General features: G+C 72.0%; 60 protein-coding genes (2 of these 60 only partly in view). 29 read left to right on the top strand and 31 right to left on the bottom strand.

Features of this window, described 5'->3' with window-relative positions:
• The 11 genes from KME79_RS46860 to KME79_RS07895 all read right to left on the bottom strand — a co-directional run.
• A protein-coding gene (locus KME79_RS46860; RefSeq protein ID WP_219543886.1) for an FUSC family protein crosses the window boundary here: on the bottom strand, positions 1-647 show its 5' portion. The gene continues 352 nt to the left of window position 1, outside the view; 647 of the gene's 999 nt are visible here — the first part of the coding sequence; the start codon lies at positions 645-647; the stop codon falls past the left edge of the window.
• Entirely contained in the window at positions 587-1,528 is a 942-nt protein-coding gene (locus KME79_RS07940) for an urease accessory protein UreD (protein ID WP_219543885.1), read from the bottom strand. The genes KME79_RS46860 and KME79_RS07940 overlap by 61 nt, the downstream gene beginning before the upstream one ends.
• A complete protein-coding gene (gene ureG, locus KME79_RS07935; RefSeq protein WP_219543884.1) occupies positions 1,510-2,184 on the bottom strand; it encodes an urease accessory protein UreG in 675 nt (224 codons plus the stop codon). Before ureG ends, KME79_RS07940 begins: the two co-directional genes overlap by 19 nt.
• A 13-nt stretch (positions 2,185-2,197) precedes the next feature.
• Positions 2,198-2,869, bottom strand: a complete 672-nt coding sequence (locus KME79_RS07930) for an urease accessory protein UreF (protein ID WP_219543883.1) — start codon at positions 2,867-2,869, stop codon at positions 2,198-2,200.
• The gene (gene ureC, locus KME79_RS07925) at positions 2,866-4,590 is read right to left on the bottom strand and encodes an urease subunit alpha (protein ID WP_219543882.1); all 1,725 of its coding nucleotides are present in this window, start codon (positions 4,588-4,590) and stop codon (positions 2,866-2,868) included. Before ureC ends, KME79_RS07930 begins: the two co-directional genes overlap by 4 nt.
• Before the next feature lie 3 nt (positions 4,591-4,593).
• Complete coding sequence (locus KME79_RS47660; RefSeq protein WP_219543881.1) at positions 4,594-5,094, bottom strand: urease subunit beta; 501 nt, start codon at positions 5,092-5,094, stop codon at positions 4,594-4,596.
• A gap of 31 nt (positions 5,095-5,125) precedes the next feature.
• Positions 5,126-5,431 (bottom strand): urease subunit gamma, encoded by a 306-nt coding sequence (locus KME79_RS07915; protein WP_219543880.1) that lies wholly within the window; start codon positions 5,429-5,431, stop codon positions 5,126-5,128.
• Positions 5,432-5,440: 9 nt separating this feature from the next.
• Positions 5,441-6,367 carry an urea transporter gene (locus KME79_RS07910; RefSeq protein ID WP_308248831.1) on the bottom strand — a complete coding sequence of 309 codons (927 nt, stop codon included), beginning with the start codon at positions 6,365-6,367 and terminating at the stop codon, positions 5,441-5,443.
• A gap of 135 nt (positions 6,368-6,502) precedes the next feature.
• Positions 6,503-6,880 (bottom strand): fluoride efflux transporter CrcB, encoded by a 378-nt coding sequence (gene crcB / locus KME79_RS07905; RefSeq protein WP_219543878.1) that lies wholly within the window; start codon positions 6,878-6,880, stop codon positions 6,503-6,505.
• Positions 6,877-7,275, bottom strand: a complete 399-nt coding sequence (gene crcB / locus KME79_RS07900; protein ID WP_219543877.1) for a fluoride efflux transporter CrcB — start codon at positions 7,273-7,275, stop codon at positions 6,877-6,879. Before crcB (KME79_RS07900) ends, crcB (KME79_RS07905) begins: the two co-directional genes overlap by 4 nt.
• Positions 7,272-8,489 (bottom strand): ammonium transporter, encoded by a 1,218-nt coding sequence (locus KME79_RS07895; protein ID WP_219543876.1) that lies wholly within the window; start codon positions 8,487-8,489, stop codon positions 7,272-7,274. The genes crcB (KME79_RS07900) and KME79_RS07895 overlap by 4 nt, the downstream gene beginning before the upstream one ends.
• 262 nt (positions 8,490-8,751) lie before the next feature.
• On the opposite strand from KME79_RS07895, the gene KME79_RS07890 reads away from it, so the two are divergent.
• Entirely contained in the window at positions 8,752-9,651 is a 900-nt protein-coding gene (locus KME79_RS07890; RefSeq protein WP_219543875.1) for a CHRD domain-containing protein, read from the top strand.
• A 12-nt stretch (positions 9,652-9,663) separates the two neighbouring features.
• Here KME79_RS07890 and KME79_RS07885 read toward each other — a convergent pair whose 3' ends face one another.
• Positions 9,664-10,638: a GlxA family transcriptional regulator gene (locus tag KME79_RS07885; RefSeq protein WP_219543874.1), complete on the bottom strand. Its 975-nt coding sequence runs from the start codon at positions 10,636-10,638 to the stop codon at positions 9,664-9,666.
• A gap of 54 nt (positions 10,639-10,692) precedes the next feature.
• Positions 10,693-11,490: a hypothetical protein gene (locus KME79_RS07880; RefSeq protein WP_219543873.1), complete on the bottom strand. Its 798-nt coding sequence runs from the start codon at positions 11,488-11,490 to the stop codon at positions 10,693-10,695.
• A 369-nt stretch (positions 11,491-11,859) separates the two neighbouring features.
• Between KME79_RS07880 and KME79_RS07875 the strand changes: the two genes are divergently transcribed.
• From KME79_RS07875 to KME79_RS07855, 5 genes are all read left to right on the top strand, one after another.
• Positions 11,860-12,051, top strand: a complete 192-nt coding sequence (locus tag KME79_RS07875) for a hypothetical protein (RefSeq protein WP_187280989.1) — start codon at positions 11,860-11,862, stop codon at positions 12,049-12,051.
• 13 nt (positions 12,052-12,064) lie between these two features.
• The gene (locus tag KME79_RS07870) at positions 12,065-12,241 is read left to right on the top strand and encodes a hypothetical protein (protein WP_219543872.1); all 177 of its coding nucleotides are present in this window, start codon (positions 12,065-12,067) and stop codon (positions 12,239-12,241) included.
• 74 nt (positions 12,242-12,315) lie between these two features.
• Complete coding sequence (locus tag KME79_RS07865; RefSeq protein WP_219543871.1) at positions 12,316-13,515, top strand: DUF5685 family protein; 1,200 nt, start codon at positions 12,316-12,318, stop codon at positions 13,513-13,515.
• 65 nt (positions 13,516-13,580) lie between these two features.
• The gene (locus tag KME79_RS07860) at positions 13,581-14,180 is read left to right on the top strand and encodes an NAD(P)-dependent oxidoreductase (RefSeq protein WP_187280986.1); all 600 of its coding nucleotides are present in this window, start codon (positions 13,581-13,583) and stop codon (positions 14,178-14,180) included.
• A gap of 248 nt (positions 14,181-14,428) precedes the next feature.
• Positions 14,429-14,848, top strand: coding sequence for a peptidase inhibitor family I36 protein (locus tag KME79_RS07855; protein WP_219543870.1), 420 nt, complete (start codon positions 14,429-14,431; stop codon positions 14,846-14,848).
• A gap of 73 nt (positions 14,849-14,921) precedes the next feature.
• Here KME79_RS07855 and KME79_RS07850 read toward each other — a convergent pair whose 3' ends face one another.
• From KME79_RS07850 to KME79_RS07830, 5 genes are all read right to left on the bottom strand, one after another.
• The gene (locus tag KME79_RS07850; protein WP_148029722.1) at positions 14,922-15,467 is read right to left on the bottom strand and encodes a 2,4'-dihydroxyacetophenone dioxygenase family protein; all 546 of its coding nucleotides are present in this window, start codon (positions 15,465-15,467) and stop codon (positions 14,922-14,924) included.
• Between the two features lie 81 nt (positions 15,468-15,548).
• Entirely contained in the window at positions 15,549-16,379 is an 831-nt protein-coding gene (locus tag KME79_RS07845; protein ID WP_219543869.1) for an IclR family transcriptional regulator, read from the bottom strand.
• A 40-nt stretch (positions 16,380-16,419) separates the two neighbouring features.
• Positions 16,420-17,214: an SDR family NAD(P)-dependent oxidoreductase gene (locus KME79_RS07840; protein WP_148029720.1), complete on the bottom strand. Its 795-nt coding sequence runs from the start codon at positions 17,212-17,214 to the stop codon at positions 16,420-16,422.
• Entirely contained in the window at positions 17,204-18,250 is a 1,047-nt protein-coding gene (locus KME79_RS07835) for a transketolase family protein (RefSeq protein ID WP_219543868.1), read from the bottom strand. The genes KME79_RS07840 and KME79_RS07835 overlap by 11 nt, the downstream gene beginning before the upstream one ends.
• A complete protein-coding gene (locus KME79_RS07830; protein ID WP_219543867.1) occupies positions 18,247-19,107 on the bottom strand; it encodes a transketolase in 861 nt (286 codons plus the stop codon). The genes KME79_RS07835 and KME79_RS07830 overlap by 4 nt, the downstream gene beginning before the upstream one ends.
• 228 nt (positions 19,108-19,335) lie before the next feature.
• Between KME79_RS07830 and KME79_RS07825 the strand changes: the two genes are divergently transcribed.
• From KME79_RS07825 to KME79_RS07765, 13 genes are all read left to right on the top strand, one after another.
• Positions 19,336-20,355 carry a zinc-dependent alcohol dehydrogenase gene (locus KME79_RS07825; RefSeq protein ID WP_219543866.1) on the top strand — a complete coding sequence of 340 codons (1,020 nt, stop codon included), beginning with the start codon at positions 19,336-19,338 and terminating at the stop codon, positions 20,353-20,355.
• Positions 20,352-21,446: an SDR family oxidoreductase gene (locus tag KME79_RS07820; RefSeq protein WP_219543865.1), complete on the top strand. Its 1,095-nt coding sequence runs from the start codon at positions 20,352-20,354 to the stop codon at positions 21,444-21,446. The genes KME79_RS07825 and KME79_RS07820 overlap by 4 nt, the downstream gene beginning before the upstream one ends.
• A 140-nt stretch (positions 21,447-21,586) precedes the next feature.
• Positions 21,587-22,594, top strand: coding sequence for a sugar ABC transporter substrate-binding protein (locus KME79_RS07815; RefSeq protein ID WP_187280984.1), 1,008 nt, complete (start codon positions 21,587-21,589; stop codon positions 22,592-22,594).
• A 51-nt stretch (positions 22,595-22,645) separates the two neighbouring features.
• Positions 22,646-24,238 (top strand): sugar ABC transporter ATP-binding protein, encoded by a 1,593-nt coding sequence (locus KME79_RS07810; protein WP_219543864.1) that lies wholly within the window; start codon positions 22,646-22,648, stop codon positions 24,236-24,238.
• 22 nt (positions 24,239-24,260) lie between these two features.
• Positions 24,261-25,322 carry an ABC transporter permease gene (locus KME79_RS07805; RefSeq protein ID WP_219543863.1) on the top strand — a complete coding sequence of 354 codons (1,062 nt, stop codon included), beginning with the start codon at positions 24,261-24,263 and terminating at the stop codon, positions 25,320-25,322.
• Positions 25,322-26,869, top strand: a complete 1,548-nt coding sequence (locus KME79_RS07800) for an FGGY-family carbohydrate kinase (protein ID WP_219543862.1) — start codon at positions 25,322-25,324, stop codon at positions 26,867-26,869. The genes KME79_RS07805 and KME79_RS07800 overlap by 1 nt, the downstream gene beginning before the upstream one ends.
• A 2-nt stretch (positions 26,870-26,871) precedes the next feature.
• A complete protein-coding gene (locus KME79_RS07795; RefSeq protein WP_219543861.1) occupies positions 26,872-27,807 on the top strand; it encodes a phosphotriesterase family protein in 936 nt (311 codons plus the stop codon).
• Entirely contained in the window at positions 27,804-28,463 is a 660-nt protein-coding gene (locus KME79_RS07790) for an HAD family hydrolase (protein ID WP_219543860.1), read from the top strand. The genes KME79_RS07795 and KME79_RS07790 overlap by 4 nt, the downstream gene beginning before the upstream one ends.
• Before the next feature lie 9 nt (positions 28,464-28,472).
• On the top strand, positions 28,473-30,029 hold the full coding sequence (locus tag KME79_RS07785; protein ID WP_219543859.1) for an acyl--CoA ligase family protein: 1,557 nt from the start codon (positions 28,473-28,475) through the stop codon (positions 30,027-30,029).
• Complete coding sequence (locus tag KME79_RS07780; protein ID WP_219543858.1) at positions 30,026-30,763, top strand: SDR family NAD(P)-dependent oxidoreductase; 738 nt, start codon at positions 30,026-30,028, stop codon at positions 30,761-30,763. Before KME79_RS07785 ends, KME79_RS07780 begins: the two co-directional genes overlap by 4 nt.
• A 53-nt stretch (positions 30,764-30,816) precedes the next feature.
• Positions 30,817-31,371 (top strand): GNAT family N-acetyltransferase, encoded by a 555-nt coding sequence (locus KME79_RS07775; protein WP_148029709.1) that lies wholly within the window; start codon positions 30,817-30,819, stop codon positions 31,369-31,371.
• A 155-nt stretch (positions 31,372-31,526) separates the two neighbouring features.
• On the top strand, positions 31,527-31,934 hold the full coding sequence (locus KME79_RS07770) for a hypothetical protein (protein WP_219543857.1): 408 nt from the start codon (positions 31,527-31,529) through the stop codon (positions 31,932-31,934).
• 96 nt (positions 31,935-32,030) lie between these two features.
• Positions 32,031-34,142 carry a TerD family protein gene (locus KME79_RS07765; protein ID WP_219543856.1) on the top strand — a complete coding sequence of 704 codons (2,112 nt, stop codon included), beginning with the start codon at positions 32,031-32,033 and terminating at the stop codon, positions 34,140-34,142.
• A gap of 98 nt (positions 34,143-34,240) precedes the next feature.
• Here KME79_RS07765 and KME79_RS07760 read toward each other — a convergent pair whose 3' ends face one another.
• The 3 genes from KME79_RS07760 to KME79_RS07750 are packed head-to-tail and all read right to left on the bottom strand — an operon-like array spanning position 34,241 to position 36,269.
• Entirely contained in the window at positions 34,241-35,038 is a 798-nt protein-coding gene (locus KME79_RS07760) for an ABC transporter permease (RefSeq protein ID WP_219543855.1), read from the bottom strand.
• Positions 35,035-35,916: an ABC transporter ATP-binding protein gene (locus tag KME79_RS07755; protein ID WP_219543854.1), complete on the bottom strand. Its 882-nt coding sequence runs from the start codon at positions 35,914-35,916 to the stop codon at positions 35,035-35,037. The genes KME79_RS07760 and KME79_RS07755 overlap by 4 nt, the downstream gene beginning before the upstream one ends.
• Positions 35,913-36,269 (bottom strand): hypothetical protein, encoded by a 357-nt coding sequence (locus KME79_RS07750; RefSeq protein ID WP_219543853.1) that lies wholly within the window; start codon positions 36,267-36,269, stop codon positions 35,913-35,915. The genes KME79_RS07755 and KME79_RS07750 overlap by 4 nt, the downstream gene beginning before the upstream one ends.
• 56 nt (positions 36,270-36,325) lie before the next feature.
• Between KME79_RS07750 and KME79_RS07745 the strand changes: the two genes are divergently transcribed.
• From KME79_RS07745 to KME79_RS07725, 5 genes are all read left to right on the top strand, one after another.
• Entirely contained in the window at positions 36,326-36,715 is a 390-nt protein-coding gene (locus KME79_RS07745) for a GntR family transcriptional regulator (RefSeq protein ID WP_148029703.1), read from the top strand.
• Positions 36,712-37,869 carry a DUF1648 domain-containing protein gene (locus KME79_RS07740; RefSeq protein ID WP_219543852.1) on the top strand — a complete coding sequence of 386 codons (1,158 nt, stop codon included), beginning with the start codon at positions 36,712-36,714 and terminating at the stop codon, positions 37,867-37,869. The genes KME79_RS07745 and KME79_RS07740 overlap by 4 nt, the downstream gene beginning before the upstream one ends.
• A 230-nt stretch (positions 37,870-38,099) precedes the next feature.
• Positions 38,100-38,372: a DUF3040 domain-containing protein gene (locus KME79_RS07735; protein WP_187280983.1), complete on the top strand. Its 273-nt coding sequence runs from the start codon at positions 38,100-38,102 to the stop codon at positions 38,370-38,372.
• Between the two features lie 46 nt (positions 38,373-38,418).
• Positions 38,419-38,874 carry a hypothetical protein gene (locus tag KME79_RS07730; protein ID WP_219543851.1) on the top strand — a complete coding sequence of 152 codons (456 nt, stop codon included), beginning with the start codon at positions 38,419-38,421 and terminating at the stop codon, positions 38,872-38,874.
• A 34-nt stretch (positions 38,875-38,908) separates the two neighbouring features.
• Entirely contained in the window at positions 38,909-39,271 is a 363-nt protein-coding gene (locus KME79_RS07725) for a hypothetical protein (protein WP_219543850.1), read from the top strand.
• Here the strand turns inward: KME79_RS07725 and KME79_RS07720 are convergent, their stop codons facing one another.
• Positions 39,272-40,174, bottom strand: a complete 903-nt coding sequence (locus KME79_RS07720; protein ID WP_219543849.1) for a DNA-3-methyladenine glycosylase family protein — start codon at positions 40,172-40,174, stop codon at positions 39,272-39,274.
• 121 nt (positions 40,175-40,295) lie between these two features.
• On the opposite strand from KME79_RS07720, the gene KME79_RS07715 reads away from it, so the two are divergent.
• Positions 40,296-41,648, top strand: coding sequence for an NAD(P)/FAD-dependent oxidoreductase (locus KME79_RS07715; protein ID WP_308248830.1), 1,353 nt, complete (start codon positions 40,296-40,298; stop codon positions 41,646-41,648).
• Here the strand turns inward: KME79_RS07715 and KME79_RS07710 are convergent.
• Positions 41,611-42,249, bottom strand: a complete 639-nt coding sequence (locus tag KME79_RS07710; RefSeq protein WP_219543847.1) for a hypothetical protein — start codon at positions 42,247-42,249, stop codon at positions 41,611-41,613. The two genes, KME79_RS07715 and KME79_RS07710, sit on opposite strands and share 38 nt — an antisense overlap.
• A 17-nt stretch (positions 42,250-42,266) precedes the next feature.
• On the opposite strand from KME79_RS07710, the gene KME79_RS07705 reads away from it, so the two are divergent.
• Positions 42,267-42,431 (top strand): hypothetical protein, encoded by a 165-nt coding sequence (locus KME79_RS07705; RefSeq protein WP_187280982.1) that lies wholly within the window; start codon positions 42,267-42,269, stop codon positions 42,429-42,431.
• Here KME79_RS07705 and KME79_RS07700 read toward each other — a convergent pair.
• Positions 42,407-43,969 (bottom strand): ABC transporter substrate-binding protein, encoded by a 1,563-nt coding sequence (locus KME79_RS07700; RefSeq protein ID WP_148029696.1) that lies wholly within the window; start codon positions 43,967-43,969, stop codon positions 42,407-42,409. The two genes, KME79_RS07705 and KME79_RS07700, sit on opposite strands and share 25 nt — an antisense overlap.
• Before the next feature lie 162 nt (positions 43,970-44,131).
• Here KME79_RS07700 and KME79_RS07695 point away from each other — a divergent pair, with 162 nt between their 5' ends.
• Both KME79_RS07695 and KME79_RS07690 read left to right on the top strand, forming a co-directional pair.
• Positions 44,132-46,030 (top strand): sensor histidine kinase, encoded by a 1,899-nt coding sequence (locus KME79_RS07695; RefSeq protein ID WP_246639425.1) that lies wholly within the window; start codon positions 44,132-44,134, stop codon positions 46,028-46,030.
• Positions 46,023-46,382, top strand: a complete 360-nt coding sequence (locus KME79_RS07690; protein ID WP_148029695.1) for a DUF742 domain-containing protein — start codon at positions 46,023-46,025, stop codon at positions 46,380-46,382. Before KME79_RS07695 ends, KME79_RS07690 begins: the two co-directional genes overlap by 8 nt.
• Here the strand turns inward: KME79_RS07690 and KME79_RS07685 are convergent.
• From KME79_RS07685 to KME79_RS07655, 7 genes are read right to left on the bottom strand one after another with little or no spacing between them, the layout of a single operon-like run.
• Positions 46,357-47,277: an ABC transporter ATP-binding protein gene (locus tag KME79_RS07685; RefSeq protein ID WP_219543846.1), complete on the bottom strand. Its 921-nt coding sequence runs from the start codon at positions 47,275-47,277 to the stop codon at positions 46,357-46,359. The genes KME79_RS07690 and KME79_RS07685 overlap by 26 nt on opposite strands.
• The gene (locus KME79_RS07680) at positions 47,274-48,011 is read right to left on the bottom strand and encodes an ATP-binding cassette domain-containing protein (protein WP_148029693.1); all 738 of its coding nucleotides are present in this window, start codon (positions 48,009-48,011) and stop codon (positions 47,274-47,276) included. Before KME79_RS07680 ends, KME79_RS07685 begins: the two co-directional genes overlap by 4 nt.
• Entirely contained in the window at positions 48,008-48,865 is an 858-nt protein-coding gene (locus KME79_RS07675; RefSeq protein WP_308248829.1) for an ABC transporter permease, read from the bottom strand. The genes KME79_RS07680 and KME79_RS07675 overlap by 4 nt, the downstream gene beginning before the upstream one ends.
• Complete coding sequence (locus tag KME79_RS07670) at positions 48,862-49,878, bottom strand: ABC transporter permease (RefSeq protein ID WP_148029692.1); 1,017 nt, start codon at positions 49,876-49,878, stop codon at positions 48,862-48,864. Before KME79_RS07670 ends, KME79_RS07675 begins: the two co-directional genes overlap by 4 nt.
• Before the next feature lie 3 nt (positions 49,879-49,881).
• Positions 49,882-51,507: an ABC transporter substrate-binding protein gene (locus tag KME79_RS07665; protein ID WP_219543845.1), complete on the bottom strand. Its 1,626-nt coding sequence runs from the start codon at positions 51,505-51,507 to the stop codon at positions 49,882-49,884.
• 20 nt (positions 51,508-51,527) lie between these two features.
• A complete protein-coding gene (locus KME79_RS07660) occupies positions 51,528-53,075 on the bottom strand; it encodes a hydantoinase/oxoprolinase N-terminal domain-containing protein (RefSeq protein WP_219543844.1) in 1,548 nt (515 codons plus the stop codon).
• Positions 53,068-54,135 (bottom strand): S-methyl thiohydantoin desulfurase family protein, encoded by a 1,068-nt coding sequence (locus tag KME79_RS07655; protein ID WP_219543843.1) that lies wholly within the window; start codon positions 54,133-54,135, stop codon positions 53,068-53,070. The genes KME79_RS07660 and KME79_RS07655 overlap by 8 nt, the downstream gene beginning before the upstream one ends.
• 107 nt (positions 54,136-54,242) lie before the next feature.
• On the opposite strand from KME79_RS07655, the gene KME79_RS07650 reads away from it, so the two are divergent.
• A protein-coding gene (locus KME79_RS07650) for an RpiB/LacA/LacB family sugar-phosphate isomerase (protein ID WP_148029688.1) crosses the window boundary here: on the top strand, positions 54,243-54,563 show its 5' portion. Its footprint extends 114 nt past the window's final position; the window shows 321 of its 435 coding nt (coding positions 1-321); its start codon is at positions 54,243-54,245; the stop codon falls past the right edge of the window.

Raw genomic sequence — 54,563 nt, 5'->3', positions numbered from 1 at the left:
ACCAGCCAGTGGCCCTCGGCGACGCGCAGCCCGAGCAGAACCGTGATCGACATGGAGACGGCGACCAGCACGCCGAGCCGGGCGGCGTGCCGGGTGCGGCGGGCGAGGCTCAGCTCGGACGGCGGGACCGTGGCCGACAGCCGGCCCAGGGGCAGGACGACGAGGGCTGCCCACGCCGCCCCGGCGAGCTGGGCCAGGCCGGGCACGCCGATGCCGGGGTCGTCCATGATGGCCATGAGCAGGGCTCCGAGCGCGGCCGTCGTCCCCAGGAGCGGCCAGAAGCTCCCGGCGACGGCCGCCGCCGTCACGCCGGCCGCCAGCAGCCAGGGCTGCCCGGCGACGAGCCAGACGAACACGCCCGCCGCGGTGACCGCCGCCCCGCGCACGAGCATGACCCGGGACAGCGGCTGGGGCGCCGGGTACAGCATGAGCGTGGCCGCCAGGGTCACCGCCGCGCCCAGCGAGGTCCGGTGCAGCGCGGCCCCGGCGAGCAGCGGCACCACGATCAGCACGCCCGCCGCCAGCCCGGCCGTGACGTCCGGCTTGCCTTCCGGCCGCAGCAGGTCCCACACCCGCCCGGCCGGGTTCAGGGTTTGCGCCTGTCGGGTGCCGGGCTTCCGGTGATCATCCGCCTGGCGACGTCCCACAGGCGTTCCAGCGCCGCGATGACCGGCGGGGACTCCGGCCCGAGCAGCCTCGCCCAGGCGCCCGCGTGGTTCGGCAGCGTGCTGGCCCCGCCCGTGAGGCCGCTGCCCGCCATCGCCCCGTGCAGCGCGTCGGCCAGCTCGGCGGCGTCCACCGCGGACGTGATCACGTACAGGGTGGACAGCACGCCGTGGCCGCCGAACATGGCCGGGCCGGTGACCGGCGCCCGTCCGGGGACGAGCCTGATCGGGTCGGCGAACAGCAGCTCGCCGTCCGGGCCGCACACCTCCAGGTCGCTGCAGCAGGCGTCGTAGGCGTGCCGTTCGCCCCTGGCCAGCCGCCCGGCCAGCATCGTCTCGCCGAGGATCACGGTGGCGGTGGGGTCGGCCGTCACCCTGATCCGCTGGTAGAAGCGCGAGCCGGTGAACGGGATGACCGGGTCCGGCAGGTACTCGACGTAGCCGCCGGGCCCCGCCGTGATGGTGACGAGCTGGCTGGCGTAGTCCTGCTCCATCCGGTAGATCTTCGTGGCGGCCTGTGTCGTCACGTGCGTCGACGCCCCGGCGCCGCAGGCGAGGTCGATCCGGTAGCGGTCGCCCTGCAGCACTCCCCCGCCCGTGGACATGACGATCACGTACGGCAGGTCGGGCCGGTCGGGGTCGTAGTAGAGCGGCCGCATGATCTGCAGCGGCGCCTTCTGGTAGTGGCCGGTCAGCTCCGAACGGCCGCCCCGCCGCTCGAAGGCCAGGTCGAGCACGCCGACCTTGCCCGGACTGCCGACCGGCAGCGTGTGCGGCACCTCGGCGTGCCGCGCCACGTCCTCCGGGATCGAGGTGATCGTGTAGTGCGAGGCCGCCAGCCGGTCTACGCGCTCGGCGACCATACCGGCCTGCGGCTGGCGATGAAGTCCGCGACCTCCGCCACGCCCGTGCCCTCCAGCGAGTCGGTGAGGATCACCGGGCGCCCGTCACGGACCCGGCGGGCGTCGCGGGTCATCACCTCGAGGTCGGCGCGCACGTACGGGGCGATGTCGATCTTGTTGATGACGAGCAGGTCGGAGTCGGTGATGCCCGGCCCGCGCTTGCGCGGCATCTTGTCGCCCTCGCCGGTGTCCAGGACGAACACGTACACGTCGGCCAGGACCGGGCTGAAGGTGAGCGTGAGGTTGTCGCCGCCGCTCTCGTACAGCAGCGTGTCGATGTCGCCGAAGCGGCGCAGCATCTCGGTCCCGGCGGCCAGGTTCATCGTGGGGTCGTCGCGGACGGCGGTGTGCGGGCAGGAGCCGGTCTCCACGCCCACGATGCGCGCCGGGTCGAGCACGCCGTCGAGGGTGCGCTTGACGTGGTCGGCGTCCTCCATGGTGTAGATGTCGTTGGTGATGACGCCGACGCTGTGCCCCCGCCCGATCAGGATGGGGACCAGCGCCTCGATCAGGGCCGTCTTGCCGGAGCCGACGGGCCCGCCGATGCCGACCTTGAGAACGCCTTCCAGCTCGCGGGGCGTGTCGTGGTCCAGGTGATGATGGTGGTGGGTGTGCATGGCGTACCCCCTTTCAGGTGGTGAAGAGCCGGGCTTCCGCCCGCTCGTGGACGGCGCTCATGGCGTCCGCGACCGGGGTGGCGGCGTGCAGGTCGAGGGGGCCGCGGGCGGCCAGCGCGTGCGCGGCGGCCAGCCCGATCGCGCCCCCCGCGCCGTACAGCGTGGCCTGCGCCCGCCGGAAGTCGAGCCTGCCGAGCCGGACGGCGGCGCTGACCCAGCTCGCGGCGAACGCGTACAGGTCGCCGATCACCGCGTCGTCCACCGGGACGCCGAGCCCGGCGTAGGCGGCGCCCAGGACGACGGCGTGGTTGCCCGGCGTGGTCCCGGTCTCGACCAGCTCGGTGAGCCGGGCGAGCTCCGGGGTGGCGAAGACCAGGGTCGCGGTGCGGAGCACCTGGTTGCCGGTCCTGGTGGCGGCGGCGCGGATCTCCCGGTTGAGCTTGATCGCGTGCAGCCGCCGGTCCGTCTCCACGACCGCGTCCCAGTCGCCCGCCGTCACCGCCCGGTGGATGAGCACCAGGGCGGTGGCGTCGCCCGGCCCCGCCGCGTGCAGCAGCACGTCCTCCAGCAGCGCGCCGACGTCGACCGGCCCGGCCTGCGTGTACGCCTCCAGCCCGTGGGAGAGCGTGTAGAGGCCGCCGGGAAAGGCCGAGTCGGTCAGCTGAAGCTGGGCGAGCAAGGTCATGCCAGGAAGAACAGGTGGTTGAGCGGCAGCTCCTGGGCCGGCGCGATGGTGGCGTGCTCGCCGTCGACGGTGACCTTGTACGTCTCCGGGTCCACGGTGATCGTGGGCAGCGCCGAGTTGCGCACCATGTGCCGCTTGTCGACCGTACGGGTGTGGCGGACCTTGGCGATCAGCCGTTGCAGGCCGAGGCGTTCCGGCACCCCGGCGGCGATGGCGGCGTCGGGCAGGAAGGTCACGTTGCTCTTGCGCTGCGCCATGCCCATCGCGCCGAACGACGGCCGGTAGTAGACCGGCTGCGGCGTGGGCAGCGAGGCGTTCGGGTCGCCCATCTGCCCCCAGTTGATCATGCCGCCCTTGATCACCAGGGACGGCTTGGCGCCGAAGGAGTGGAACGGCCAGAGCACGATGTCGGCCAGCTTGCCGTCCTCCAGCGAGCCGACCGTCTCGGCGATGCCGGTGGTCCTGGCCGGGTTGATGGTCAGCTTGGCCAGGTAGCGCAGCACCCGGAAGTTGTCGTTGCGCTCGGAGTCCTCCGGCAGCTTGCCGCGCTGGTCCTTGTTGTGGTGCGCGGTCTGGAAGGCCCGGGTGAAGGTCTCCCCGATCCGGCCCATCGCCTGGGAGTCGGAGGAGAACATGCTGATCACGCCCATGTCCTGGAGGACCGTCTCGGCGGCGATGGTCTCGGCCCGCACCCGGCTGTCGGCGAACGACACGTCCTCGGGGATGTCGTGGCTGAGGTGGTGGCAGACCATCACCATGTCGAGCAGCTCGTCCACCGAGTTGATCGTGTACGGCAGCGTCGGGTTCGTCGAGGAGGGCAGCGCGTTGGCCTCGCCGGCGATGCGGATCAGGTCCGGCGCGTGCCCGCCGCCCGCGCCCTCGGTGTGGAAGGTGTGGATGGCGCGGCCGTTGATGGCGCTGATCGTGTCCTCGATGTAGCCGGCCTCGTTGAGGCTGTCGGAGTGCAGTGCCACCTGGACGTCGTACTCGTCGGCCACCCGCAGCGCGCAGTCCACGACGGCCGGGGTGGAGCCCCAGTCCTCGTGCACCTTCAGCACGCACGCCCCGGCCTTGATCTGCTCGACCAGCGAGGCCGGCAGGCTCGAGTTGCCCTTGGCCATGAGGCCGATGTTCACCGGCAGCGCCTCGACGGCCTGCAGCATCCGGCCGATGTTCCACGGGCCCGGCGTGCAGGTCGTGCCGCGGGTGCCGTCGGTGGGGCCGGTGCCTCCGCCGATGAGCGTGGTGATGCCGTTGGTGAGCGCGGCCTGGGCCTGCTGGGGGGTGATCAGGTGGACGTGCGGGTCGATGGCGCCCGGCGTGGCGATGAGGTGCTCACCGGCCAGCACCTCCGTGCCCGCGCCGATGACCAGCCTGCGGTCCACGCCGTTCTGGGTGTGCGGGTTGCCGGCCTTGCCGATGCCGACGATCCTGCCCTCCTTGATGCCGATGTCGCCCTTGACGACGCCGAGGATCGGGTCGAGCACGACCGCGTTGGTGATCACCAGGTCGAGCGCGATCGTGGCGTTCTGGGAGAGCGGGTCCGCCGACATGCCGTCGCGTGCGGTCTTGCCGCCGCCGTAGACGGCCTCGTCGCCGTAGTAGCCGGCCGTGTGGTCCTTCTCGATCTCGATCACCAGGTTGGTGTCGGCCAGCCGGACCCTGTCGCCCACCGTCGGGCCGAACATGGATCCGTACTGCTTGCGGCTCATCGTGGCCATGTGTCAGCCCTTCTTCCCGGCTTGCGGCTTCTTCCCTGCGGACGGCTTCTTGCCGGAGGGAGGCTTCTTCGCCGCCTTGCCGGCCCCGACCGGCTTGGCGGCGCCCTTCGGGCGGATCTCGGCCGACGGCTCCGGCTCGTCGGTGTAGCCGAGCTCGGCCAGCCGCCGCAGCGCGTGAGTCCGGGCGTCCCTGGCCTTGATGCCGCCGTTGAGCAGGCCGGCGAAGCCGACGATGCGCATCCCACCGCCGTACTGGACCAGGTTGACCTGATGGGTGTCGCCCGGCTCGATGCGGACCGCGGTGCCCGCCGGGATGTCGAGGTGCATGCCGTACGCCTTCTCGCGGTCGAAGCTGAGCGCCCGGTTGGCCTCGAAGAAGTGGAAGTGCGACCCGACCTGGACGGCCCGGTCCCCGGTGTTGCGCACGGTAAGCGTGACCGTGGCCCGGCCGGTGTTGATCTCGATGGGGTCGTCGGCGTAGACGACCCTGTCCGTGTCCGTCATGACGAACCGGTCCCTTCTGGTCGGGCGGCGGTCAGCCGCCGATCGGGTCGTGGCAGGAAACGAGCTTGGAACCGTCCTTGAACGATGCCTCGACCTGCATCAGCTTGAGCATTTCGCGCACTCCCGGCATGACGTCGCCGGCGCCGAGCACGTTCTTGCCGAGCTCCATGCACTCGGCGACGGTCTTGCCCTCGCGGGCCGCTTCCAGGACGGCGGCGCTGATCAGGGCCACCGCCTCGCTGTAGTTCAGCTTGAGACCGCGATCCCGCCGTTTGGCCGCCAGGTCGGCGACCACGTAGATCAACAGTTTGTCCATCTCGCGAGGGGCGAGGTTCATCAGCTCTCCTTAGGTAGGACTGCGCCGCAGGCCGGAGAACGCCGGCACTGCCGCCAGGAAGATCCAGGTGACGATGACGAAAGGCCAGGTCAGGGTGTGTCCGCCGACGGGCTTGAAGAAGTCGGTGACGAACGCCGTGAGCACGGTCGCCGCTACCGCCCCGGCCACCGCGTACAGCACGCCGAGCCGCGACAGGACGACGAACGTGCCGGTCAGGGCGATGCCGGTGAGCACCGCGTTGTAGCCGTACAGTCCGGCGCCGATGTCGGCGGCGGGCGCGCCGAGCACGATCGCCACCACGATGCCGACGGCGCTGGCGAGGAGCGCGGACAGCGCCACGAGCCGGCCGGCGAACGCCAGGCCGATCAGGAAGATGAGCCCGACGTACCACTTGCTCTGGAAGAACACCTGGCCGACCCCGTTGAACAGGCCCTGCCACAGGTCGGTGAACGTCAGCTCGCGTCCGGGGTAGGCGGCCGACGGCGGCGCCGCCATGCTGCGCCCCCTCCAGATCCGCTCGAAGGCCGGGGCGCCGACCACCATGATGGTGGTGACCGCGCAGAACGGCGCGGTGAAGGTCGGCAGGTTGTACGGGCCGAGCAGCGCGACGAGCGCCGAGGTCAGCACGCTTCCCATGATCGCGCCGATGATCACCAGCAGCACGGTCACCCAGCGGACGTCGAAGTACAGCACCAGCGCGACGCCGATCAGCGTCCCGTTGAAGCCCTCCAGCCCGCCGGTCACCCGATCGGACGAAACGCCGAGCACCACGGCGGTGAGCGTGGCGACGGCGGCGCCGAGCAGGCCGAAGACCCCGAACTGCCAGCCGCCGACGAACAGGGCGACGATGAAGCACAGAGCCGTCCGGTAATCGACCTGGAAATCGACCTGGCTGACACCGCGGGCTATCGCGGGCGGCAGCTCGGAAGCCTTCACATTCAACGCCCGCCCCTGTCTCTCCGGTGCCGATGATGCAACGAGGCGCAGCATTCCCTGGCGTGTTCCCGCTAAAGCGCAAATGCCATTAGCTGGACATTTATGAGAGAATGCCACCTAACTCTTGAACCGCGATCAACCCGCGACGGCTCTGCCGAGCAGATAGCAGAGGCTCACCGCGACGAGACCCGCCACGACGTTCATGCCGATGTTGATCAGCCCCTTGCCGGTCGAGCCGGACGAGAGCAGCTTGTACGTGTCGGTGCTGAACGTGCTGAACGTGGTGAGCGCACCGCAGAAGCCGGTGCCGATCAGCGACAGCACGGCGTGGGAGAGCGCGTCGACCGAGGAGAGCCCCATCAGGAAGCCGAGGATGGCCGAGCCGATGACGTTGACGGTCAGCGTCCCCCACGGCAGGGCCGACCCGACCCTCTTCTTGACGGAGGAGTCGACCAGGTAGCGGGCCGGCGCGCCGACCAGGCCGCCGATGAAGACGGCGAGGACGGTGATCATTTCCGGCTCCCTCCCAGCGTGATGCCGGCCCAGACGGCCAGGAGTCCCAGCCCGACGCTGAGCACGAGGTAGACGGCGGCCCAGCCGGGCGAGCCGCCCACGGTCAGCTCCCTGACCCCGTCGACGAAGTGCGAGAACGTGGTGAAGCCGCCCAGGAAGCCGGTGCCGAGCAGCATCTTCACCGGCTGGCGGTGCAGCGGGTGGCGGGTCAGCTCGCCGGTGAGCAGGCCCATCAGCAGGCAGCCCACGGTGTTGACGATCAGCGTCGGCCAGGGCAGCGGGTGGGAGGCGCCCAGCAGCGCCTCGGTGAGCAGGTACCGGGCGACCGCGCCGAAGCCGCCGCCGACCGCGACGAACACCAGGGCGCGCCCCACGCGCGGGGCGTCGGCCATCATTCCTCCTTGCCGAGTTGCATGTCGGAGCCGGCGAGCTGCTCGGCCTCGGTTTCCCGCATGCGCAGGAACCGGTCCACGACCTTGCCGATCACCCAGGTGACGACGAAGGAGTAGATGGCCACCGCGATGACCGCGACGATCTGCTTGAGCAGCAGCGTGATCGATCCCCCGTACAGCAGGCCCTTGGTGGTGCTGGCGGTGGCGCCGGTGGCGAACAGGCCGATGAGGACGGTGCCGACGACGCCGCCCGCGCCGTGCACGCCCACCACGTCGAGGGTGTCGTCGTAGCCGAGGACGAGCTTCCATGTCACGGCGAACGACACCACGACGGCGGCGACGATGCCGATGACCAGCGCGCCCTCGACGTTGACGAAGGCGCAGGAGGGGGTGATGGCGACGAGCCCCGCGAGCGCGCCGGTGGCGGAGCCGAGCCGGGTGAAGTGCCGGTACTGGAACCACTCGATGACCAGCCAGGTGAGCATGCCGGCGGCTCCGGCGATCATGGTGCTCAGGAACGCGGTGACCGCGGTCCTGCCGTCGGCCATGGCCGAACCGGCGTTGAAGCCGAACCAGCCGAACCAGAGCAGGGCGAGACCCAGCATGACCAGGGGGATGTTGCTCGGCTGGGGCGGCTCCTTCCTGCGGAACCTGACGCCCGGTCCGAGCGCGATGGCGAGGGCCAGCCCTGCCATGCCGGAGTTCAGCTCGACGACCAGTCCGCCGGCGAAGTCGAGCACGCCCCACTTGTTGATCCACCCGGCCGGGTCGAACACCCAGTGCGCGATCGGGAAGTACACCAGCGTCACCCAGACGACGGAGAACACCACCCACGGCCCGAGCCGCGTCCGGCCGGCGACGGACCCGCTGATCAGCGCGACCGTGATGATCGCGAAGGTGAGCTGGAAGAGCGCGAAGGCGTACGTGGGCACCCGGCCGTGCAGCATGCCGGGCGCGATGTCGGAGAACCGCAGGTCGCCGAAGCCGATCAGCCCCACACCGCCCACGTCGGGGCCGAACACCAGCCCGTAGCCGTAGGCGAACCACACGATCGTCACCAGTGAGATCGAGACGAAGCTCATGAAGATGATGCTCAAAACGTTCTGCGCGCGGACCATGCCCCCGTAGAAGAAGGCCAGTCCGGGGGTCATGAGCAGCACCATGGCGGTGCTCACGAGTACCCAGGCGGAGTCTCCGGTGTTCAGACCTGGCGGCATCGCTCGACCTCGTTTCTATTCCTGCTTCTCCAGGAGTGATCAGAGAAGTGGGAACCAAAACCGAGGATGGGGGCGCTTTTGCCATTCCCTTTCGAAATTAGACTCGCTATCAGAAACCCCGAAAAATCAGGATAAACAGGGGAATTCGACGCCCCGGGATGATCTACGGCGGCGGCGAGTGCGTACTTTTCCACGCTCCGGCCGTTGAACTCGGCGGCGCGGCCGGCCGTACCAAGCCACAGAGAACAGCGAAAGGGTCAAGATGCACAAGCGCACCCTCGTGGCTCCCGGCCTGGCCGCCGCCACTGCTCTGATCGCCACCTCGCTCAGCCCGGTCTCGGCGCAGGCCACCACCCCCGTCTACCTGGCGGCGGCGCTCAAAGGCGCCAACGAGGTGCCCGCCAAGGGAGGGAAGGCCGGCGACCCCGACGGCGACGCCCTCGCCGTGTTCAGGATCCACGGTCAGCGCGTCGACTACGCCATCAGATGGCACGGCGTGGCCGCGCCCAGCGGGTTCCACATCCACCGGGGCCAGAAGGGACAGAACGGCCCCGTCACCGTGCCGTTCTTCGGCCAGGCGCTGCCCGCCACGCTGCACGCCGTCAAGGGCACCGTCCGGGTGAAGGATCTCGGGCTGCTGCGCCGTATCATCACCAACCCCGGCAACTGGTACGCCAACCTGCACAACGCCCAGTTCGCCGCCGGAGCCGTACGGGCGCAGCTCTACCGGATCCATCCGGTGGAGCTGGAGTCGGTGCTCTCGCACGGGTTCGGCAAGACGCTCACCACCCAGGCGAACGGCCGCCAGGAGGTGCCGGCGCCCGGCACGAAGGCCGGCGACCGCGACGGGCGCGCCGGATGGCTGGTGCAGCCGGAGGGCAGGCGCGTCTGGTTCGCCACCGCGTGGAAGCGGATCGGCGCGCCGGTCGCCGCGCACATCCACCGCGCCCCGAAGGGCAGGAACGGCCCCGTGGTGGTGCCCTTCTTCGCCGCCGGGAAGGGCCTGCCGGCGGGCGTCAACGGCGTCGCGGGCAGCGTGCCCACTCCCGCGGCGACGGGCCGCCGCATCTGGAACAACCCCAAGAACTGGTACGTCAACCTGCACAACAAGCAGTTCCCCGGCGGCGCCGTCCGCGGCCAGCTCTACCGCGGCGACTGGTGATCCGTCAGGGTCTCAGCCGGACGCGGCGGTCGAGGACTGCGTCATCCGGTAGTGCGACGGCGGGACGCCGTAGCGGTCGACGAACGCCTGGCGCAGGGTCTCGGCGCTGCCGAACCCGCATCGCGCCGCCACCACGGCCACCGGCAGGGACGTGGCCGCCAGCAGATGGGCGGCCGCTTCGGTGCGGGCCTGCCTGATGAACCTGCCGGGCGTCAGGCCCGCGTGCTTGAGGAACAGCCGGGTCAGGTGACGCTCGCTCACGCCCGCGCCGGCGGCCAGCGTGGCCGTGGTCAGATCGCCGTCCAGGTTGGCGACGATGTGGCTCATGACGCGCTCGACCAGGCCGTTGCCGGGCGGGGGCGCGGCGGTGAACATGCTCATCTGCGCCTGGTTGCCGGGCCGCTGCATGTAGGTGACGAGGTTGCGGGCGACCCGCCGGGCCACCTCCGGGCCGTGGTCCTCCTCGACGAAGGCGAGGGTGAGGTCGAGGGCGCTGGTGACCCCGGCCGAGGTGGCGATCTCGCCGTCGCGGACGAAGATCGGATCGGGATCGACCGAGACCTTCGGGTATTTCGTGGCCAGATGCCGCGCCCACTCCCAGTGGGTGGTGACGCGCCGCCCGTCGAGCAGCCCGGCCGCCGCCAGGATCTCCGCCCCCGTGCAGACCGACGCGACCCGCCGGCTCTCCCTGGCCAGGCGGCGTACGTGGGCGAGGATCCGCGGGTTGTCCGCCGCCGCCATGCAGCCGATGCCGCCGGTGACGACGAGCGTGTCGAGCGGGCCCTTGACCTGTTCGAGCGCCTCGTGGGCCTGCAGGGTCAGGCCGCTGGCGCAGGTGACGGGATGGCCGCCGGGACTGGCCATGACCATCCGGTAGGCGGGCGCGGCTCCGTACCAGTTCGCGCTCTGCAGCGTCGAGGTCACACAGGCGATGTCGAGCAGCTGTGCGTCGGGATAGCCGACGACGACGACACGACGCTCGTGCATGAGAAGACTGTACGGCGTGCGGGCCGTGAGCGGAGGACCCCGGCGGCGGTCAGATCATCCGGGGCCGGGGCGGTGCTCGGTGGGCAGGGGCGCGGGAAGCAGCTTGCCGAACGGGACGGCGCGCATGGCGCGCAGGCGTTCGGCGGCGCGAAGGTGGCCGTGTCCCGCGGCGAGCCTGTAGTAGGCCCTGGCGATGTCGAGCTTGGACGGGCCCTCCTGCTCGTAGGCCCGGCCGTAGGCGAAGGCCAGATCCGCCGCCAGGTCGATCGGCGGCCGGTGACGGTCGAAGGCCTCGGCGCCGGGATGACGCCGCTGCACCGCGACGTAGGCCCAGTGCCGGGACTCCGCGACCTCGCCCAGCAGCGCCTTGATGATCGCCAGGCGGTAGGCGGGCTCGGAGTCGCCCTCGGCCGCCCGGCGGACCAGGTACGCGACCATCCTGGAGGTGCGCCGGTCGGCCTCCTCCGCGGGCGTCCGGTAGAGGTCGTACGTGCCGGTCGTGTGCGTGCGCGGCTCGTACGCGCCGGCGGCCTGCGCGCGGGGCTCCTTCCTGGCGGCGAGCCAGCGGGCCTGCCACTGCGGCACGGTGCCGAGGGGGGCCACCGGCAGGCCGGTCTGCTCGGCGTGGCGATGACAGACCGTGACGAAGGAGGAGACCAGCTCCCAGTCAGGGAGGCGTTCCCGCTTGCCGTTGAGTATGTCGCTGAGCGTGCTCGTGGGCAGTTCCTTGGGGATGCCCGGCGCGCGCGACAGCCGGTTCATCCGGCCATAGCTCGGCTGCCCGGCCGCTTCCCGCAGCTCTATGAGCTGGGCTATGAAGGCGTGGTGCTCGCCCTTATGCGTTTCAGTCATCGTCCTTGAAAGTGTCGAGCGGATCAGGTTGTCGCCATATTTGCAGAAAAAATCTCGCAGTTTGGACGGTTTTCCGATATCCATCTATTTCGGCATCAACGGCCACTTCCATTGATCTCCGGCGCAGCCGTACCAGGTGTGGTCCCGCTGGTCAGAGGGCCGCTGGGATCTTCTGCGGGGGCTGATTTCCGGATAAGTCCGGAACAAGCCGGACGACCTCGTACGATCGCGGAAGTTTGCCCCCGGGGACGCTTCGTTGTCGATCTCGTCCGGCTCTGTCCGGGCATGTTTGCACCACTGGCCGGCGCCTTTCCCGGAGCCACACCATGGGTCGCGTCCACCGCCGCCCTCCGGGAGGCCAGCGCCCCCATGCCGCTTCTCACGGCTCGCCCCTCAAGCATCACGTACCGCGCCGACGCTCCCTGCCCGGCGGACGAGCACCTGCTGGTCACCCTCCTGACGACCTGGGTGCTCGCGACCGGGCGCACACCTCCTGCCGTGCGCCCGGAAGAGATGACCCCCGAAGAGCTCATCGACTTCTGGGCCGACGACCGCGCCTGAAGAAAGAGGACCGATGTTCACCACCTGCCAGCTGCTCACGCTCACCGTGACGATCATGATCGCCGCGATCACCTGCGCGCTCTTCCTGGCCACCGGCGCGCCCTGGCCGGCCGCCCTGCTCGGCGGCGGCGGGGCGGGCGGGGCGACGCTGGTGGCCCTGCCCAAACTGCTGAACAGGCTCGACCCGTGACGCGTGAGAGATCCGCCTTTCCCGTGAGCTGTCCTGCTACGGTTTAGCCGCTCAATGGACACATAAGGGGATATATGTTCGGCATTGTCCGCCCATGCCGGCACGTCATGTGCGAGGGACTCTTCGCGGACTGGATGGGCCATCTGTGCGGGCTCTGCCTGGCGCTCCGTGACGAGCACGGGCACCTGTCCCGCCTGGTGACCAACTACGACGGCCTGCTCGTGTCCGTCCTCACCGAGGCCCAGTCCCCTGCATCAGCGCCGCGCCGGCGGGCGGGCGCGTGCGCGCTGCGCGGCTTCAAGGGCGCCGACGTGGTGGAGGCCGAAGGGGTGCGGCTGGCGGCCTCGGTGTCGCTGCTGCTGGCGGCGGGCAAGGTACGCGACCACGTGGCGGACGGGGACGGCGTGTACGCCCGCCGTCCGGTGGCCGCCGGAGCCACCCGGCTGGCGAGCCGCTGGTCCTCGGCGGGCACGGCCATGGCGGGCACGCTCGGGTTCGACCCGGGCCCGCTGACGGCGGCGGCCGGCCGTCAGGCTCTCCTGGAACGCGCGCCCGCCCGCGCCCTGCGGGAGCTGACCGGGCCCACCGAGGACGCCGTGGCCGCCGCCTTCGGGCACACGGCGGTGCTCACGGAGAAGCCGCACAACCGGGCGGCCCTGGAGGCGGCCGGGCGCGGGTTCGGCAGGCTGGCCCACCTGATCGACGCGGTGGAGGACCTGGCCGACGACAAAGCGTCCGGCGCGTACAACCCGCTCGCCGCCACCGGCACCGGCCTGCGGGAGGCCCGCCGCCACTGCGACGCCGCCCGCGCCGACGTCCGCGCGGCGGTCGGCGAACTGGACCTGCCGCGTCCCTCCTTGGCACGCGCTCTCCTGGTACGGGAGACCGGCCGAGCCGTCTCCCGAGCCTTCGCCGCCGCGGAGAGCCCTGAGGCGCGGCGCCACCATGCCGCGGACCACCATGCCGCGGACCACCACGCCGCGGACCACCACGCCGGGCGCGTGCCCGAGACGCCGCCCGGTGATCCCGGGGCGCCGCCGGACGGCCGGCCGCCGAGGCGGGATCCCGGAGGCTTGCTGTCCTCGTTGTGCGCCGCGCTGACCTGCTGCACGTGCGGGCTGTACCGGCCCGCGTGGGACGAGGAGCACGAGAGCTCCTGCTGCCAGCGCTTCGACTGCTCGGGCTGGGACGCCTGCGGCAATTGCAGCAACTGCGGCGAATGTTGCAACTGCTGCAACTGCTGCGGCGGAGACGGGTGCTCCTGCGACTGCTGATCTCCCGTAGGGAACTTGACACTGCATACTGCCCTATTGCATCTTGCAATATAGAAGGAGGCAGTATGAGACTGTTAGTGATCGGGGCGACGGGCCGTACCGGTGCGCACGTCCTGGAGCAGGGTGTCGCGCGCGGCCACGAGGTGACGGCGTTCACCCGGAAACCGGAGCTCCTGAAAGGGCGCGAGGGCCTGCGCGCCGTCGTGACCGGGGACGCGACCGACCTGCCCACCGTGCGCGAGGCCGTGGCGGGCCAGGACGCCGTCATCTCGGCGGTGGGCACGAGCGGCATCGCGAGGACGCTGATCGCCGCGATGCGCGAGACCGGCGTGCGCAGGGTGGTGATGACCAGCAGCCGCTCCATCCCCGCCACCCGCCCCCGCCTCGCCGTCGGCCTGGCCTGGCTGTTCTTCCGATCGGCCTATGTGGACCTGGCGCGGGCTGAGGGCATGCTGGAGGTCTCCGGCCTCGACTGGACGATCGTCCGCGCCACCATGCTGACCGGCAAACCCGCCAACGGCCGGCTGCACGTCGACTTCGAGGCCAACGCCACCGGCGGCGAGGCGACGCTGCCCCGCGCCGACTACGCGACGGCGCTCCTGGACGCGGCCGAGGACGACGCCATGATCGGCAGGACGCCGGGCGTGTGCGGCGCCCGGGCCTGAACCGGACCCGCGAAGCCCTCCACCGTCGTCATGGGGTGCACGTGTAGCCCACCGGCAGGGATGGCCGCCGCCGGTGCGGGTGGCCTGGAAGCCGAAGGACGTCTCGCCGCCCGGCGCGACAGTGGCGTTGTGCGCGGCGGGGCAGGCGGCGGCGTCGGCATGGACTGAAACTTGCACCCTTCCCTAACAAGATCGCGCCATGTATGGTCAAGCCGTTGCCGAAAGAAAGTTTCACCCACGGAGGATCGATGGGCAAGAAGCTTCACCTGCTGGCCGTTCCGATCGCGGCCGTCGCCATGGCCGCACTCACCAGCCTTCCCGCACAGGCCGCCGACGGCTACGACCGGTGCCAGCCGGGGAACTACTGCATGTTCTCCGGCCTCGACGGCACCGGTGACATCATCCAGATCACCGCCGACACCCCCGACCTCGCGGCGCTGGGCATGGCCAACCGCGCCAACTCCGACTGGAACCGTACGAGCTCCCTCGTCCACCTCTACTCCGGGGCGAACTACACCGGCTGCACGGCCGTGACCCGCGCCGGCTCCAAGGGCAACTTCTTCGCCACCTACCGCGAGTTCTTCGAGTCCGTCCGCATCGGCGGCCCCAACGGCCCGTCGTGCGGCACGCCGCCCGGCGAGGACTCCCCCACCGGCTCTACGAGATAACCGGCTCTACGAGATGACCGGCTCTTCGGGATGACGGCCGCGCCCCCGGCCGACGAACGGCCGGGGGCGTCGCTCAGCGGATGAAGCGGTCGACGTAGTCGGCGCCCAGCCCCACCTCGGCGTAGTGGCGGCGGGCGTTCTCGATCTTGGAGAAGACGTCCTCCACGCCGGTGGGGTTGCCGTCCGGGTCGACGTAGATGTACGCGCCCGTGACGTGGAACAGGGTCCGCATCTCCTCGACGCCCTCGGGGACTTCGAGGGTGTGGATGTCGCCCGGCGGCTCGAAGGCGTAGCTGCCCTCCTCGGCCCACCAGTCGTGCTCCAGGTAGTGCCAGCGGCCCCGGAGCGTCGTCGCGTGGACGGGGCCGGCGTGGCGGTGGCGCGACAGGATGCCGGACCTCCTGACCCGCAGGATGTTGACGAAGTAGCCCTGGGTCGCGCTGAGCAGGAGCGGCCTGAAGGTCACGTCGGGCGCCTGCGGCACCCAGAGGCGCTCGTCGCACTCGACGTCCAGCGCGCCGAGCTCGACGAGGTCGTCCACGGTGTTCGGCAGGAGCGGGCCGCGGTAGGGGATCGCGGCTTCGTCGCGGATCCTGCCGGCGTCCGGAGTGTCCGTCATGATGGTCGGTCCTTTCTCGATCGGCGCAGGCGGGAACGCCGCCGGTGCTCCCGTACGGGAGCCGGCGCCGGAAGGGTCGTGCTATCGGTGGTTGTCGGACGGCAGGGGCTTGCCCCACCAGGCGGCGGGCCGGGCCCAGCCCAGGTCTCGCGACGCCCGCTCGGCGGCCTCGACGGTGAGCTCGGCCAGCCGGTTGGCGGGGTCGAGTATGACGTCGCGCAGGCCGCTCACGGACAGGGCGCCCTCGAGCTCGTTGCGGAAGTTGAACACCGGGGCGCCGACGGCGGCGATGCCCGGGGTGACGTTCTGGTCGGAGACGGCGTAGCCGCGCTGGCGCGTGACCTTGACCTCTTCGTTGATCTCGGCCGCGGTGGGCCCGTCCTTCGAGCCGTTCTCCGCGAAATCGAGCAGCCACTCCCGATAGACGTCCTCGGGAGAGAACGCCAGGATCGCCATCGGCCCGGCGCCCAGGTGGAGCGGCATCGAGCCGCCCAGCTGCAGGGCCAGGCTCTGCACCCGGCGGCCGTCGAGGCGCTCCACGCAGACGGCGTCGAGACCGCGCCGGATGCACAGGAAGACCGTCTCGCCGCTCTCGTCGTGGAGGTGCTGCATGTGCGGCATGGCGGCACGGCGCGCGTCCATCCGGCGGACCGCGCCGGAGCCGAGACGGAACAGGTGCAGGCCGATCCCCCACTGACCGCGGGTGCCTGACTCGACCCAGCCGAGGGAGGCGAGGTTGCGCAGCAGCCGGTGGATGGTGCTGCGCGGCTCCCCCAGGGTCTCGGCGAGCTCCGCCGCGCTGACCCACTCGCGCTGGGCGAGGATCTCCAGGATGGCGGACGCCTTGTCGAGCAGGCCGACCGGCTCCCCGTCACTGGTGGAGGGGGTGCCTGGCGAAGCCTGTCCTCTCATGGAACAACCCTATCTTGGTGGTCGCGTGACAATAGTCGGATCAACGATCGGGAAAGTCGTCCTCCCGGTGGAAGGTCCCGTCGACCGTGATGCCTCCGTCGACGGGCAGCACCACCCCGGTGACGAACGCCGCCTGAGGGGAGACCAGGAAGGCCACGGCGTCCGCGACCTCCTCCGGCCTGCCGAACCTGCCCAGCGGGGTGCGCCGCAGCAGGGTCTCCTCGTCGAGGACGCCCATGACCAGCCCGGAGCGGAACATGTCCGTGTCCATGTAGCCCGGCGCCACCGCGTTCACCCGGATGCCGCGCCGGCCCCACTCGACCGCCAGCACCCGGGTGAGCCCCGAGACGCCGGTCTTGGCCGTGGTGTAAGCGAGCCGCAGCGGCAGGCCGAAGGTCGACCCCACCGACGCCAGGTTGACGATCGCGGCCCGGGGACTGCGCTCCAGCAGCGGGAAGGCCGCGCGGGAACAGCGCATGGCGCCGCCGAGGTGGACGTCGAGCTCCTTCATGAAGCCCTCGGTCGGGAAGCTCTCGGCCGCCGCCCGCGCGATCACGCCGGCGTTGTTGACCAGCGCGTCCAGCCGCCCGAAGCGGGAGCGCACCTCCTCCAGCAGCCGCCCGACGCTGTCGTCGTCGGTGACGTCGGCGTGCACCCCGACGGCCGTGCCGCCTTCCTTCGCCACCACGTCCGCAGCCGCGGCGGCGCCTTCGCCGTTCAGGTCGGCGATCACGAGGTCGAAGCCGTCCGCGGCCAGCTTGACCGCGATGGCGGCGCCCAGCCCGCGGGCGGCGCCGGTGACGAGGGCGACGGGCCGAGCCGTCTCAGCGGACATCGGAGGTCATCCTCCCCGACTTCAGGAACGCGCGGGCCTCTTCGGCGATGCCCGGCCCGTCGAGACGGTAGTGGCGGTAGAGATGGGTCGGCGGGCCGATGGGAGCGTACTCGTCGCGGATGCCGTGCCGCAGCAGGGGCACGCCGATCCCGCGGTCGGTGAGCGTCTCGGCGACCGCGCCGCCGAGCCCGCCGTAGACGTTGTGCTCCTCGACCGTCATCAGCCCGCGTGACCCCTGGGCGGCGGCCACGACCGCGGCCTCGTCCAGCGGCTTGATCGTGTGCAGGTCGATCACGCCGACGCTGTGGCCCTCGGCGCGCAGCTCCTCCGCCGCCAGCAGCGACGGATGCACCGTCGTGCCGGTGGCGATGATGGTGAGGTCGTCGCCCGTGGCGTGCACGATCGCCTGACCCGGCCGGATCCGCTCGTCGTCCGGCTCGTACACGATCGGCTCGCGGCCGCGGCCCATCCGGAAGTAGACCGGCAGCGGGTGGTCGGCGTACGCCTTCAGGAGCACGCCCATCGCCACGTGGTCGGCGGGCGCGACGACCGTCATGTTCGCGATCGTACGCATGATCGCGATGTCTTCCGTCGCGTGGTGCGAGGTGCCGTAGAAGCCGAAGGTGATGCCGGAGTGGTGGCCGATGAGCCGGACCGGCTGCCGGGTGTAGGCGATGTCGGTGCGGATCTGCTCGCAGCACAGCAGGGCCAGGAACGAGGCGAAGCCGGTGACGTACGGCCGCAGCCCGGTGGTGGCCAGACCGGCGGCGACGGACACCGAGTTCTGCTCGCTCACCCCGAGCTGCAGGAACCGCTCGGGATGGCGCTCGTGGAACGCCCACAGGCCGTTGGAGAACGACAGGTCCGGCGTGAGCACGACGACCGGCTCGCCGTCGTCGACCAGGGCGCCCAGCTGCTCTCCGAGCGCGAGCAGGCCCGGCGACTTGAGCAGCATGCTGGGGATGTGCCAGGAGCCCTCCGCGAGCGGCTGCCCATCGGCTCCGCGCGGGACGAGGCTGTCGGTGTTCAGGTTCACTTCTCGTCCTTCAGTTCCCGGATGACCGCGGCCTCGTCCTGCTCGGCGAGCCAGCCCAGATGCCAGCCGAAGTCGCGCTCCATGAAGCCGACGCCCTTGCCCTTGACGGTGTGCGCGATGACGGCCGTGGGCTTGGCCGGCGCGCCGTCGCGGAGCCGCAGCAGGGTGTCGAGCAGCGCCGGCACGTCGTGGCCGTCGACCTCCACGACGTCCCAGCCGAAGGCCCGCCAGCGGTCGGCGAGCGGCTCGATCGTGATGATGTCGTCGACCTTGCCGTCGAGGCAGTAGCCGTTGCGGTCGACGATCGCGACCAGGTTGCCCACGCCGTAGTGACCGGCCGCCGCGGCGGCCTCCCAGATCTGGCCCTCGTGCAGCTCGCCGTCGCCGAGCAGGGCGTAGACGTTGAAGTCACGCCCGGTCATCCGGGCGCCCAGCGCCATGCCGAGCCCGACGGAGAGGTTGTGGCCGAGCGAGCCCGAGCTGAAGTCGCAGCCCGGGACCTTGGTCATGTCCGGGTGGTCGCCGAGCGGGTTGCCGAGGCGCGTGTAGCCGTCGAGCAGCTCGGGGTCGAAGAACCCGTGGTCGGCCAGGATCGGGTAGAGCCCGACGGCGGCATGGCCCTTGCCCATGACGAAACGGTCGCGATCCGGCCACTGAGGGTCTCCGTGGCGCAGGCGCAGCACCCCGTAGTACAAGGTCGCGAGGATCTCCGCGCACGAGAACGTCGACGAGTAGTGACCCGTCTTCGCGATCGAGATCAGGCGGACGGTCTCGAGGCGGACGAACTGGGCGCGCTCGCGGATCCGCTCGACCACCTCCGATGAGGTCGTGAGGGACGCGCCTTCACTTGCGGGCATGCAGTCGATTCCTTTTCATGAGGTCAGACCATCGGCGGCCTAGCCATCCAGAGCTGCCTGGTCCCACTATGAACGATGTACAAGACTCAGTCAATGACACATACTCTCAAGCTGTGAGAGCAGACAACAACTCTGTCTCATTCAACGAATGTGTGTCCTACTCATTGACATCGCCCGTTCTGGTTGCCACGCTGCTCGTCATCGCCCCGACCCAACGGAAGGAACGCCATGGAGGCGCTGGTCTACGCCGGTCCCGGCGCGGTCGAGATCCGCGACGTGCCCGAGCCCGAGCCGGGTCCGGGCGAGGTCCTCGTGGAAGTCGGTCACGTCGGCGTCTGCGGGACCGATCACCTCCTGGTCCGCGGCGGCCTGGCACGGGTCCGGCCGGGGGTGGTGATCGGTCACGAGATGGCCGGGCGCGCCGTCGGCGGCGACCTCGGCCGGGCGGGGCTCCGGCCCGGCGACCCGGTCGCCGTCGAGCCGCTCATCAGCTGCGGGACCTGCCGCACCTGCCGCCGCGGGCACCGGCACATCTGCGAGGCGCTCGGGCTCTACGGCATCGACCGCGACGGCGGCGCGGCGAGCCACGTGGTGGTCGCGGCCGACCGCCTGCACCGGCTGCCGGACGGCGTCCCGCCGCGGGTCGCGGCGCTCGCCGAGCCGCTCTCGGTGGCGGTCCACATGGTCTCCCGCGCCGGCGTGGCGGTCGGCGACGTCGTCATGATCTTCGGCGGCGGGCCCATCGGCGCGCTCCTGGGCCTCGTCGCCCGGCTGTCCGGCGCCTCCGCCGTGCTGGTGGCCGAGCCGCGCGCGGACCGGCGGGAGCTGCTGGCGGAGCTCGGCATGACCGTCACCGACCCGCTCGGCGCCGACGTGGCCTCCTGGTGCGAGAGCCGCGCGCCCGGCGGGGTGGACGTGAGCTTCGAGGTGTCGGGGGCCGACTCCTCCTACGCGGCCGCGGCCGAGGTCACCAGGCCCCGCGGCACCGTCCTGGTGGGCGCGCTCACCGACCGGCCGGCCCGGGTGCCCATGTCCCAGGTGATGCTCAAGGAGCAGACGCTGGTGGGCTCCCGCGTCTACACCGGCGACCACATGGCCCGCGCCGTCAACCTCATGGGGACGGCGGGGCTGCCTCTCGAAGCGCTGGTCAGCGACGTGGTGCCGGTGCGCGAGGCGCCCGGCCGCGTCTTCGGCGACGGGCCCGCGGGGCTGATGAAGACCCTGATCGCGGCGGGGGACGCGTCATGACCGTCCTGGTGGCGGGCGCCTCTGGCGTCATCGGCCAGGCCGCGGTCGAACGCTTCCTGGCCGACGGGACCGACGTCGTCGCCCTGTCGCGGCGGCCTCCCGACGTGGCTCCCCACCCCCGGCTCCGGCACGTCGCCGTGGACCTGACGGACGCAGCCGCGTGCCGGGACGTCCTGGGGCGGCTGGCCGGCGTGACGCACGTCGTCTACGCGGCGCTGTTCGAGAAGCCTGGGCTCGTGGCCGGGTGGCTGCAGGAAGACCAGATGCGCACCAACCTGGCCATGCTCACGAACCTCGTCGAAGCGCTGGTCGGCGCGCCCCGGCCGGTCCTGCGCCACGTCAGCCTCATGCAGGGCGCCAAGGCGTACGGCGGCCACGTCCACCCGCCCCGCCGGATCCCGTCACGCGAGCGGGAGCCGCGCGACCCCCATCCGAACTTCTACTGGCTGCAGGAGGACTACCTCAGGCAGGCGGCCGACCGGCACGGCTTCGACCTCACGATCTTCCGCCCCCAGATGCTGGTCGGCGGAGCCACCGGCTCGGCGATGAACGTGGTCCCCGTCATCGGCGTCTACGCGGCGCTCTGCGCGAGACTCGGCCTCCCGTTCGGCTTCCCCGGCGGGCGGTCCTACGTCTGGGAGGCGGTCGACGCGCGGATCGTGGCCGCGGCGCTGTCGTGGGCCCGCTCGTCGCCCGCCGCCCGGGGAGAGACCTTCAACATCACGAACGGCGACGTCTTCGAGTGGCGGGACCTGTGGCCCGCCATCGCGGCGGAGCTCGGCATGGAGCCGGCGGCCGACACACCCCGGGCGCTCGCGGACTTCCTGCCCCGGCACGAGCACGTGTGGAAGGAGATCGTGCGGGAGCACGGGCTGCGCCCGACGCCCCTGCCGGCCTTACTCGGCGAGTCCCACCACTACGCGGACAAGTGCTTCGCGTACGGGTCGGAGAAGCCGATGCCGCCGAAGTTCCTGAGCACCGTCAAGCTGCGCCGGGCGGGCTTCCACGACTGCCTCGACACCGAGGAGTCGTTCCGGTACTGGCTCGCCCACCTGCGCAAACGCCATATCTTGCCCTATATACACCCTTGAAATCTCATTCCCACTCTGATGTCATATGTCCACTGAGTTGGACAAACGGCTCCAGCAAACGGCCCACGTCCCGCTTAGCGCTACGTCGGGATCGAATGCGACGGCATCTCTTCGTACGACGCCATAAGACAGGAGAAGACGTGATCGCACAGTCGGCCCGTCGGTTCAGCAGGATCCGCGCGCTCGCCGCCATGGGCGCCCTGGCGGCCGTGGTCGCCGCATGCGGGTCCAGCCCTTCCACCGACCAGGCGGGCACGCCCGCGGAGGGCGACCCGTTCAAGGTGGGCATCGTCGCCCTCGACGCGACGCAGATCACCGCGCTCAACGAGCGCACCGCCGCCCAGAAGAAGATGAAGAGCATCGGCTGGGAGACCACGGAGATCAACTCCGACGGCGACCCCGCCAAGGCCATCTCCGCGATGCAGAACCTCGTGCAGAGCGGCGTGAACGCCATCATCGTGCAGACCTACACCCCCGACCAGCTGTCCGCCGGCCTCGCGGCCGCGAAGGCGGCCGACATCCCGGTCTTCTCGACCGCGGGCGGGCTGGCCGGCGGCGGAGAGGCCGGCGCGGTCGAGCTCGTCGCGGCGGCCAACGTCAACGACGAGGTGATCGCGGCGATCAAGGACAAGCCGAAGGTCGAGCTGCTCCAGCTGCGCTACACCCCCGGCGCCCCGTGCCGGTCCAGGGCCGAGGACCTCGACGCCAAGCTCGAAGGGCTGTCCAACGTCAACGTCACCCGCCAGGAAGTGAAGATCCCCGGCGGCGAGCAGTCGGCCCAGGAGGCCACCTCCGCCTGGCTGCAGGCGCACCCCGACGACGGGCAGACGACCTTCATGATCTGGCCGTGCTTCTCCGAGGCCGCCATCGGCGCGGTGTCCGCCGAGAAGCAGGCCGGCCGCGGCCCCTACCCGCTCTACACCTGGGACATCTCCAAGCCCGCGATCCAGGCCATCCAGGACGGCTACGCGACCGGCGTGCTGTGGATCCAGGTCGACAAGGCCGGCGAGCAGATCGTGGAAATGATCAAGGAGTGGCGTGACGCGGGCGGCTCGTGGCAGCCCAAGGACGTCACCGCGCCCAGCGTCCTGCTGACCAAGGACAACATCGAGCAGACGCTCCAGGAGAACCCGGATCTCCTCAGCTAGCGGTACCGGGACCCACCACCAAGGCCTGACGAGGGAGGCGAGTCATACGTGATGGCGACAGGGCATCCGGCCGCGCGGGCGGCCGGAGACGATCCGGCGCCCCTGCTGTCGGTGCGGGGCGCGGTGAAGAACTACGGCCTCGTCCAGGCCTTGCGCGGTGCCGACCTCACCGTCGGGCGCGGGGAGGTGCACGGGCTGCTCGGCGCCAACGGCGCCGGGAAGTCCACCCTGGTGAAGATCCTCGCCGGCCTCGCCAAGCCGGACGAGGGAGACTTCGCCATCGACGGCGCCCCGTTCCGCCCCGGCAGCATCCGCGAGGCGGCGGCGGCCGGCGTGCGCCTGGCCCACCAGGAGCTCGCCATCGTCCCGGCGCTCAGCGTGCGCCAGAACCTCCACCTCGGCCGCTACCTCCATCCCGAGCTGGCCGGCGCCAAGGAACGCGAGCGCGCGTACACGGAGCTGTTCGAGGAATGGGGGCTGGACATCTCGCTGGACGCCGTCATGCGCGAGCTGTCCCCCGCCCACCAGGCGACCGTGGCGCTGGCCAAGACGCTGGTCGGCAGCGGACGCCTGCTCATCCTCGACGAGCCGACCGCCTCGCTCGGCCCGAAGGAGGTGAGCGGGCTGTTCTCCATCATCCGCCGCCGCGTCGAGGCCGGCGCGGGCGTCATCTTCGTGAGTCACCGGCTGGGCGAGGTCAGCCGGCTGTGCGACGCCATCACCGTGCTGCGCAACGGCCAGCGGGTGCACGACGGCCCGATGGAGGGCGTCGACGAGCACGCGCTCGCCGATCTCATCGCCCACGACGCGGGCGGTGACCGGCGCCGCGCCGAACGCACCACGACGGCCCCGGCCGCCTCGGTCAAGAAGAGCGCGAGCCCTGACGGGCCGCTGCTCTCGGTCAGCGGTCTCCGGCTGCAGAACCGCGTGGACGACGTCTCGTTCGAGGTGAACCCCGGCGAGATCGTCGGCATCGCGGGCCTCGTCGGCGCCGGCCGGACCGAGGTGCTGGAGGCGCTGGTCGGGCTCCGCCGGGTCGTGTCCGGCGAGATCAGCCTCGGCGGCCGGGCCTACCAGCCCCGCGACCCGGCCAGGGCGCTGAAGCAGGGCGTCGTCCTGGTGCCGGAGGAACGCCTGGCCCAGGCGATCTTCACCCAGCGGGACATCGTGTTCAACTTCTCCAGCTCCCGTTTCCGCACGCTGGGCGGCGGACCGGGAGGCATCCTGAGCAGGCGGTCCCGCTACCGGGAGTCGGCCCAGCGGCTCGCCGAGTCGCTGCGGCTCAAGGCGCGGTCGCTGAACGACTCGATCATGTCGCTCAGCGGCGGCAACCAGCAGAAGGTGGTGCTCGGCCGGGCGACCGTCGACGGGCTGCGCCTGCTCCTGCTGGACGAGCCCACCCGGGGCGTGGACGTCGGCGCCCGTTACGACTTCCAGCAGATGGTGCGCGGCCTCGCCGACCAGGGCGTCGGCGTCGTCTACGTCTCCTCCGAGCTGGCCGAGCTGGAGTACTGCGACCGCATCGTGGTCATGGTCGAGGGCCGCGCCACGGTGCAGTTCGACAACGGCGACGGTTTCGACGAGGACGAGCTGACCCGCCTCTGCTTCCTGCGCGCCGGCGCGGCCGCCGCCGAGCAGGCATAGAAAGACGATCCAGGAGAGTTCCATGAACACCGTCCGTCACACCGCGGCTGGCCAGCAGCCCGCCGCGCCGCCACCTGGCTCGCATCAGGCTGAGCAGGCGGGCGCGAGCTCGATGACGCTGAAGGCCGTCAAGTTCCTCGGCCGTTACGGCACGCTGCTCGTCCTCATCCTGCTCGTCGTCGTCTTCTCCTTCCTGGACGGCAGCCGCTTCCTGTCGTTCACCAACTTCCAGAACATCCTCCTGCAGTCGACGATCTCGGTCGTGATCGCGCTCGGCCTCACGGTGGTCCTGGTGGTGGGCGAGTTCGACCTGAGCATCGGCTACACGGCCAGCCTCGCCGGCGTGCTCACGGCGGGCCTGTACGCGGGCTCCGCCGGGGGCAAACTCGGCGCCATCGGGCTGGTCATCGCCGTGGGGGCACTGGTCGGCCTGGTGAACGGCCTCATCGTGACCAAACTGGGCGTCAACGCGCTGGTCGGCACCTTGGGCATAGGCAGCGTCGTCATGGGCGCCACCTACATCGTCACCGCCGGCGTGCCGCAGAGCCTGGACGCCTCCGGGATGGACCTGATCCAGGTCTACCTGGGCAAGCTCGGCCCGATCCCGTGGCCGATCGTCATCCTCTTCGCGGTCGCCGGCATCCTCTGGCTGCTGCTCAACCGCACCTCGCTCGGCCTGGAGTGGCAGGCCGTCGGCGGCAACAGGACCGCCGCCGAGCTGAGCGGCATCCGCGTGCACCGGGTGGTCATCTTCGCGTTCGTCGTGTGCGGCGTCCTCGCCGCCGCCGGCGGCGTGCTGATCACCGCGAACGTCGGCAGCGGGCAGATCGCGGGCGGCCAGGGCTACCTGCTGTCCTCGTTCGCGGCGGCCTTCCTCGGCTCCGCGTGCCTGCGCGACGGCGAGTTCCACGTCGTCGGCACCGTGATCGGCGTGGTCACCGTGGCCGTCGGCTTCAACGGCATGGCGATCCACGGCGTGTCCACGTCCGCGCAGTTCATCTTCCAGGGTCTGCTGCTCATCGCGGCCGTCGGCATGAGCACCAGCGCCCGGCGCATGGTGTCCGGAAGGAGAGCAGGCCACTGATGAGCGTTCCCGAAGGCCGCAGGCTGATCGTCGGCATCGACAAGGGGACCACCGTCACCAAGGCGGCGGTCTTCGACGAGACCGGCAACGAGCTGGCCCGCGCGGCCCGCTTCATCGAGGTGCTCAGCCCTCGGCGGGGCTGGCACGAGGAAGATCCCGCGGTGAGCCTGCGCAGCACGATGGACGCCGTGGCCGAGGCGGTCGCCGCGCTGCCCGGCCGCGCCTCCGACATCGCCGCAGTGAGCGTGTCCGGTCACATGACCGGCGCCTGGCTGCTCGACGAGACCGGCCGGCCGGTGCGCAACGCGATCGCCTGGCCGGACGCGCGCACGCTGGACACGCTGACGGCTTTCGAGGCGAGCCCGCCGTACGAGGAGTACCTCGACATCTCGGCCACCAGCGCGCTGCCCGGCATGACGATGCTCCTGCTCGGGCATCTGGCCAGGCACGAGCCGGACGTGATCGCCAGGACCCGCTACTTCGCCTGCGCCAAGGACTACGTCCAGTCGTTCCTGACCGGCCGCGTCGTCACCGACCCGACCGACGTGTCCCTGATGCCCGGCGACATCGCCACGGGCCGGATCTCGCCGCGGCTCATGGAGCTGGTCGGGGCGGAGGCGTTCCTCTCCCGGGCGCCGGAGGTGCGCCCGTCCGGGGAGATCATCGGTACGGTCACCCGCGAGGCGTCGCTGGCCACCGGCATCCCCGAGGGCACGCCGGTCGCCAACGGACTCGGCGACGCCGTCTCCGCCATGCTCGGCACCGGGGTCGTCATGCCCGGCCAGGCCGTCTCCGTCCTGGGCACGAGCTGGCTGAACCAGATGGTCAACCGCTACCTGGACGACGACCTGCGCGGGGTCGGCTGGGTGTACCCGTCGCCCGACGGCGAGCACTGGATCCGGTGCCTGGCCCACACCGCGGGCGCGGGCACGTTCGACTGGGCCGTGCGCACGTTCTGCCGCGACCTCGCCGGCGGCGCCGCGTCCGACTTCGCCGCCGTCGAGGCCGAGGCGCTGGCGTCGGAGGAGGCCGGCCACGGCCTCACGTTCCTGCCGTACCTCTCTCCCGCCGGCGTCCAGGCGCCCTTCAAGGACGGGAACGTGCGCGGGGTGATGCTCGGCCTGGAGCACGGGACGACCCGCGGCGACATCCTCCGCGCCGTCTACGAGGGCCAGGTGTATGCCGCCATGGACTGCTACCGGCGGCAGGGCGACGACCTGAGCCTGCTCAGGCTGACCGGCGGCGGCGCGCGCAGCCGGGTCTGGAGGCAGACCTTCAGCAACGCGCTCCAGGTGCCGGTCGAGCTGGTGACCACCAGCGAGTCGGCCGCGCTCGGCGTCGCCATCCTCGCGTCCGTGAACGTCGGGATCTGGAAGGACCTGGAGACCGCGGTGTCGGAGATGGTCCGCACCGTCGGCCGGGTCGAGCCCGACCCCCGCCTGGCCGAGCCCCACCAGGAGGCGTTCGACCGCTTCCTCCGCGCGCAGGCGGCGGCGCGCGAGCTGTTCGCCGGCTTCGGCCGCGCAGGCAACCAAGGAAAGGACTGATCGTGTACACCGCAGAACCGGCAGGGCTGGTCCGCACGGTGCTCGGTGACGTGTCACCCGAGTCCCTGGGAGCGATGCTCGTCCACGAGCACCTGCTGACGGCGCCGCCGGCCTACGCCGTCCACCGGGATCCCGACCTGGAGTTCGGCACCGCGGAGGGCGCCGCCGAAGAGGTCTCCGACTTCGTCGAGGCCGGCGGCGGCGGGCTGGTCGAGCTCACCACGGTCGACTACGGCCGCGACGTCACGGCCGCGCTGTCCGCCGCCAGGGCCACCGGCGCCCACATCGTCCAGGGCACCGGCCTGCAGAAGGGCATCTACTACCCGGCCGGCACGTCCAGGCGGACCAGCGAGGAGCTGGCCGCCGGCTTCGTCGCCGACATCCTGACGGGGTTCGGCCCGGAGAACACCCGGGCCGGCGCCATCAAGGCCGGGACCTGCTCCACCGAGGAGATGTGGGACGTCGAGCGCAAGGTCCTCACGGCGGCGGCCATCGCCGCCAAGGAGACCGGGGCGCCGATCCTGACCCACACCCAGGCGGGCCGCCTGGGCCACGAGCAGCTCGACGTCTTCGAGGCCGCCGGGCTCGACCTGGGTCAGGTGTGCGTCGGCCACCTCGACCGCAACCTCGAAGCCGACTACCTCCTCTCGCTGGCCCGCCGCGGCGCCTGGCTCGGGCTCGACCAGTGGACCAAGGACAAGTACGGCCACGACACCGACCGGGCCGCGATGGTCCGGCGCCTCGTGGACGCCGGCCACACCCGGGTGATGGTGTCCGGCGACCTCGGCCGCGGCTCCTACCAGCGCGCCTACGGCGGATCGCCGGGGCTCGGCCCCTGCCTCGACGCCATCAGGAAGGCCCTGGGCGACGAGCTGGCCGAGCTGGCCCTGGTCGCCAACCCGGCCGGGTTCCTCGCCTTCAGGGAGGTCACGCGATGACGCGGGCGGTGCTCTTCGACCTCGACGGGACGCTCGTCGACTCCCGTCCCGCGATCCTGGACTGCTACCGGGCGGCGCTCGCGCCCGTCCCCCAGGGCTGGGAGTCCCTGCTGGAGCTCGGTCTCGGCCGGGTGATGCGCTGGCGGATGCGCGAGGTGATGGCCGAGGTCGCGGGCGAGCGCGCCCCCGAGTGCGTGTCCCGGTACGAGCGCCACTACCTGGAGGACGGCCACCGGAAGGTCGTCCTCTACCAGGGGGCGGCCGACATGCTCGACGCGCTGCGCGGGCAGGGGCTGCGGCTCGGCATCGTGACGAACAAGGGCCGGGAGCGGACCGAGCACGACCTGCGCCACGTGCACGGCGCGCGTGACCTGCTGCCGCTGTTCGACGTGGTGGTCACCACCGAGGACACCGTCGAGCGCAAGCCGTCGCCCGAGCCGATCCTGCACGGGCTGCGCCGCGCCGGGTGGACGGCCGGCGACTGCGCCTACGTGGGCGACGGCCCGCACGACGCCGAGGCGGCCATCGCCGCCGGGACCGCGTTCGTCGGCGCCGGCTGGGGCTACTACCCGGATGAGCTCGCGTCGGCCCGGCCCGCGCTGGCCGTCGCCGCCGCCCCGGGTGATCTCGCCGGACTCCTGCCCGGCGGCCGGTGAGCGACCGTCATGGCGTCGTTCACGTTCACCCCGCTCACGCCGTCCGCCTTCCTGGAGCGGTCCGGGGCCGTCTTCCGCGACCGGATCGCGGTGATCGACGGCGCCAGGCGGCTCACGTACGGTGAGTTCCTCGATCGGGCGCGGCGGCTCACCGGGGCGCTGGCGGATCTCGGCGTCGAGCCCGGCGACCGGGTGGCGGCGCTCTGCGTCAACAGCCACGTGATGCTGGAGCTGCACAACGGGGTGCCGATGCGCGGCGCGGTGCTGGTGCCGCTCAACATCCGGCTGTCGGCCGGGGAGCTGGCGCACATCGTCGAACACTCCGGCGCGCGCGTCCTGGTCGCCACGGACGAGCTGGCCGGGCGGGCCCGTGAGGTCGCCGCCGCGACCGGGGTCAGGCTCGTCCTGGCGGGCGGTCCCGGTGACGAGTACGAAGAGCTGCTCGCCGCCGCCGAGCCCCGCCTCGCGGCCTGCGAGGACGAGCGCGGGCTGCTGGCGATCAACTACACGAGCGGCACCACGGGGCGCCCGAAGGGGGTCATGTACCACCACCGGGGCGCCTACCTGCAGACGCTGGCCATGGCGTTCCACGCCGGGCTCGGCCCCGCCAGCGCCTACCTGTGGACGCTGCCCATGTTCCACTGCGACGGCTGGTGCTTCACCTGGGCCGTCACCGCGGCCGGCGGCACCCACGTCTGCCTGCGGGCCGTGGACCCGGCCGAGATCTGGCGGCTGCTGCGCGAGGAGGACGTCTCCCATTTCAGCGCCGCGCCGACCGTACTCACCATGATCGCGAACGCGCCCGAGGCGCGGGCGGGCGCCCCGCTCGGCCGGACCGTGCGCGTGCAGACGGGCGGCGCGCCGCCGACCCCGGCCCTGCTCGCCCGCATGGCCGGGCTGAGCATGGAGGTCACCCATCTGTACGGGCTCACCGAGACGTTCGGACCGGTGGCCGTCAACCAGTGGCAGCCGCAGTGGGACGCCCTCCCGTCCGGCGGGCAGGCCGAGCTCAAGGCCCGACAGGGCGTGGGCAACGTGATCGCGGAACAGGTGCGCGTCGTGGACGGGTCCGGCGCGGACGTGCCGGCCGACGGCGGGACGGTGGGCGAGATCGTGGTCCGCGGCAACGACGTGATGCTCGGCTACTACCGCGACGAGCAGGCCACCGCCGAGGTGGACGCCGGCGGCTGGCTGCGCACCGGGGACCTGGCCGTGCGGCACCCCGACGGCTATCTGGAGATCCGCGACCGGTCCAAGGACATCATCATCTCCGGCGGCGAGAACATCGCCTCCGTCGAGGTGGAGCGGGTCCTCGACGGTCACCCGTCCGTGCTGGAGTCGGCCGTGGTCGGCGTGCCCGACGAGAAGTGGGGCCAGGTGCCCGTGGCCTTCGTCGCGCTCCGGCCGGAGGCGCCCCCGGTGACCGAGGACGACGTCATCGCGTACGTCCGCGAACGGATCGCCCGCTTCAAGGCGCCCAGGAAGGTGGTCTTCGGGGAGTTGCCCAAGACCTCGACGGGGAAGATCCAGAAGAACGTCCTCCGCGCGACCGGGGAGCACCCATGAGTAGGCCAGCGGCGCTGGTGACCGGCGCCTCCCGGGGCATCGGCCTCGCCATCGCCGAGCGCCTCGCCGCCGCCGGGCATGACCTGACCGTCTGCGCCCGGGGTGGCGACGCGCTCTCCGCCGCGGCCGCCAGGCTCGCCGCGCTCGGGGCGGCCGTCCGCGCCGAGCCCGCGGACATGGCGGCCGAGGACGACGTGCGGCGGCTCGCCAGGGCGCACGAGGACGCGTACGGGCGGCTCGACGTGCTGGTGGTGGCGGCGGGGGTCGGCACGGCGGGGCCGGTGGACACCGCGCCCCTGCACCGGTTCGACAAGCAGTTCGCCGTCAACGTCCGGGCCCCGTACACGCTGGTGCAGGCGCTGCTGCCGACGCTCAGGGCGACCGCGGCGGCACGGCCGGACCACGGCGTGAAGATCATCATGCTGTCGTCGCTCACCGGGGCCTTCCCCGAGCCCGGCCTGGCGGCGTACGGGGCTTCGAAGGCGGCGCTCATCTCGCTGTGCCGGTCGCTGAACGCGGAGCTCTCCGCCGACGGCGTCACGGCCACCGCCATCTGCCCCGGTTACGTCGACACCGACATGTCCGCGTGGGTGCACGACCGGATCGACCCCGCCGACATGATCCGCACGGCGGACGTCGCCGAGCTGGCGATGAGCCTGACGCGGCTCTCCTCCAGGGCCGTCGTGTCGGAGCTGGTGGTCACCAGGCCCGGAGGGCAGCTCCACCGGGCCTGAAAGGATCACGCCTATGAGAGGATTTCTCCGGTTATAAGGGCATGGAGGGCGAAATGTTCGCAGTTTCCTTGGGTGACGGCGCGGAACTGCGGCCGCTGGAGCCCTGGCACGCCGGGGAGTTCCTGAGCCACATCGACCGGGGCCGGGAGTTCATCGGGCGGTACGTCGGGCTCCCAGACTCCGTCACGGACCTGGAGTCCAGCCTGGCGTTCCTGCGGGCGTACGCGGAGAAGGCCGCCTCCGACACCGGGCGGGTCTACGGCATCTGGGTGGACGGCGAGCTGGCCGGCGGCGTCCTGTTCAGGACGATGGACGTCCCGAAGGGCACCGCCGAGGCCGGCTGCTGGCTGGAGCCGTCGGCGGCCGGCCGGGGCCTGGTGACCAAGGCGGTGCGGGCGATCATCGACTGGGCCGTCGAGGAGCGCGGCATCCACCGCGTGGAGTGGGTGGTCTCGTCGGAGAACGCGGCCAGCATCGCCGTCGCCCGGCGGCTCGGCATGACCAAGGACGGCGTGCTGCGCGAGAGCTACCCCTACCGCGGCCGGCGGCACGACATGGAGGTCTGGTCAGTGCTGGCGCCGGAGTGGCGGGCCGGCCGGAGCGACTGATCGGCCCCGGTGGCGACGCCCTGTCCGGGATCGGCGCGGAAGTGGATCGATTCCGTTCGAGTCCGTCCGCGCCCCTGTTGGACACCTCGGCCGGGCGGCTTCTCTGGTTCCCGTCCAGCGGAACGGCCGCCGGACACCGAGGGAGGAATCCAGAGATGAACACCCGTACCCGCACCGCGTCCTCCGCCGCCAAGGGGCTCCTCGCGGGAGCGATGCTCCTGACGGGGCTGCTCGCCGGGACCCCCGCCGCGCACGCCGACCACCAGTCGTGCAGCAACCGGACCGACGTCCCCGGGGTCTGCCTGAAAGTGGTGAACGAGGGGGTGCGCGTCACCTACGCCGAGGCCTACCACGACGGCCGCACCGGCGCCTGGACCGGGCACATCGACCTGCATCGCGAAGGCCGGCACACGATCCAGCGGGGCGACCACACCCCGCCCCAGGCGGCGATCTGGAGCGGGGTGGACGACTACACCGCCGGGTCGAGGATCTGCGCGCAGGGCTGGGAGAAGGTCGGATCCGGCTGGCGTCCCAAGGGCCGCACCTGCTTCGAAGTGCGCTGATCACCGCACACCGTCCTGAGCCCGCCCGGGTCGGACCCGGGCGGGCTCACGCGAAAACCCCACGAAAGTGGATCAGTTCGCCGATAAAGTTCAGCGGTGAGCGACTTAGAGGCCCTCGTCATCGCCCGGCGCCTGCGCGTCCCCGTCGACGCCCCCGCCGGTGCCGCCCCGGGCTGGGGAGAGGCCGCCGCCCGGCAGCTCGACGCCGCGCTGCTGACCGCCGGCTTCACCTGCTCGCCCGCCCTGCTCGGACGGCTGTCGCACCTGCCCGGCGAGGCCGTACTGGATCTGGGCGTACGGGTCCTCGCCGCGGTCAGGACCCTGGCCGGCGACCACGTCCTCCACAACGCCTACTTCGTCGACTTCCCCAGGAACGTGCCCGACACCCTGGAGTTCTGGGCCGGCCTGCTCCGCCAGGCGCTGCTCGACCCGGTGACCGCCGAGCGCGCGCGGCCGGAGATCGTCGACCTGCTGGACTTCCCCGCGTACGGCCGCTACCAGCACACCTACGCCGACCTGCTGGCCGCGCACGCCGAGCTGGTCCCGCTGGCCTCCGACCGGGTGACGGTGCTGGAGCTGGGCGGGAGCCTGGAGGCGGAGACCCGCGCGCTGTTCCTGTCGATGGCCGGCTCCGAGGCCCCGCTCGCCGAGGAGGACCTGGCGGCGCTGCGTCTGCTGGCCGCGAGCTGCGCCGACGAGCCGGAGCGCATCCCGGTGCGCGAGAACCGCGCCGTGCTCAACGAGGCGCGGCTGGCCGCCGGGCGTCCGCCGCTGGTGGACACGGTGACCGACGTGCTCCGCCTGGCCTGCGCCCTCTCCGGCGGGGACGTCACGCTGGCCACCCCCACGCGGTTCCGGTCCTTCCGCCGCGCCGAGCGCCGCGCGCTCCTGCGGGCCCTGGACGCGGTGGCCACCCCCGCCAAGCTCGGCGACGTGCCACGCCACCGGGAGCGGTGGAAGCGGCTCGGCGAGCGGCTGCACCCGCACGAGTACCCGCTGCTGCCGCGCGCCGCCCAGGTCTTCGAGGTGGCCAGGGGTACGCGCGAGGCCCCGAGCCTCGACAGCCGGGTCGAGGCCGCCCTGGCGGATGGCCGCCCCGCCGAGGCCGTCACGCTGCTCGCCAACGCGCCCGGCGCGCTGCTGCGCCGCCTGGACCACCTGCTGCGCCTCAGCCCGTCCGCGCGGGACGTGCTGGACGCGGCGGCGCGGGCCGCGGCGCACGCGTCCGGCCGCGTGCTGCTGTCGCTGCGCGAGCACGTGCAGAACCGCCTGTCCCCCGCCCCCGGCCGCGTCTTCACCAACCGGCACGGCCGGGCCTTCACCACGCCCGACTCCCGCCCGCCGCTGGACCGGGAGGTGCTGGCCCACGCGCTGGCCCTCCTGGACGAGGAGATCACCCGCCGCCTCCCGGACCCCGGCGAGCTGATCGTCGACCCCGACATGCTCGGCGTCGCCCTGCCCCTGTCGGGCAAGGCCGTCGCGCCCGGTCTCGGCATGCTGCCCCGCGGCTCGATCTCACCGGTGGACGGCGAGCTGCTCCGGTTCTTCGTGCACTGGCGGCAGGCCGAACGCCGCACCGACTACGACCTGTCCGCGCTCATGCTGGACGACTCGTACGGCGACGAGATCCACGTGTCGTGGACCAACTACAGCAGCGGCTTCGCGCGGTATTCCGGCGACCTCACCGAGGCGCCGGAAGGCGCGTCGGAGTTCGTCGACATCCGGCTCGCCGCCGCCACCCGGTCGATCATCATCCCCCAGGTCCACGTCTACGCGGGGGAACCGTTCGACGAGGCCGCCGAGGCGTTCTTCGGCTACATGACGAGGAACGACGAGCAGCGGGGCCTCCCCTTCGAGCCGCGTACCGTACGGATGAAGTCCGATCTGCGCGGCTCCGGCCGGGTCGCGCTGCCCCTGGCCTTCCTGCGCGACGGCGACGGCGCCTGGCGGGTGAAGTGGCTGCACCTCTACCTGAAGGGATATCCGGACTTCAACCAGGTGGAGGGCAACCGGGTCACCGCCTCGCTGCTGGTGCGCTCGATCGTGGAGCGCGAGTATCTGACGGTCCGCTACCTGGCCGACCGGCTGCGCGCCAAAGGCTCTTCGGCGGCGCACACCACCTATCTCGGGCCGGCGGCGCCGGCGGAGCTGCCGGAGGGGGCGCGCGTGGTCACGCCCGCGACCCTGCACGAGCTGATCCCCGCCTGATCCCCGCCTGATACGGTGAAGATCGCGAGGCCATGGGAGGGCTTCCTTCTCAAAACTCTTTTGGATCCAGCCTTCCCGCTCTCCTCGCCCGTACGTCGTCAGCGCGCGATGTCCCGCCGCAGCGGCGCCGCCACGGCGACGGCGGCCGCGACCAGGGCGTAGGCGACCAGCACGGCGCCGCCCGCCGCGGCCGGAAGCAGGGCCGTGGCGGAGGTGCCGGTCTGGGTGGCGACGGCCTCCGACAGATAGGTGAATCCGGTCAGCGCCGCCGTGGCGCCGCCCGGCAGGAAGGGGTAGAGCTCCTTGACGCCCGGGACGAGCATCAGCGCGGTCTCGACCATGTAGAAGTACGCGCCGACGACGAGGAGCGCGAGCACCTGGTTGCGCAGGAGGGCGCCCACCGCCACCCCCAGCAGGGTGTAGACCGCCATGGTCAGGGCGATGCGGCCGAGCAGGACCGCGACGGTGCCGGCGGGCAGTCCGAGGGTGACTCCCTTGAGCGCCGCCGCCCCGAGGAGCGCGCCGCCCGCCACGGCCGTGGCCAGCAAGCCGTAGGCGAGCCCCGCGACGGTGTAGGCCGCCAGCTTGGCGGCGAGCCACGTCCAGCGCCTGGGCGCGAACAGCGCCGTGGCGGTGATGGTCCCGTGGCGGTACTCGGCGGCCACGGCGTTGGTGCCGAGCAGAGCGGGGGCGAACACGGTGAAGCCCAGCAGGCCGAGCAGGACGCGGGTGCCCTCCTCGGTTTCGAGGCCGGGCAGCGGCGGGGTGAAGTTCTCCGGGCCGACGAGCGCGGCCAGGCCGATGAGCGCCCCGCTGCCCAGCGCCGCCAGCAGGCCCCACAGCCAGAGCCTGGTGCTCGTCAGGCGCGTCCACTCCGCCGCGACCAGCGTCATCATGGGGAACCTCCGGTGAGATGCAGGAACGTCTGTTCGAGGGTGGGGCGCTCGGGGGTGATCTCGTGCAGGACCACGCCGTACGAGGCCGCCAAGGTGGCGATCTCGGCGGTGGTCAGGCCGTGGACGCGCAGGACACCGGGACGCGGCTGGCCCACCTGGGTCCCGCGCTCCGCCAGCCGGGCCGCGAACGCCTCCGCCTGCGGGGAGTGGATCACCACCGCCGCGCTCCCGTACAGCTCGGCCATGGGCCGGTCGAGGACCAGCCGGCCGTCGCGGATCACCACGACGTGGTCGGCCAGATGCTCGACCTCGCCGAGCACGTGGCTGGAGACCAGGACGGTGCGGCCCTCGGCGGCCATGGCGCGCAGGAACCCGCGCAGCCAGGCGATGCCCTCGGGGTCGAGACCGTTGCCCGGCTCGTCGAGCAGCAGCACCCCGGGGTCGCCGAGCAGCGCGGTGGCCAGGTTGAGCCGCTGCCGCATGCCGGTGGACAGGGTGCGCGTGGCGCGGTCGCCGAACGCCGACACCCCGGTCAGGTCGGCGACCTCCGCGACCCGGGCCGCGCCGTGGCGGCCCATGCGGGCGTAGATCCGCAGGTGGTCGCGGGCGGTGCAGGCCGGGTGGAAGCCCGCGCCGTCCAGCACGGCGCCGACGGCCGCCGACGGCCTGGCCAGGTCGGAGTAGCGCCTGCCGGCGTAGGTGACGGTGCCGGAGCCGGGCGCGACCAGGTCGAGCATCATCCGCATGGTGGTGGTCTTGCCGGCGCCGTTGGGCCCGAGGAAGCCCGTCACGGCGCCGGGCGCGACGTCGAAGCTGAGGCCGGTGACGGCGGCGACCGGCCCGAACGTCTTCGTCAGGCCGCGCACCTCGACCTTCATGCCCGCGCCGCCGTCAGGTCGTGGTGGAGCCGCCGGGCCTCGGGGACGCCGAGGATCAGCTCGTCATAGCCGGCCACCCGGTCCTTGAGCACGACGCGCACGCCGGGGACCTCGCGCCGGGCGGCGGCCAGGCGCCTGACGCCGCCGGGGGACGTCCACGTGCCGAGCTTGACGACGCCGGAGACGAGCAGGCCCGAGTGAAAGCCGGTGAGGGCGGCGAGCGGCCGGTCGAGGTGGTGCACCTCGGCGATGGCCGCCAGCGGCACGCTCACGACGCCGGTCCTGGTGAACAGCCGCGCCCACGGGGCGAAACGCAGGGTCAGCGTGCCGTGGGCGATTTCTACATGCATCATCTTTGTGCCTCCTCAACTATCTGTTCTATAAGTTGTATATCAGATAGACTGCGGACGTGCACCTGACCCTCGACCTCGACAGCGAGGTCCCGATCTACCAGCAGATCCGCGACCGGATCGTGGAGGCCATCGCCCGCAGGCAGGCCGGGGAAGGCGACCCGCTGCCCTCCACCCGTCAGCTCGCCGCCGACTTCGGCGTCAACTTCCATACGGTGAACAAGGCGTACGACCTGCTGCGTCAGCAGGGCGTCATCCGGATCAACCGCAAGAGCGGCGCGGTCGTACGGCGGGACGCCGGCAGCGGCCCGCCCGAGGCCCCCTTCACCGAAGACTGGGAGGAACGCATGCGTGTGCTACTGGCCGAGGCCACCGTCCACGGCATGGACCGTCAGGACGTGCTGCGCCGGTGCGCGGCCATGCTGGACGGCTTCGGAGAGCCGGCATGACCCCGTTCATCGTCACCGCGCTCGTCTCCGTGCTCGTCTCCGTCGCCCTGATCACCTGCCTCATGCTGGCGCTGCCCGCGCTGGCCAGGCCGGCCCTGCCGTTCGGCGTGCGGGTGCCCGCCGACCGCGCGGGCGATCCGGCCGTGGTCCGCCAGCGGCGCCGCTTCGCCCGCCTGGTGATCGTGGTGGGCGTGGTCGCCGCCGTGATGGCCGTTCCCGTGCTGCTCGTCACGGGCTACGCGGCCGGGGTCACCGTCACGGTGTCGGCGGTGATCGTCGCGGACCTGCTGCTCTACTACCTCGCCCACCGCCGGATCAGCGCCGCCAAGCGGGCCGGCGCGTGGTCGGCCGGGCGCCGCCAGGGCGTCACCGTCGACACCACCTTCCGTACCGATCCCGTCCGGGTGCCGTGGAAGCACGGGCTGCCCGCGCTGGCCGTCCTGCTGATCACCGGGGGCATCGGCTGGTCACGCCTCGGCGGGCTGCCCGCCACGTTGCCGCTCTACCTCGGGTTCGCCATCGACCCCGGGGAGCGCGTGGCCACGACCCCGCTGCGGGTCTTCGAGCCGCTGCTCTACCAGGTCGCGGTCCTCGTGGTCGTCGTCGCGCTGGTCGTGGTCGTGCTCCGCGCCCGTCCCGACCTCGACGCCGCCCGCCCCCGGGGGTCGGCCCGCCGCTACCGCCTCTACCTGCGCGGCGTCGCGGCGATGTCGCTGCTGGCCGCCGCCTGCCTCAACCTGAGCCTGCTCGTCGGGGCGCTCCAGCTGTGGGACGTGGTCACGCCGGGCATCGGCTGGCAGGTGGCCGCGTACGTGCCGCTCGTCGCGCTCCTGGCCGGCTGGGTCGGCTGGGAGATCAAGGCCGGGCAGGCCGGGCACCGCCTGCCCGCCCTGCCCGGCGAGGAGGACGAGGACTCCGGGATCGAGCAGCGCGACGACGACCGCCACTGGTTCCTGGCCGGCGCGGTCTACGCCAACCGCCGCGACCCCGCCCTGCTGGTGCACGCCCGCCTGGGGACCGGCTCGTGGACGCTCAACCTCGGGCACCCGATCGCCTGGCTCCTGCTCGGCGTCCTCGCGGTCGCTCTCCTCGTGCTCGGCGCGCTCTCGCTGTCCGGCGTCGTCGACCTGCCCCGGCGGCACAGCCTGTGGTGACGGTTTCCCCTTGGCCGGGCTGGGCAGGCGGCCAGAAAGGACCACCTGCCCAGAGAACGAACGGCACGGACACGCCCGATCCCGACGAGCGCGTCCTGTCCCAACAGGATCTGGCCGAGGAAGGCGAGCGCAAGGGCTGGGCGCCGGCCCGTGGATGGGGGGGCCGCGCTTCCTGCTCGCCGGGAGCACGTTGCATACTGCAAGGAGACGCGAGGGCGGGGGTGACCGCCATGGGCCTTTCACACGAGGAACGCCAGACGCTTCAGGAGATCGAGGAGCGGCTGGCCTTCGACGATCCGGACCTCGACGCCCTCCTGTCCGGGTCCCAGCAGGGGCACGCGAAGGAGGTGCCGGTGGCCTTCTGGTGGGTGCTCGCCATCGTGGCCTACGTCGTGTTCCTGATCGGCGTGGTCATGACCGTGGCCGCCCCGCAGAACGCCTGCCAGGGCGGCGGGAGCGGCTGCGATCATCCGGCGGTCCGCACGTCCCAGACCGGCCCGTAGTCGCCGCGCGGGCAGCCGTCCGGTTGCCGGCCACGAGGAGGCAGTCATGAGGGTGAGGACGGCGGCCTGGCTCGCGGCGCTGGCCCTGGGCCTCGCGGGCTGCGGGGCCTCGACCGCCGGTGGGCCGACCACGGCCGCCACGCCACCGCCGCCGACGGCCGAACCGTCTCCCGCGCCGTGCCGCACCGCCGAGCCCGTGGTCGCCCTCGGCGACGCCGTCGATCCCCTGCCGGTCGCCTGGACGTCGGCCGAGCCGGTGAGCGACGGCCACGGCCTGCTGGTCACGTGGACGTCCGGCGTGGCGCCGTGCCGGGTGCTCGACCGGGTGGACGTCTCGTACGGGACGGACACGGTCCAGGTGACGCTGTACGAGGGCTCGGACCCGGACGTGCGCGACCCGGTGTGCGTGGAGATCGCGATCGAGAAGCAGACGCTGGTCAAGCTGCGTGAGCCCGTCGCGGGGCGCGAGATCGTCGACGGGGCGGGCCCGAGCCCCTCGTAGCGGTGAACCGCCGCTCCGGGGGCAGGGGGCGGGGATGAACAGGAAGGACGACGATCCCGGCGACGAGTTCTTCGCGCCCGTGCTCCGCGAGCCGCCGCCTCCCGAGGAGGTCAGCCGCTCCGGTGTGGTGAGTGACACCGGCGTGCCCGACGTCCCCGGCGGCGGCCGGGGGGACCCGGACGAGAGCCCGCCGCCCTCGAACGCGTCGAGCTACCGCCTGCTCGGCGCGGCGCTCGTGCTGCTCGCCGGGGTCGTGCTGGCCGTGCTGGCCCTGCTGGCCGGGATGCCGTGGCCGGCGCTCGTCCCGGCCGCCGTGGCGCTGGTCGCGGCGGGCTACCTGATCCGGGTGAGCGTACGCCGCTCCCGCTCGGGAGGCGGCCCGCCCGCCTTCGGGTAGTCAGCGGGGTTCGTCGCCGAGGTTCCCGCGCACCGGCTGGTACGTGGCCGCGCGGAACAGGAACGAGGCCCACGAGCGGTAGGGCCGCCAGTGGTCGGCCAGCTTCCGGTAGGCCACGGCGGGCGCGTCCTCGGGCAGGCCGTACACCTCGCGCAGGATCGCGAACAGGCGGGGCTCGTCGCCGGGGAAGGCGTCGGGGGCGCCGGCGCCGCGGATCAGGATCAGCCCGGCGGAGAACGGGCCGACGCCGGGCAGGGCGCGCAGCTCGGCCAGGGCCTGCTCCGGGGCGAGGGAGCGCAGGTGCTCGGCGGTGAGGACGCCGTCGAGCGCGGCGCGGGCCAGGCCGCGGATCCACTCCTCCTTCTGCGCGGGCAGGCCGAGGCCGCCGGCCTCCAGGAGCGTCACGGGCGGTGGGAAGACGGCGTGCTCGCGGCCGTCCACGGCGACCGTCGCCCCGTACCGCTCGGCGATGCGCTGCTTGAGGCGGGCGGCGATGAGCATCGACGAGCGCTGCACGATCATCGCCCAGCACGCCGCCTCCCACGGGCTCCAGAAGCACACCGGCCGCAGGCCGGGGCTGCGGCGCTGCAGGTCGCCCAGCACCGGGTCGGCCTCGCCGAGCGCGGCGAACCCCGAGCCGTCCACGTCGAGGGAGAGGATGCGCGCGACCTCGCCCCGGATCCCCGCGCCGGCCGGCCGCGTCGTGGTCACGGCGACCCCGCCCGGCGCGGCGGTCACGGACACGCCGATCGGCAGCCAGTCGGTCTCCGGGCAGAACCCGAACCGCAGCGCCCGCCCGTCGGAGGGCAGGGCGCTGGTCGCCGGCCAGTCCTCGACGAAGCGCAGCGAGGCGCCGAAGTCGAACGGTCCGCCGGCGCTGATCGTGAATCCGAACGAGGTCATGCGCCGTATCGTAGGAGCTCGCCCCGACAGCGCTGGGAATCCGCCCTCCGAGCGTGGATCCACCCAACAGATTTTCACCGCGCCCGGGTTTGCCCGCTCCGGTCCACGGAAGGGGCTACACGTGGCACGCATAGCGATCGTGGGCACCGGCTTCGGCGGGTACACCTGCGCGAAACTTCTGGAGCGCTGGCTCAGGCCTGGCGAGGCGGAGATCGTACTGATCACGCCGAAGGACTACACGCTGTACCTCCCGCTGCTGCCACAGGTGGCCGGCGGGGTGCTGCAGCCCCGCTCGATCGTGACGCCGCTGCACACGCGGCTGCGGCGCAGCAAGCTGCTGCCGGGCGTGGCGCACCAGGTGGACCTGGACGCCCGCACCGTGGACGTGCTCAGGATCGACGGCGAGCCGGTGCGGGTGCCGTACGACGTGCTCGTGCTGGCCCCCGGCAGCATGACCAGGACGTTCGACATCCCGGGCCTGCAGGAGTACGCGCGCGGCATGAAGACGCTGGCCGAGGCGGTCTACCTGCGCGACCACTCGATCGCCCAGCTCGAACTGGCCGCCTCCTCCGACGACCCGGAGGAGCGGGCCGCGCGGTGCGGGTTCGTGGTGGTGGGCGCCGGCTACTCGGGCGTCGAGACGGCGGCCACGCTCCAGCTCGTCACCCGCCGGGCGATGGCCCGCTTCCCGCGGCTCGACCCCGGGCTGCTGCGCTGGACGCTGATCGACATCGCGCCCAAGGTGATGCCCGAGCTGGGCCCCGAGCTGGGCGAGGCGGCGACGCGGCTGCTGGAGGAGCGCGGGGTCGAGGTGCGGCTCGGCGTCACGCTCGACCGGGTCACCGTGGACACCGCGAAGCTGACCGACGGCACCACGCTGCCCTCCCGCACGGTCATCTGGACGGCGGGGGTGACGCCCAGGCCGGTGGTGTCCAGCCTCGGCACCGAGACGGTCAAGGGCCGCCTGGTCGTGGGCGCCGATCTGCGGGTGCCCGGCTGCGACGGCGTGTTCGGGCTGGGCGACGCCGCGGCGGTGCCCGACCTGACGGCCGAGCCCGGCACGCCCTGCGCGCCGACCGCCCAGCACGCCCACCGGCAGGCGAGGACCGCGGCGCGGAACGTGCTGGCGGCCCTGCGCGGCGGCAAGCTGCGCGAATACCGTCACCGCGACCTCGGCCTGGTGGTCGACCTCGGCGGCTCGGACGCGGTGGCCAGGCCGTTCGGGATCGACCTCAAGGGGCCGCTGGCGCAGCTCGTCACCCGCGGCTACCACCTGCTGACGACGCCGTCGGGCCGCTCGCGGCTGCGCGTGAGCGGCGACTGGCTGCTCAACATGATGGCCCCCGACGACCTGATCAGGCTCGACTTCCTCAAGGACACCCCCGGCACGCTGGAGGACCTGGAGCACATGCCGATCACGCCGCGCGCGCGCCGGATCAGCGTGACCGAGGAGCCAGCGGGATCCCGACGGTGATCTCCTTGCCGAGCTTGTGGTCGCCGAGCAGATCGAGGTCGTCGCCGCTCCAGAACCGCCCCGGGTCGTACCAGTTGGGCCTGCGGCCCGGGGGCAGCAGGCCCATCTCCTGGTAGGTCACGGCCACCACCTCGGCGCAGTAGGCGTTCTCCAGCGCCCGCTCCCCCGCGACCCGGCGCGGGCGCGGCAGCCGGCCGCCCACCCAGCGGGCCGCCAGCCTGGCGGTCGACGGGAACGGGGTGCCGTCGAGCCGGGCCACCGCGCGCAGCGCGGCGTCCTCCATCTCGCGGGTCGCCTGCGGCTCCAGCTGGCGCAGCCACGCGCGCTGGCCGTAGCGGTCGGCCCAGACCGTCACCGCGTCGCGCAGGTCGTGCAGCTGCACGCCGCGGTGGTGGGTGCCCGACCACAGGTCGAGCAGCGACTTGCCCAGCTCGGCGTGGAACATCATGGGCGGCAGGTCCTCGATGACGATCGCCATGCCCACGTGGTTGACCGGGCTGTTGGTCATGGTCTGGATGGCCCGGTCGGGGACGGTCCGGCCGCGGAAGATCCACAGGTCGCCCGTCCGGGTGAGCTCAACCGCCTCGTCGAGAGTCAGCATGGGGCTAGCCTAGGCACATGCGCTGGTGGAAGATACTCGGCCTGGCGGGGGTCGCGGGCGTCGCGGCCACGGGAGTGGCGATCGCGCGCGCCGAGCGCCGCCGCCGCGCCTACACGCCGGAGGAGATCAGGGTACGGCTGCGCGAGCGGGTCGAGGGTCAGCCCGAGGGCCGCAGGTCGTAGACGAAGACCACGTCCGGATAGGCCGGGTTGTCCACGTATCCCTGCACGCTGCCCAGGTAGGCCCGCCGGTAGTTGACCACCCACGGCATGGCCGCCGCGGCCTGCTGGTCCAGCACCCTCCTGGTGGCCCTGGCGAACGCCTGCTGCGCCGTCCGCTGGTCCGTCACGGTCAGCTCGGGCAGCGAGTCCAGCAGTTTGTCGGTGGTCGGGTCGTTCAGGTAAGAGAGGTTGAACACGGGCGGCTCGGCACTGTGGAAGACGTTGCCGAACCACGAGTAGCCGTCGGCGTAGTCCGGCCACCAGTACATCGCGAAGATGTCCTGGCCGCCCTTCTTGCCCAGCTCCCACTGGTCGACCCAGGGCATCGCCCGGACCCTGAGCGTGACGTTCAGCGTCTTGAGGTCGCGGCGCAGCCGTTTGATCAGGACCAGCTGGTCGCTGTCACCCTCGGTGTAGGTGAGGGTCAGCCGCAGCGGCCTGCCCTGCGGCCCGTACCCCGCCTGCCGGAGCAGCTCGCCCGCGCCCGCGAGGTCCTGCCGGGGCACCCGGCCCGGCACGTGGCCGAGCAACCCTTCCGGCACCACGCCGCTGTGCGGGCTGACGCCGCCGCGCAGCGCCCGGACCGCGCCCCGGTAGTCGACGGCCTTCTGCACAGCGCGCCGCACCCGCTGGTCGGACATGGGCCCCTCGGCGGTGTTGAACAGCAGCATCGCCGTCTGGAACGAGGGCCGCTCGGAGGTGCGCAGCCCCGGCGCGGCCTCCGCCCGGGCGAACAGCCTCGGCTCCAGCCGGCGCAGGAAGCTGACCTCGCCCTGCAGCAGCAGCTGCCAGGCGCGCCGCTGGTCGGGTATCACGCGGAACTTGACCGTGCGGTAGCGCGGCTGGTCCCAGCCTCCCCAGTAGTCGTCGTACGCCTTGAGCGTCAGCTCGGTCTCGGCCCCGTCCTTCCAGGTGTCCACCTTGTACGGCCCGGTCCCGGCGTCCCGGCCGGCCTGGAACCACTTCCCCAGGTCGGGGGCCGCCTCGGTGTCGTAGATGTAGGCCGCGTAGGCGGAGGAGGCCGCCAGGTCGAGCGGCACCGGGTAGCGCAGCGCGAACGTGAGCGTATGAGGGTCCTCGACCCTGATGGAGGAGACCGCGTCCCAGATGTAGTAGGCGCCGGCCTTGGTGGACATGGTCCGCTCGATGGACTGCTTGACGGCGGTGGCGTCCATGGGCCGCCCGGTGTGGAAGGTGACGTCCTGGCGCAGCGTGAACGTCCAGGAGCGGCCGTCGGCGGTGGTCCGCCACGAGGTGGCCAGGCGGGGTGAGCTCTTCTTGGTGACCGGGTTCCAGAGGGTGAGCGTCTCGTAGACGTTCTGCAGGGCGACGACCTCGTTGGAGTAGGACGTGCCGGGATCCAGATCCGTGACCACGTCGCCGTGCTGGACGTAGACGAACGCCGATTCCCCCAGCCGCGGCTGCCGCACCACTGCCGGTGCCGAGCACGCCGTGAGGAGCAGCACCAGCGTGGCGACCGCTGCGAGACGACGGCGCAACGCATCTCCCTCTATGACCGATCTCCTGGGAGAACCTACTAGACGATCATGGCCCGATGGCCGAAACCACCGAAAAATTGGGCAATCCGGAGATCGAATTGCTATTCTCGTGCCTTGTCCCGTCCGGGGTTGCCAGCAGGGGACCGACCGGAGTGAGGTGCCATGGGTCGTAGCCGAACGATCCGCCTGAAGATCATCGGCCTACTGCTGGTTCCGCTGGCCTCGATGGTGGTGTTGTGGGGGGTAATCACCGCCGTCACGGCGGGCGAGAGTCTGGAGCTGAGGCAGTATCAGACGCTCTGGACGAACCTGCGACACCCGGCGTACAAGCTCGGCAACGAGCTGCAGCGCGAGCGCCTCGCCTCCGTTCAGCTCCTGGGCGCCGGCGTGTCGGCCGACAGGTCGGCGCTCATCGAGCAGCGCTCACGCAGCGACAGGGCGAAGGAGGAGTTCAAGAAGTCCTCGGGCAGGTCCCGGGATACCTCGGAGGCGATCCGCAAGCAGGTGGACGCGGTGTACACGCAGCTCGACAGGCTCGACGCGGTCAGGGGAGAGATCGACACGGGCCTGTCCGACCGTCTGCGCACGGTGGAGGGGTACAACACGATCCTCGACGCCCTCTTCGACCTGCACCGGCGGGTCGGCTACATCGACGACCTGCCGATCTACGAGCAGTCCAGGATCGTCATCGACCTCGGCTACGCCAAGGAGCTGCTCACCCGCGAGCAGGCACTGGGCCTGGGCACCACCACGGTGGCCGAGCGCAGGCTGTTCACCCGGCTGGTGGGCAACCGGCGCTTCCTCATCGACCACTCGCTCGGCCAGCTGGACCCCAGCCTGCGCGAGACCCAGGTGTCGATCATCACCTCGCCCGTCTACCAGCGGATGCGACTGATGGAGGACCAGATCGTCGCGGGCGGCTCGCCGCGCGGATGGCTGGACACCACCGAGTCTCTGGCGAAGTCTTTCCAAGAGGCCCAGATGCGCGCGAGCATGATCCTGCAGGAGCGCTCAGAGCCGGTGGCCGACGCCGGGCTCACCCGGGCGCTGCTGCTGGCCGGGACATGCTTCGCGCTGATCCTGGTCTCGATCGCGTTCTCGCTGCGGATGGGCAACCGCCTGTCCAAGGAACTGGCCAATCTCCGCGGGGCGGCGCTGGAGGTGGCCCAGGAGCGGCTGCCCGAGGTCGTCGCCAAGCTGCGGAAGGGGGAGACGGTTGACGTGCCCGAGCTCTCCGTCGCCAGCACGACCGTCGAGATCGACGACGTCGGCCAGGCCTTCTCCACGGTCCAGCAGACCGCGGTCGAGGCGGCCGTCGGCCAGGCGCAGCTGCGGGACGGCGTCGGCCACGTGTTCCGCAACCTCGCCAGGCGCAGCCAGGCGCTGCTGCACCGCCAGCGCATCCAGCTGGAGGGCATGCAGCACCGCGCCACCGACCCCGACGACCTCGACGACCTGTTCCGGCTCGACCACCTGGCCACCCGGATGCGCCGGCACGCCGAGGGCCTGATCATCCTGTCGGGCGCCACCCCCGGCCGCGGCTGGAGCAAGCCCGTGCCAATGCTGGACGTGGCCCGCGGCGCCGCCGCCGAGGTGGAGGACTACCAGCGGGTGATCGTCGACCCGATGCCGGCCCAGCGTCTGACCGGGCCCGTGGTCGGCGACGTGATCCACCTGGTGGCCGAGCTCATCGAGAACGCCACCGTCTATTCTCCCCCGCACACCTCGGTGATCGTGCGAGGCGAGGTGGCGGCCCGCGGCTTCGCCTTCCACGTGGAGGACCGGGGGCTCGGGATGAGTGACGAGCAGCTGGCCGAGTACAACGAGCGGCTGGCCAGCCCGCCCGAGTTCGACCTGGCCGACAGCGAGCGGCTCGGTCTCTTCGTCGTTTCCCGCCTGGCCGCCAGGCATGACATTCGCGTGATGTTGCGCGATTCACCATATGGAGGGACCACCGCCATCGTGCTGATCCCGGCAGAACACGTAACAGATCCTCCGGACGAGCCGGAGGAGCCCACCGCGGCCCCGGCCCGCCCGATCCGGGTGGTGCAAGGTGAGTAGAGACGAGCGCTGGCTGGACGAGGACGCCGGTCCGATCGTCCCCGCCTACTTACTCACCCGGGGCCGGACGGTGCCCGCGAGCGAGGCCATCGACCTCATCGCCGTCATCATCACCTCCGGCGGCCTGACGCCGCCGGTCGGGCTCGGTCCCGAGCATCTGATCATCCTGCAGAAGTGCACCAAGCCGACGCGGCTGGTGGACGTCGCCGCGGAGCTGAACCTGCCCATCGGCGTGGTCCGGGTCCTCGTCGGCGACCTGCACCAGCAGAAGCTCGTCCAGGTGGAGTCGCCGCCTCCGGCGCCCGACGCCACGGTGCTCCTGGAGGTCATCGACGGGCTGAAGGCTCTCTGAGCACGTCCTCGGCCCGGTGGCAGGCGACCCGGCGCCCGTCCTGTCCCTCCTGATGCCCTCCTAGGTCCCGCAGCGCGGGCGCGCGATCGCACTCCGTCACCGCCATCGGGCAGCGCGGCCGGAACGGGCAGCCCGTCTCCGCCGGCCTCACCTCCGCGCGCCCCCGCGCCACGGGCGGCTCTCCCCCCAGCTTCGGGACGGCGTCGCGCAGCGCCAGCGTGTACGGGTGAGCGGGCCTGGCGAGCAGGTCGGCCGTGGGGCCCGACTCGACCACGCGGCCCGCGAAGAGCACGTGCGAGGTGCGGCACAGCTTCCCCACCACGGCCAGGTTGTGCGTGATGAGCAGGCGTTCCGCCGCCAGCCCCGCGATCAGGTCGAGGATCCTGGCCTGGACCGTCACGTCCAGGGCGCTGGTGGGCTCGTCGAGGATGAGCAGTTTCGGGTTCACGGCGAGCGCGCGGGCGATGACCACCCGCTGGCGCTGGCCGCCGGAGAGCTGGTGCGGCCGGCGGCTCGCCAGCGCGGGGTCCAGGCCGACCTGTTCGAGCAGCTCGGGGACGCGGTGGCGGGCGTCCCGGGGCAGCGCCTCGGCTACGGAGCGGCCGACGCGCATCCGGGGGTCCAGGGCCTCGGCCTGGAAGACGGGCTGGACGTCGCCGCGGAAGCGCCTCATGTCCACTTTTTTCAGGTTCTGGTCCCCGTACAGGATATTTCCGGACATGGGGGTGAGGAGGCCGAGGAAGGCGCGCGCCAGCGTGGTCTTGCCCGATCCGCTCTCCCCGATCAGGCCGACCCCGCCCCCGGTGATGTCCAGGGTGACGTCGTGGACCACGGGCGTGCGGCCGTACCCGAGCGTCACCCGCTCCGCCCTCAGCAGGCTCCCCGACGATGTCACGGCAGCGCCTCCAGCAGTTCGCGGGTGTAGGGGTGGGACGGCTCGGACAGCACGCGGCCGGCGGGGCCGCTCTCCACGACCTCGCCGGCGCGCATGACCAGCACCCGGTGGGCGATGGTGGAGACCAGGGCCAGGTCGTGCGAGACGAGCAGCAGCGCCAGCCCGCGCTCGGCGCAGAGCGTGCGCAGCACGGCCACCACCTCGGCCTGCACGGTCACGTCCAGGGCGCTGGTCGGCTCGTCGGCCAGGATCGCCTCCGCGCCCAGCGCGATGGCCAGCGCGATCGCGAACCGCTGCGCCTGCCCGCCGGAGACCTCGTGCGGGTAGCGGCGCAGGATGGCCGGGTCGAGCAGGACGGCCTCGACCGCCTCGGCCATGACCCGCTCCGCGTCGCCGACGCCGTGCAGCCTGAGCGCCCGGCGCATCAGCGTGCCGAGCCGGAGGGTGGGGCTGAGCGCGGCCTGCGGCGACTGCATGACGAGCGCCACCCTGGCTCCCCTGATCGCGCGCAGCTCGGCCGGCGAGGCGCTCGTCACGTCCACCCCGGCCACCCGGATCCGCCCGCCGACCTCGGCGCCCTCGGTGAGCCCGAGCAGCGCCAGCAGCGTGGTGGACTTGCCGGAGCCGCTCTCCCCCACGATCGCCACGCACTCGCCGGGGGCCACGTCCAGCTCCGGCACCTTCGCCACGACCCGCCCGCCGTAGCTCACCCGGAGGTCGCGTACCTCGATCACTTCACGATCCTCCGCGGGTCCAGCGCGTTGCGCAGCCCTTCGCCCAGCACGTTGAACGCGAACGCGGTCAGCAGGATCGCCAGCCCGGGGAAGGTGACGACCCACCAGTTCGTGGTGAACAGCGACTGCCCCTGCTCCACCATCAGCCCCCACTCCGCCGTCGGCTCCTGGGCGCCCAGCCCCAGGTACGACAGCGCCGCGGCGGTGAGGATGACCCCGCCGCCGTCCAGCGAGACCTGGACCAGGACGGGCGTCAGCGAGTTCGGCAGCACGTGCCGCAGGATGATCATGGGCGCGGGCACGCCCAGGCAGCGCGCGGCGTCCACGTACGGGCGGGTGGCGATGGAGGCGGCCATCGACGCCGACAGCCGCGCGTACCACGGCCACCAGGTGACCGCGATGGCCACGATCACGGTGGTGACGCTCGGCTGCAGCACGACCGCCAGGGCCACAGACAGCAGCAGCGCGGGGAAGGCCAGGAACACGTCCGTGATCCGCATGATCACGTCTCTGACCCAGCCGCCCGCGTACCCGGCCACGACGCCCAGCAGGACGCCCGTGGTGGCCGAGACCGCCAGCACGGTCACGGCGATGAACAGCGACGTCCGCCCGCCGTACAGCACCCGGGTGAGCACGTCGCGGCCGGCCGCGTCGGTGCCGAACCAGTGCGCGGCGTCCGGCGGCCGCAGCGCGGCGAACGGGTCCACCTCGTCCGGCGGGTGGGGGGCGAGCCAGGGCGCGAGCAGGGCGGCCAGCGCGATGAGCGCGATCAGCACCGCCCCGGCGAGTGCGAACCGGTCGGTGACCCTCGGCAGGGTGCGGCGCAGCGGCGCCGCCTCGGGCAGCGCGCTCACCGGGCCCTCGCCCTCGGGTCGACGACGCCCTGCAGCAGGTCCACCACGAGGTTGGCGAGCACGTACATCAGCGCGACCAGCAGGGTGACGCCCGCGACCGCCGGGGTGTCGGAGCTGGAGATGGCGTTGACCGCGTAGCGGCCCAGGCCGGGCCAGTTGAAGACGGCCTCGACCAGGAACCCGTTCACGATCGCGTACGCGAACACCAGCGCGATCAGCGACAGCACCGGGTTGAGCGCGGGCCGCAGCGCGAACCGGGTCAGGATGGTCGTCTCGCGGAAGCCGAGCGCCCGCTCCAGCCGGGCGTGGTCCTGCGACGCCTCCTCGATGAGCGTGGCGCGCACCATCTGCGCGATCACGCCCGCCGGGTACGCGGCCACGACCAGGGCCGGGAGCACCAGGTGCGCCAGCGTGCTGGTGAGGATCGGCCAGTTGCCGGTGATGAGCGCGTCCACGACGGTGATGTTCGTCCAGAGCGTCAGCGGGCTGGTGGTGTCGAGCGCGCTGTCGTACTCCCCGGCGACCGGGAACCAGCCCAGGTTGCTGGCGAAGACCGTCTGCAGGGCCAGCGCCAGCCAGAACACCGGCAGCGACACCGCGAGCATGCTGGTCAGCCGGACCGAGAAGTCAGGGAAGCGGCCCCTGAACCGGGCGGCCAGCACGCCGACGGGGATGCCTGCCACGACGGCGATCACCAGGCCGGCCCCGACCAGCTCCAGGCTGGCCGGGAAGGCGTGGTACAGATCCTCCAGCACCGGCCGCCGGGTGTGCAGGCTGGTCTGCCAGTCGCCCGTCACCAGATCCCTGACGTAGTTGCCGAGCTGCACCCAGAGCGGGTCGTCCAGCCCGAAGCGGGCGCGCACCTCGGCGAGCTGCTCGGGCGTGGCCTTGGGCCCGGCGTAGGCGACCGCCGGATCGCCGGGCACCATCCTCGTGATGACGAAGGTGAGGGCGACCACGCCGGCCATGACCAGGAGTGCCTGGCCCAGCCGGCGGATCAGGTAGCGCGGCATCAGTCAGCTGGCGGGCTTGAGGTCGTAGAAGGAGACCACGTTCGGGTAGGCCGGGTTGTCGACGTACCCGAGCACGTCCGCGGTGAGCGCGCGCTGGTAGGTCTGCACGTACGGCACCGCGACCGCCGCCTCGTCCTGGATGATCTTCTTCTGCAGGTCGGCGTAGGCCTGGTCGGCCGCCAGCTGGTCGGTGGCGGTGAGCTGCGGCAGGCCGTCGATGGCCTTGTCGATCGCCTCGTCCTTCAGGTACGACAGGTTGAACGAGACCTCGTCCGCGCTGCGGAAGACGTTGAGGAACCACGAGTACGGGTCGGCGTAGTCGGGGAACCAGTACATGACGAAGATGTCCTGGTCGCCCTTCTTGCCCCTGTCCCACTGCGCGTTCCAGGCCATCGCCCGCGCTTCGAGGGTGACGTTGACCTTCTTCAGCGCCGCGGTGAGCAGGGTGACCAGCAGCTTCTGGTCCTCGTCGCCCTGGGCGTAGGTGAGCGTGAGCTTCAGCTCGGCGTTGTCCGGGCCGTACCCGGCGTCCTGCAGCAGTTCCTGCGCCTTGGCCAGGTCCTGCTTGGGCTCCATGCCCGTGGTGTGGCCGAGCAGCCCGGGCGGCACCAGACCGCCGGCCTTCTGCGCGGAGCCCTTGAGCGCCGCCACCAGGCCGTCGTAGTCGATGGCGTGCTGCAGCGCCTGCCGGACGCGCACGTCCTTCGTCGGCCCCTCCGCCGTGTTGAACAGCACCAGCAGGTTCTGGAACGACGGCGTCTGCTTGGCCTGCACGCCCTCGGTCATGCCCGCCTGCTCGAACAGCTGCGGGTTGAGCCGCTGCACGAAGTTGACCTCGCCGCGCTGGAGGAGCTGCCACGCCGTGGTGATCTCCGGCGTGACGCGGAAGGCGACCTTCTTGTACTGCTCCGGCCGCCAGCCGCCCCAGTAGTCGTCGAACGCCTTCAGCGTCAGCTCGGTCTCCTGGCCCTTCTGCCACGAGTCGATCGTGTACGGGCCGGTGCCGGCGTCGAGCTTGCCGTTCTTGACGTCGTCCTCGTTCTTCTCCAGCGCCTCGGCGTCGTAGATGTGGGCGGCGTACCCGGAGGAGGTGATGAGGTCCATCGGGGCCGCGTACTTGAGCGTGAACTTCAGCGTCGAGGCGTCCGGCGTCTCGATCTTGTCGACCGCGCTCCAGATGTAGGCGGCGCCGCCGCCGGACTTCATCGTGCGCTCGATGGCCTTCTTGGCGGCCTCGGCGTCGAGCGTGGCGCCGGTGTGGAACTTCACGCCCTGGCGCAGCTTGAACGTCCACTCCTTGCCCTCGTCCGCCGAGGACCACTCGGTGGCCAGGCGCGGCCGGACCTCCTTGGCCTCGGCGTCGTAGCGGGTGAGGCCCTCGTAGATGCTGGTCATGGCGATGATCTCGTTGGAGTACGAGGTCGCCGGGTCCCAGTCGGTCACCACGTCGAGGTTGGGGGCGTAGACGAAGGTGGCGTCGTTCTCGGTGGACTGGGTGGCCTGCGTTCCGCCGGTGCTCGGCTGGGGGGTGCCGCCGGCGCCGCGTACCTGGCCGCCCGCGCACGCGGATGCGGCCAGGGCGACGACACCGGCGATCCCGGCTACGAGCAGACGCTTGTGCCAGCGCATGGGGGGATCCTTTCGAATTGTCACCGGGTGAGGGGTCCGGCGGCTTTGGCGTGTATCCGCACGGCGGGCTCCGCGAGGTAGCTGAGCGGCACCTCCAGGAGGTCGACGATCTGGACCCGGTCAGGGTCCGCGCCCGCCGCCACGGCACGTGCCGCAGCCTCCCGCCTCACCCTTTCGATCGCCTTTGTCCGGCTTTCACCCGCAGGCATGATCGTATCGACTCTGCCGCTCGCCAGGGCGATGGCGGCGCCGACGGCGTTGGCCACCTCGGCGTGCTCCGGGCGGATGACGCGGCTCACGCCGGGGATCCGCTCGGGCAGCAGGAAAGCGCCGCCACCCACCGCCACCAGGGGACGGCCGGCGCGGCCGAGCGTCATGCGGTCCACGGCGTCGGCGGCCAGCGCGTCGGTGGCGGCGATCGCCCTTTGCAGAGTGTCGCGGAAATCTTCCGATATGTCGCCCAGGTCCCAGGTGACGCCCGGCGGCCGCCGCCCGGCCGCGACCGCCGCGTCCGTGAGCGTCGCCGTGCCGCCTCCGAACACCAGCGCCTCCTCCGCGATCCGGTAGCCCACCGAGTCGGGACCGGCCTTCGCGCCGCGCACGACGGTGCCGCCGCCCAGCGCGATGGCCAGGATGTCCGGCATGCGGAAGTTGGTGAGCACGCCGCCGATCTCCACGGCCGCCGCCGACTCGCGCGGGAACCCTCCGGTCAGCACCCCGAGGTCGGTGGAGGTGCCGCCGACGTCCGCGACGACCGCGTCCGGCACGCCCGACAGGAACGCGGCGCCGCGCAGCGAGTTCGCCGGGCCGGAGCCGATGGTCGACACCGGCAGCCGCGCCGCGTGCTCCAGGGTCATCAGCGTGCCGTCGTTCTGCGCCAGGTAGGGGGTGGCCGCCAGCCCGCGTTCGGCCAGCGCGGCCGTCAGCGCACTCGTGACGTGCCCGGCGACCTCGTACAGGGCGGCGTTGAGCACGGTCGCGTTCTCGCGCTCCAGCAGCCCGAGCGAGCCGATCTCGTGGCTGACCGAGACCGGCAGCCCGTACTCGCTCCTGATCAGCTCCTCGGCGGCCCGCTCGTGGTCGGCGGTGGCCGGGCTGAACACGGCGGTGACCGCCACCGCGTCGGCCTCCACCCCGTCCAGGAAGCGGCGGATCGAGCCGGGGTCGAGCCGGCCGATCTCGCGCCCGTCCACGTAGTGCCCGCCGGGCACCACGGCCTCGCCTGCCGAGACGACCTCGCGCAGGCCGTCGGGCCAGTCGGACAGCGGCGGCACGGCCGTGGTGGCGGGGGCGCCCAGCCGCAGCACGGCCACCCGGCCCAGGTTCCTGCGCTCCAGGATCGCGTTGGTGGCGTGGGTGGTGCCGAGCATCACCCGGCCGACCCGGCCGTGGGCGTGCGGGCCCAGCTCGTCCAGCACCGCGTCCAGCGCGGCGCGCAGCCCTTCGGTGACGTCCCGGCTGGTCGGCCGCTTGGCCTTGGCGATCACCCGGTCGCCGGAGTCGAGCACCACCGCGTCGGTGTTGGTGCCGCCGACGTCGATGCCGATCCGCAGGTCCGGCTCAGCCATGCGCCAGCTCCTCCACGGGAACGTAGTCCAGGTCGTAGCCGAACGCCCGCGGCCCGGCCGTGTCCAGCCCCTTCCGGGTGCGCCACAGCGGGTCGCACGGCCAGGCGAGCACGGTGACCCGCTGGCCGTAACGCAGGCCCTCGGTCTGGATCGCGGCCGCGGTCTCGGTGTCGACCACCGTGATCAGATCCGGCACCATCGCCCTGACCTGGTTGTCCTCGACGGCGACCAGGTTCTCGTTCTGCAACTCCAGGACGAGCGTGCGGCCGCGGTCGTCGCCGGTGCCCTCGATCGTGGCGGTGCCCCTGACGAACCCGCCGGTGGTGCGCCGCTCCACGTCGGTCAGCTTGCCGGTGATCAGCCTGACCGCGCCCAATTCGGCGGCCAGGGAGGTCAGCGGGTCCGTCGCGTCCTCGGTGGCCCGGCCGATCTCCAGCGCGCGCGTGACCGTGCCCTCGACGACCGCGCCCCGCGCCCGCCCGGCGGTGAGTACGTAGTCGGCCATCAGCGCCGAGGAGCCCGCGGCCACGCAGACCGCCCGCGCCAGCCGCTCCGACCACAGGCCGTCCACCGGCCGGATCGTCACCACGTTGCCCGCCACGTCCGACATGATCACCAGGTCGGCGGGCAGCCCCGCGACGTACATGGAGACCATCTGGACCTCGGGGAACGCCCGGCCCATGCCGTCGGCGTCGAGCAGCGGCAGCCCGAGCTGGGCGGCCCAGGCCACCGGCGCGACCCCGTTGGAGCCGCCGATCTCCGACGACATCACGGCCGCGGGCGGCCTGCCGAAGAGCCGTTCGACCTCCTCGGCGATGCGCTTCGGCTCGTCCTCGCCGTGGATCATCTCGTGGCTCACGGTCGGCGCCCCGATCCCGGACAGCGGCACCACCAGCGCGTCGGGGGGTAACTCGGCCAGCCGCACGAGCGGCACCGGCCCGTACGCCCTGATGGCCCGTACGGCGGCCAGCGAGCCGGCGCGCACGTCACCGCCGCCGCCGGTGCCGAGCACGGCGCATCCCCGCGCCAGGGCCGGAATGTCAGTTTCGCGGATGCTCATATGGGGCCCCAACCAAGCACATACACCGGCATTGCGCCAGTCACGCTCTCGCATCGGGCCCTTCACTGGTAGACCTGAGGACAGGTTCCCGGCCGGAGGAGGGCAGGATGCGGATCTCGGTGGCGGCCGACAGCCTGGACGGGGTCGCGGAGCGGCTGGTGGCCGTTCTGCGGCGGCGCGGCCACGAGGTGGTCACGCACGGCGCGCTCAACGGCGACGAGCGCGACGACTGGGCCTGGGCGTCCGAGGCGGCGGCCCGCGACGTCGCCGAGGGCCGCGCCGACCAGGCGGTGGTGTGCTGCTGGACCGGCACCGGCGCGTCCATCGCGGCCAACAAGGTGCCCGGCGTCAGGGCCGCGCTCTGCGTCGACTCCTACACGGCCGACGGCGCCCGCAAGTGGAACGACGCCAACGTGCTCGCCCTCAGC

Source organism: Nonomuraea harbinensis, from assembly GCF_019396385.1.
Taxonomy (GTDB): domain Bacteria; phylum Actinomycetota; class Actinomycetes; order Streptosporangiales; family Streptosporangiaceae; genus Nonomuraea; species Nonomuraea ferruginea.
Note: the sequence above shows the minus strand (reverse complement) of the source record. Positions and strands in the feature narration are given on the sequence as shown.

Excerpts from the sequence above, each read along its gene's own strand:
- KME79_RS07660 (WP_219543844.1), bottom strand. The coding sequence starts at position 53,075 with ATGGCTGAGCCGGACCTGCGGATCGGCATCGACGTCGGCGGCACCAAC.
- KME79_RS07890 (WP_219543875.1), top strand. The coding sequence starts at position 8,752 with ATGCACAAGCGCACCCTCGTGGCTCCCGGCCTGGCCGCCGCCACTGCT.
- KME79_RS07830 (WP_219543867.1), bottom strand. The coding sequence starts at position 19,107 with ATGCCCGCAAGTGAAGGCGCGTCCCTCACGACCTCATCGGAGGTGGTC.
- KME79_RS07790 (WP_219543860.1), top strand. The coding sequence starts at position 27,804 with ATGACGCGGGCGGTGCTCTTCGACCTCGACGGGACGCTCGTCGACTCC.
- KME79_RS07820 (WP_219543865.1), top strand. The coding sequence starts at position 20,352 with ATGACCGTCCTGGTGGCGGGCGCCTCTGGCGTCATCGGCCAGGCCGCG.
- KME79_RS07730 (WP_219543851.1), top strand. The coding sequence starts at position 38,419 with ATGAGGGTGAGGACGGCGGCCTGGCTCGCGGCGCTGGCCCTGGGCCTC.
- KME79_RS07885 (WP_219543874.1), bottom strand. The coding sequence starts at position 10,638 with ATGCACGAGCGTCGTGTCGTCGTCGTCGGCTATCCCGACGCACAGCTG.
- KME79_RS07785 (WP_219543859.1), top strand. The coding sequence starts at position 28,473 with ATGGCGTCGTTCACGTTCACCCCGCTCACGCCGTCCGCCTTCCTGGAG.
- KME79_RS07705 (WP_187280982.1), top strand. The coding sequence starts at position 42,267 with ATGCGCTGGTGGAAGATACTCGGCCTGGCGGGGGTCGCGGGCGTCGCG.
- KME79_RS07805 (WP_219543863.1), top strand. The coding sequence starts at position 24,261 with ATGAACACCGTCCGTCACACCGCGGCTGGCCAGCAGCCCGCCGCGCCG.
- KME79_RS07840 (WP_148029720.1), bottom strand. The coding sequence starts at position 17,214 with ATGTCCGCTGAGACGGCTCGGCCCGTCGCCCTCGTCACCGGCGCCGCC.
- KME79_RS07800 (WP_219543862.1), top strand. The coding sequence starts at position 25,322 with ATGAGCGTTCCCGAAGGCCGCAGGCTGATCGTCGGCATCGACAAGGGG.
- KME79_RS07940 (WP_219543885.1), bottom strand. The coding sequence starts at position 1,528 with ATGGTCGCCGAGCGCGTAGACCGGCTGGCGGCCTCGCACTACACGATC.
- KME79_RS07735 (WP_187280983.1), top strand. The coding sequence starts at position 38,100 with ATGGGCCTTTCACACGAGGAACGCCAGACGCTTCAGGAGATCGAGGAG.
- KME79_RS07825 (WP_219543866.1), top strand. The coding sequence starts at position 19,336 with ATGGAGGCGCTGGTCTACGCCGGTCCCGGCGCGGTCGAGATCCGCGAC.
- KME79_RS07775 (WP_148029709.1), top strand. The coding sequence starts at position 30,817 with ATGTTCGCAGTTTCCTTGGGTGACGGCGCGGAACTGCGGCCGCTGGAG.
- KME79_RS07810 (WP_219543864.1), top strand. The coding sequence starts at position 22,646 with ATGGCGACAGGGCATCCGGCCGCGCGGGCGGCCGGAGACGATCCGGCG.
- KME79_RS07740 (WP_219543852.1), top strand. The coding sequence starts at position 36,712 with ATGACCCCGTTCATCGTCACCGCGCTCGTCTCCGTGCTCGTCTCCGTC.
- KME79_RS47660 (WP_219543881.1), bottom strand. The coding sequence starts at position 5,094 with ATGACGGACACGGACAGGGTCGTCTACGCCGACGACCCCATCGAGATC.
- KME79_RS07710 (WP_219543847.1), bottom strand. The coding sequence starts at position 42,249 with ATGCTGACTCTCGACGAGGCGGTTGAGCTCACCCGGACGGGCGACCTG.
- KME79_RS07725 (WP_219543850.1), top strand. The coding sequence starts at position 38,909 with ATGAACAGGAAGGACGACGATCCCGGCGACGAGTTCTTCGCGCCCGTG.
- KME79_RS07665 (WP_219543845.1), bottom strand. The coding sequence starts at position 51,507 with ATGCGCTGGCACAAGCGTCTGCTCGTAGCCGGGATCGCCGGTGTCGTC.
- KME79_RS07895 (WP_219543876.1), bottom strand. The coding sequence starts at position 8,489 with ATGCCGCCAGGTCTGAACACCGGAGACTCCGCCTGGGTACTCGTGAGC.
- ureG (WP_219543884.1), bottom strand. The coding sequence starts at position 2,184 with ATGCACACCCACCACCATCATCACCTGGACCACGACACGCCCCGCGAG.
- KME79_RS07720 (WP_219543849.1), bottom strand. The coding sequence starts at position 40,174 with ATGACCTCGTTCGGATTCACGATCAGCGCCGGCGGACCGTTCGACTTC.
- KME79_RS07845 (WP_219543869.1), bottom strand. The coding sequence starts at position 16,379 with ATGAGAGGACAGGCTTCGCCAGGCACCCCCTCCACCAGTGACGGGGAG.
- KME79_RS07760 (WP_219543855.1), bottom strand. The coding sequence starts at position 35,038 with ATGATGACGCTGGTCGCGGCGGAGTGGACGCGCCTGACGAGCACCAGG.
- ureC (WP_219543882.1), bottom strand. The coding sequence starts at position 4,590 with ATGGCCACGATGAGCCGCAAGCAGTACGGATCCATGTTCGGCCCGACG.
- KME79_RS07860 (WP_187280986.1), top strand. The coding sequence starts at position 13,581 with ATGAGACTGTTAGTGATCGGGGCGACGGGCCGTACCGGTGCGCACGTC.
- KME79_RS07780 (WP_219543858.1), top strand. The coding sequence starts at position 30,026 with ATGAGTAGGCCAGCGGCGCTGGTGACCGGCGCCTCCCGGGGCATCGGC.
- crcB (WP_219543877.1), bottom strand. The coding sequence starts at position 7,275 with ATGATGGCCGACGCCCCGCGCGTGGGGCGCGCCCTGGTGTTCGTCGCG.
- KME79_RS07930 (WP_219543883.1), bottom strand. The coding sequence starts at position 2,869 with ATGACCTTGCTCGCCCAGCTTCAGCTGACCGACTCGGCCTTTCCCGGC.
- KME79_RS07865 (WP_219543871.1), top strand. The coding sequence starts at position 12,316 with ATGTTCGGCATTGTCCGCCCATGCCGGCACGTCATGTGCGAGGGACTC.
- KME79_RS07870 (WP_219543872.1), top strand. The coding sequence starts at position 12,065 with ATGTTCACCACCTGCCAGCTGCTCACGCTCACCGTGACGATCATGATC.
- KME79_RS07850 (WP_148029722.1), bottom strand. The coding sequence starts at position 15,467 with ATGACGGACACTCCGGACGCCGGCAGGATCCGCGACGAAGCCGCGATC.
- KME79_RS07655 (WP_219543843.1), bottom strand. The coding sequence starts at position 54,135 with ATGAGCATCCGCGAAACTGACATTCCGGCCCTGGCGCGGGGATGCGCC.
- KME79_RS07755 (WP_219543854.1), bottom strand. The coding sequence starts at position 35,916 with ATGAAGGTCGAGGTGCGCGGCCTGACGAAGACGTTCGGGCCGGTCGCC.
- KME79_RS07770 (WP_219543857.1), top strand. The coding sequence starts at position 31,527 with ATGAACACCCGTACCCGCACCGCGTCCTCCGCCGCCAAGGGGCTCCTC.
- KME79_RS07915 (WP_219543880.1), bottom strand. The coding sequence starts at position 5,431 with ATGAACCTCGCCCCTCGCGAGATGGACAAACTGTTGATCTACGTGGTC.
- KME79_RS07855 (WP_219543870.1), top strand. The coding sequence starts at position 14,429 with ATGGGCAAGAAGCTTCACCTGCTGGCCGTTCCGATCGCGGCCGTCGCC.
- KME79_RS07875 (WP_187280989.1), top strand. The coding sequence starts at position 11,860 with ATGCCGCTTCTCACGGCTCGCCCCTCAAGCATCACGTACCGCGCCGAC.
- crcB (WP_219543878.1), bottom strand. The coding sequence starts at position 6,880 with ATGATCACCGTCCTCGCCGTCTTCATCGGCGGCCTGGTCGGCGCGCCG.
- KME79_RS07880 (WP_219543873.1), bottom strand. The coding sequence starts at position 11,490 with ATGACTGAAACGCATAAGGGCGAGCACCACGCCTTCATAGCCCAGCTC.
- KME79_RS07750 (WP_219543853.1), bottom strand. The coding sequence starts at position 36,269 with ATGATGCATGTAGAAATCGCCCACGGCACGCTGACCCTGCGTTTCGCC.
- KME79_RS07695 (WP_246639425.1), top strand. The coding sequence starts at position 44,132 with ATGGGTCGTAGCCGAACGATCCGCCTGAAGATCATCGGCCTACTGCTG.
- KME79_RS07670 (WP_148029692.1), bottom strand. The coding sequence starts at position 49,878 with ATGCCGCGCTACCTGATCCGCCGGCTGGGCCAGGCACTCCTGGTCATG.